At 32.8% G+C, this 57,671-nt stretch carries 51 protein-coding genes (2 of these 51 running past the window's edge); 20 read left to right on the top strand and 31 right to left on the bottom strand.

What is annotated here, in order from left to right:
* From FT986_RS07480 to FT986_RS07445, 8 genes are all read left to right on the top strand, one after another.
* A protein-coding gene (locus tag FT986_RS07480; RefSeq protein ID WP_147864559.1) for a mevalonate kinase crosses the window boundary here: on the top strand, window positions 1–241 show its 3' portion. The gene continues 698 nt to the left of window position 1, outside the view; only the last 241 of its 939 coding nucleotides appear in the window; the start codon falls outside the window, past its left edge; the stop codon is at window positions 239–241.
* A gap of 10 nt (window positions 242–251) precedes the next feature.
* Entirely contained in the window at window positions 252–1,160 is a 909-nt protein-coding gene (locus tag FT986_RS07475; protein WP_147864558.1) for a geranylgeranylglycerol-phosphate geranylgeranyltransferase, read from the top strand.
* Window positions 1,161–1,220: 60 nt separating this feature from the next.
* Complete coding sequence (locus FT986_RS07470; RefSeq protein ID WP_370451150.1) at window positions 1,221–2,051, top strand: pseudouridine synthase; 831 nt, start codon at window positions 1,221–1,223, stop codon at window positions 2,049–2,051.
* 367 nt (window positions 2,052–2,418) lie between these two features.
* The gene (locus FT986_RS07465) at window positions 2,419–3,819 is read left to right on the top strand and encodes an arginine decarboxylase (RefSeq protein ID WP_147864557.1); all 1,401 of its coding nucleotides are present in this window, start codon (window positions 2,419–2,421) and stop codon (window positions 3,817–3,819) included.
* Window positions 3,809–4,687: an agmatinase gene (gene speB, locus FT986_RS07460; protein WP_111541309.1), complete on the top strand. Its 879-nt coding sequence runs from the start codon at window positions 3,809–3,811 to the stop codon at window positions 4,685–4,687. Before FT986_RS07465 ends, speB begins: the two co-directional genes overlap by 11 nt.
* Window positions 4,677–5,651, top strand: a complete 975-nt coding sequence (locus FT986_RS07455; RefSeq protein ID WP_147864556.1) for a deoxyhypusine synthase family protein — start codon at window positions 4,677–4,679, stop codon at window positions 5,649–5,651. The genes speB and FT986_RS07455 overlap by 11 nt, the downstream gene beginning before the upstream one ends.
* Before the next feature lie 211 nt (window positions 5,652–5,862).
* Window positions 5,863–7,392 (top strand): carbon-nitrogen hydrolase family protein, encoded by a 1,530-nt coding sequence (locus FT986_RS07450; RefSeq protein WP_147864555.1) that lies wholly within the window; start codon window positions 5,863–5,865, stop codon window positions 7,390–7,392.
* A 66-nt stretch (window positions 7,393–7,458) separates the two neighbouring features.
* Window positions 7,459–8,097, top strand: coding sequence for a lipid-A-disaccharide synthase N-terminal domain-containing protein (locus FT986_RS07445; RefSeq protein ID WP_147864554.1), 639 nt, complete (start codon window positions 7,459–7,461; stop codon window positions 8,095–8,097).
* On the opposite strand, the gene FT986_RS07440 is transcribed toward FT986_RS07445, so the two are convergent.
* The 12 genes from FT986_RS07440 to purH form a co-directional block, all read right to left on the bottom strand.
* Window positions 8,045–9,439 (bottom strand): glycosyltransferase 87 family protein, encoded by a 1,395-nt coding sequence (locus FT986_RS07440; RefSeq protein WP_147864553.1) that lies wholly within the window; start codon window positions 9,437–9,439, stop codon window positions 8,045–8,047. The two genes, FT986_RS07445 and FT986_RS07440, sit on opposite strands and share 53 nt — an antisense overlap.
* Window positions 9,439–10,917 carry a cellulose synthase family protein gene (locus tag FT986_RS07435; protein ID WP_147864552.1) on the bottom strand — a complete coding sequence of 493 codons (1,479 nt, stop codon included), beginning with the start codon at window positions 10,915–10,917 and terminating at the stop codon, window positions 9,439–9,441. Before FT986_RS07435 ends, FT986_RS07440 begins: the two co-directional genes overlap by 1 nt.
* Window positions 10,914–11,609, bottom strand: coding sequence for a glycosyltransferase family 2 protein (locus FT986_RS07430; RefSeq protein WP_147864551.1), 696 nt, complete (start codon window positions 11,607–11,609; stop codon window positions 10,914–10,916). The genes FT986_RS07435 and FT986_RS07430 overlap by 4 nt, the downstream gene beginning before the upstream one ends.
* A complete protein-coding gene (locus tag FT986_RS07425) occupies window positions 11,609–13,198 on the bottom strand; it encodes a 4Fe-4S dicluster domain-containing protein (RefSeq protein WP_147864550.1) in 1,590 nt (529 codons plus the stop codon). The genes FT986_RS07430 and FT986_RS07425 overlap by 1 nt, the downstream gene beginning before the upstream one ends.
* A 6-nt stretch (window positions 13,199–13,204) precedes the next feature.
* Entirely contained in the window at window positions 13,205–14,497 is a 1,293-nt protein-coding gene (locus FT986_RS07420; RefSeq protein WP_147864549.1) for an NAD(P)/FAD-dependent oxidoreductase, read from the bottom strand.
* Window positions 14,498–14,525: 28 nt separating this feature from the next.
* Complete coding sequence (arsS, locus tag FT986_RS07415; RefSeq protein ID WP_147864548.1) at window positions 14,526–15,581, bottom strand: arsenosugar biosynthesis radical SAM (seleno)protein ArsS; 1,056 nt, start codon at window positions 15,579–15,581, stop codon at window positions 14,526–14,528.
* A 43-nt stretch (window positions 15,582–15,624) separates the two neighbouring features.
* Window positions 15,625–15,960, bottom strand: coding sequence for an arsenosugar biosynthesis-associated peroxidase-like protein (locus FT986_RS07410; RefSeq protein WP_147864547.1), 336 nt, complete (start codon window positions 15,958–15,960; stop codon window positions 15,625–15,627).
* Between the two features lie 198 nt (window positions 15,961–16,158).
* Complete coding sequence (gene rodA / locus FT986_RS07405; protein ID WP_147864546.1) at window positions 16,159–17,412, bottom strand: rod shape-determining protein RodA; 1,254 nt, start codon at window positions 17,410–17,412, stop codon at window positions 16,159–16,161.
* Window positions 17,413–19,275, bottom strand: coding sequence for a penicillin-binding protein 2 (mrdA, locus tag FT986_RS07400; RefSeq protein ID WP_147864545.1), 1,863 nt, complete (start codon window positions 19,273–19,275; stop codon window positions 17,413–17,415).
* Window positions 19,276–19,770: 495 nt separating this feature from the next.
* Window positions 19,771–20,589 carry a rod shape-determining protein MreC gene (gene mreC / locus FT986_RS07390; RefSeq protein WP_147864543.1) on the bottom strand — a complete coding sequence of 273 codons (819 nt, stop codon included), beginning with the start codon at window positions 20,587–20,589 and terminating at the stop codon, window positions 19,771–19,773.
* Between the two features lie 15 nt (window positions 20,590–20,604).
* Window positions 20,605–21,633: a rod shape-determining protein gene (locus FT986_RS07385; RefSeq protein ID WP_111541294.1), complete on the bottom strand. Its 1,029-nt coding sequence runs from the start codon at window positions 21,631–21,633 to the stop codon at window positions 20,605–20,607.
* Window positions 21,634–21,680: 47 nt separating this feature from the next.
* Window positions 21,681–23,213, bottom strand: a complete 1,533-nt coding sequence (gene purH, locus FT986_RS07380) for a bifunctional phosphoribosylaminoimidazolecarboxamide formyltransferase/IMP cyclohydrolase (RefSeq protein WP_147864542.1) — start codon at window positions 23,211–23,213, stop codon at window positions 21,681–21,683.
* A gap of 149 nt (window positions 23,214–23,362) precedes the next feature.
* Here purH and FT986_RS07375 point away from each other — a divergent pair, with 149 nt between their 5' ends.
* From FT986_RS07375 to FT986_RS07355, 5 genes are all read left to right on the top strand, one after another.
* Window positions 23,363–24,619, top strand: coding sequence for an ABC transporter permease (locus FT986_RS07375; protein WP_147864541.1), 1,257 nt, complete (start codon window positions 23,363–23,365; stop codon window positions 24,617–24,619).
* Between the two features lie 12 nt (window positions 24,620–24,631).
* Entirely contained in the window at window positions 24,632–25,948 is a 1,317-nt protein-coding gene (locus FT986_RS07370; RefSeq protein WP_147864540.1) for a serine hydrolase, read from the top strand.
* Between the two features lie 149 nt (window positions 25,949–26,097).
* Window positions 26,098–26,550 (top strand): hypothetical protein, encoded by a 453-nt coding sequence (locus FT986_RS07365; protein WP_147864539.1) that lies wholly within the window; start codon window positions 26,098–26,100, stop codon window positions 26,548–26,550.
* Window positions 26,547–28,325, top strand: coding sequence for a sensor histidine kinase (locus FT986_RS07360; protein ID WP_147864538.1), 1,779 nt, complete (start codon window positions 26,547–26,549; stop codon window positions 28,323–28,325). The genes FT986_RS07365 and FT986_RS07360 overlap by 4 nt, the downstream gene beginning before the upstream one ends.
* The gene (locus FT986_RS07355; protein WP_111541288.1) at window positions 28,322–28,945 is read left to right on the top strand and encodes a response regulator transcription factor; all 624 of its coding nucleotides are present in this window, start codon (window positions 28,322–28,324) and stop codon (window positions 28,943–28,945) included. Before FT986_RS07360 ends, FT986_RS07355 begins: the two co-directional genes overlap by 4 nt.
* Window positions 28,946–28,997: 52 nt before the next feature.
* Here the strand turns inward: FT986_RS07355 and FT986_RS07350 are convergent, their stop codons facing one another.
* Window positions 28,998–31,043 (bottom strand): dihydrofolate reductase, encoded by a 2,046-nt coding sequence (locus FT986_RS07350; RefSeq protein ID WP_147864537.1) that lies wholly within the window; start codon window positions 31,041–31,043, stop codon window positions 28,998–29,000.
* A gap of 87 nt (window positions 31,044–31,130) precedes the next feature.
* On the opposite strand from FT986_RS07350, the gene FT986_RS07345 reads away from it, so the two are divergent.
* Window positions 31,131–32,231 (top strand): effector binding domain-containing protein, encoded by a 1,101-nt coding sequence (locus FT986_RS07345; RefSeq protein WP_147864536.1) that lies wholly within the window; start codon window positions 31,131–31,133, stop codon window positions 32,229–32,231.
* A gap of 9 nt (window positions 32,232–32,240) precedes the next feature.
* Window positions 32,241–32,612, top strand: a complete 372-nt coding sequence (gene crcB / locus FT986_RS07340) for a fluoride efflux transporter CrcB (RefSeq protein WP_147864535.1) — start codon at window positions 32,241–32,243, stop codon at window positions 32,610–32,612.
* On the opposite strand, the gene FT986_RS07335 is transcribed toward crcB, so the two are convergent.
* From FT986_RS07335 to FT986_RS07320, 4 genes are all read right to left on the bottom strand, one after another.
* Complete coding sequence (locus FT986_RS07335) at window positions 32,609–33,217, bottom strand: DUF1684 domain-containing protein (RefSeq protein WP_147864534.1); 609 nt, start codon at window positions 33,215–33,217, stop codon at window positions 32,609–32,611. The genes crcB and FT986_RS07335 overlap by 4 nt on opposite strands.
* Window positions 33,218–33,260: 43 nt before the next feature.
* Window positions 33,261–33,977 carry an MCP four helix bundle domain-containing protein gene (locus FT986_RS07330; protein WP_147864533.1) on the bottom strand — a complete coding sequence of 239 codons (717 nt, stop codon included), beginning with the start codon at window positions 33,975–33,977 and terminating at the stop codon, window positions 33,261–33,263.
* A gap of 88 nt (window positions 33,978–34,065) precedes the next feature.
* Complete coding sequence (locus FT986_RS07325; RefSeq protein WP_147864532.1) at window positions 34,066–37,497, bottom strand: methylmalonyl-CoA mutase family protein; 3,432 nt, start codon at window positions 37,495–37,497, stop codon at window positions 34,066–34,068.
* A gap of 447 nt (window positions 37,498–37,944) precedes the next feature.
* Window positions 37,945–39,414, bottom strand: a complete 1,470-nt coding sequence (locus tag FT986_RS07320) for a catalase (protein WP_147864531.1) — start codon at window positions 39,412–39,414, stop codon at window positions 37,945–37,947.
* Between the two features lie 153 nt (window positions 39,415–39,567).
* Here FT986_RS07320 and FT986_RS07315 point away from each other — a divergent pair, with 153 nt between their 5' ends.
* The 3 genes from FT986_RS07315 to FT986_RS07305 all read left to right on the top strand — a co-directional run bounded on the left by FT986_RS07315 (window position 39,568) and on the right by FT986_RS07305 (window position 41,644).
* Window positions 39,568–40,278, top strand: coding sequence for a DUF4197 domain-containing protein (locus tag FT986_RS07315; protein WP_147864530.1), 711 nt, complete (start codon window positions 39,568–39,570; stop codon window positions 40,276–40,278).
* Between the two features lie 228 nt (window positions 40,279–40,506).
* Window positions 40,507–40,695 carry a Lacal_2735 family protein gene (locus FT986_RS07310; protein ID WP_255505930.1) on the top strand — a complete coding sequence of 63 codons (189 nt, stop codon included), beginning with the start codon at window positions 40,507–40,509 and terminating at the stop codon, window positions 40,693–40,695.
* Window positions 40,696–40,717: 22 nt separating this feature from the next.
* Window positions 40,718–41,644, top strand: a complete 927-nt coding sequence (locus FT986_RS07305; protein ID WP_147864529.1) for a mechanosensitive ion channel family protein — start codon at window positions 40,718–40,720, stop codon at window positions 41,642–41,644.
* Here the strand turns inward: FT986_RS07305 and FT986_RS07300 are convergent.
* Genes FT986_RS07300 through prfA form a run of 3 tightly spaced genes read right to left on the bottom strand, consistent with a single transcriptional unit; the run spans window position 41,641 to window position 44,375 of the window.
* The gene (locus tag FT986_RS07300; RefSeq protein WP_147864598.1) at window positions 41,641–42,426 is read right to left on the bottom strand and encodes an ABC transporter substrate-binding protein; all 786 of its coding nucleotides are present in this window, start codon (window positions 42,424–42,426) and stop codon (window positions 41,641–41,643) included. The two genes, FT986_RS07305 and FT986_RS07300, sit on opposite strands and share 4 nt — an antisense overlap.
* Before the next feature lie 14 nt (window positions 42,427–42,440).
* Window positions 42,441–43,259, bottom strand: a complete 819-nt coding sequence (gene pyrF / locus FT986_RS07295; RefSeq protein ID WP_147864528.1) for an orotidine-5'-phosphate decarboxylase — start codon at window positions 43,257–43,259, stop codon at window positions 42,441–42,443.
* A gap of 39 nt (window positions 43,260–43,298) precedes the next feature.
* Window positions 43,299–44,375 (bottom strand): peptide chain release factor 1, encoded by a 1,077-nt coding sequence (gene prfA, locus FT986_RS07290; RefSeq protein WP_111541445.1) that lies wholly within the window; start codon window positions 44,373–44,375, stop codon window positions 43,299–43,301.
* Between the two features lie 374 nt (window positions 44,376–44,749).
* On the opposite strand from prfA, the gene FT986_RS07285 reads away from it, so the two are divergent.
* Window positions 44,750–45,409 (top strand): ATP-binding cassette domain-containing protein, encoded by a 660-nt coding sequence (locus FT986_RS07285; RefSeq protein ID WP_147864527.1) that lies wholly within the window; start codon window positions 44,750–44,752, stop codon window positions 45,407–45,409.
* Between the two features lie 11 nt (window positions 45,410–45,420).
* The gene (locus tag FT986_RS07280; protein WP_147864526.1) at window positions 45,421–46,224 is read left to right on the top strand and encodes a bifunctional 2-polyprenyl-6-hydroxyphenol methylase/3-demethylubiquinol 3-O-methyltransferase UbiG; all 804 of its coding nucleotides are present in this window, start codon (window positions 45,421–45,423) and stop codon (window positions 46,222–46,224) included.
* Between the two features lie 26 nt (window positions 46,225–46,250).
* Here the strand turns inward: FT986_RS07280 and FT986_RS07275 are convergent, their stop codons facing one another.
* The 11 genes from FT986_RS07275 to FT986_RS07225 form a co-directional block, all read right to left on the bottom strand.
* Window positions 46,251–47,282: a DUF3078 domain-containing protein gene (locus FT986_RS07275; RefSeq protein ID WP_147864525.1), complete on the bottom strand. Its 1,032-nt coding sequence runs from the start codon at window positions 47,280–47,282 to the stop codon at window positions 46,251–46,253.
* 29 nt (window positions 47,283–47,311) lie between these two features.
* Window positions 47,312–48,493 (bottom strand): AIR synthase related protein, encoded by a 1,182-nt coding sequence (locus FT986_RS07270; RefSeq protein ID WP_147864524.1) that lies wholly within the window; start codon window positions 48,491–48,493, stop codon window positions 47,312–47,314.
* A 60-nt stretch (window positions 48,494–48,553) separates the two neighbouring features.
* Complete coding sequence (locus tag FT986_RS07265) at window positions 48,554–50,041, bottom strand: carboxypeptidase regulatory-like domain-containing protein (protein ID WP_147864523.1); 1,488 nt, start codon at window positions 50,039–50,041, stop codon at window positions 48,554–48,556.
* An 11-nt stretch (window positions 50,042–50,052) separates the two neighbouring features.
* The gene (locus FT986_RS07260; RefSeq protein ID WP_147864522.1) at window positions 50,053–51,426 is read right to left on the bottom strand and encodes a CsgG/HfaB family protein; all 1,374 of its coding nucleotides are present in this window, start codon (window positions 51,424–51,426) and stop codon (window positions 50,053–50,055) included.
* Window positions 51,427–51,432: 6 nt separating this feature from the next.
* Window positions 51,433–51,831, bottom strand: coding sequence for a curli production assembly/transport component CsgF (locus FT986_RS07255; protein ID WP_147864521.1), 399 nt, complete (start codon window positions 51,829–51,831; stop codon window positions 51,433–51,435).
* Between the two features lies 1 nt (window position 51,832).
* On the bottom strand, window positions 51,833–52,132 hold the full coding sequence (locus tag FT986_RS07250; RefSeq protein ID WP_187248585.1) for a CsgE family curli-type amyloid fiber assembly protein: 300 nt from the start codon (window positions 52,130–52,132) through the stop codon (window positions 51,833–51,835).
* A 62-nt stretch (window positions 52,133–52,194) separates the two neighbouring features.
* A complete protein-coding gene (gene csgH / locus FT986_RS07245; protein ID WP_147864519.1) occupies window positions 52,195–52,578 on the bottom strand; it encodes a curli-like amyloid fiber formation chaperone CsgH in 384 nt (127 codons plus the stop codon).
* Window positions 52,579–52,596: 18 nt separating this feature from the next.
* Window positions 52,597–53,112 (bottom strand): hypothetical protein, encoded by a 516-nt coding sequence (locus FT986_RS07240; protein WP_147864518.1) that lies wholly within the window; start codon window positions 53,110–53,112, stop codon window positions 52,597–52,599.
* A 108-nt stretch (window positions 53,113–53,220) separates the two neighbouring features.
* Entirely contained in the window at window positions 53,221–54,144 is a 924-nt protein-coding gene (locus tag FT986_RS07235; protein WP_147864517.1) for a hypothetical protein, read from the bottom strand.
* A 470-nt stretch (window positions 54,145–54,614) separates the two neighbouring features.
* Complete coding sequence (locus tag FT986_RS07230) at window positions 54,615–56,801, bottom strand: glutamine synthetase III (protein ID WP_147864516.1); 2,187 nt, start codon at window positions 56,799–56,801, stop codon at window positions 54,615–54,617.
* A 116-nt stretch (window positions 56,802–56,917) separates the two neighbouring features.
* Window positions 56,918–57,671, bottom strand: the 3' portion of a protein-coding gene (locus FT986_RS07225) for a calcium/sodium antiporter (protein WP_147864515.1). The gene runs 191 nt beyond the window's last position; only the last 754 of its 945 coding nucleotides appear in the window; its start codon lies beyond the right edge, outside the window; it ends in the stop codon at window positions 56,918–56,920.

The raw sequence follows: 57,671 nt of genomic DNA, 5'->3' as shown, positions 1-57,671 counted from the left end.
TGATGTAAAATCTCTTTTCGGAAATATTAAACAACTTTCTCACGTGGTTTTAGATAATTTTAAACCTATGATTCCTAAGCAATTTCATAAGCTTTGGAAAGAAGGAATTGATACCAATGCCTATTACTTAAAACTATGTGGTTCTGGTGGCGGTGGCTATATTTTAGGGTTTACCGAAGATTTAGAAAAAGCCCAAAAAGCTCTAAAGAATTACAAATTAGAAGTAGTCTACAATTTTTAAAATACAATAAATGTCTTCGCAAAAGAGCAAGCATCTGCTGCTAAAATTAGCAAGTTTGTTCTCTGTAGTTAGAGGCTATAATATTTTAGTTATTATAGCGGCTCAATACCTTACCTCTATTTATATTTTAGCGCCAGATAAACCACTAGGCAAAGTCTTATTTGATGTTAATTTGTTTATTATTGTTTTTGCTTCCGCATTAGCGATTGCATCGGGATATATTATTAATAATTTTTACGATACCGAAAAAGACTTAATTAACAGACCGCAAAAAACTTTCTTAGATAATTATATCAGTCAGAAAACTAAACTTTCGGTTTACTTTACACTCAATTTTTTATCGGTTATACTAGCTAGTTATGTTTCCTTTAAGGCGGTATTGTTCTTTTCGGTGTATATTTTTTTCTTATGGTTTTACTCTCACAAGCTCAAAAAATATCCTTTTATAGGTAATTTAACGGCTTCTATTCTTGCTGTAGCACCATTTTTTGTTGTATTCGTTTTCTATCTAAATTTTGATCTAATTATTTTCATTCATGCCACCTACTTATTTTTAATTATATCTATAAGGGAGTTAGTAAAAGATTTAGAGAATTTAAAAGGAGACTTTACGCAAGAATATCATACTATTCCAGTAGTGTATGGAGCTAGGTTTACAAAAAAAATTGCCACTGCATTAGTCATGCTTACCTATATACCTACTCTACTTCTCTTGTTTAGAGATTTTCATATAGGTTATATGTATTATTACTTTTTAATAGCTTACTTTTTACTCATTACCTTTCTCTTTTTTTTATGGAAATCTACTTCTAAACTTCAATATACACTTTTGCATAACTTGCTAAAACTTATTATTGTATTGGGTGTTTTTAGTATTTTATTACTTGATATCGACATAGTTCTTAACAGAATTTTTTAAGAAAAATAAATAGTACGATAATCATTTATTTATATTGTACCTTTGCAAAAAATTACCATTATGGGCAACTCAAGAAATACAGGAAAAGGAAATATGAAGAAGAAGGATAAGCCTTTTAATAAAGACAGAAAATCTGCTCCAAAAAATAAAGTAAAAGTAGATCAACAAGTTAAAGATCCTCAAGCAGGAATGCGTCTTAATAAATACATTGCTAATGCGGGAGTTTGTTCTCGTAGAGATGCAGATATATACATCTCTGCAGGAAGTGTACGTGTAAACGGAGATGTCATTACAGAAATGGGCTATAAAGTTAAACTTACTGATGAAGTTAAATTTGACGGAAGAAAAATTACTCCTGAGCGTAAAGAGTATGTACTACTTAATAAACCAAGTGGTTTTTACGTTACCGGAAGCTTAGAAAGAAACAACCGTACTGTTATGGATTTGGTTGCCGGAGCCTCAAAATCTAAACTGAGTCCAGTAGGAAAATTAGATACCAGTAGCATGGGACTATTATTGTTTACTAACGATGGCACTATGGCTAAAAATTTATCGAGTCCCAAACAAGGTATTAGACAGCTGTACCATGTGGAACTTAATAAGAACTTAGACCAAATCGATTTAGAGAAAATTAGAGAAGGTATCACCTTAGAAGATGGTAGTCTAAAGGTAGATGACATTAGCTATGTAGATAATCAACCTAAGAGACAAGTGGGCATCGAACTTAAAAGTACTCGCCAACACATTGTACAGCGTTTATTCAAGAAATTAGGCTATGAAATCGTAAAATTAGACCGCGTAGTTTACGGAGGCTTAACTAAGAAAGATTTACCTAGAGGAAATTATCGTCACTTAACTAAACAAGAAGTGATTAATTTAGGAATGATATAATTATCAATACCTTAAACGTATTAAGAGCCTTTTATAAGGCTCTTTTTTTATGCTAAAATTTAACATTTAGCCTATTCCACAGTAATAAAAAATTGATTTTATTTGTTTCGAATTTAACAGATTTAATTGAACTCTCTTTCAAATTTCGGATTGTTAAAAAACGGGAAGTTTTTTATAACAATAGTTTACAAGGTAAGCAACCGGTTTTTTAAGTTTACTTCCTCTGCAACACTTACTTTCTTCCAGAAGTTAGCTTTTAAGCCAACCTCTAAACTTCAAATTTTACTTTAATTTAAGCTTCATTTATAAATTTATATTTACCTTTTACAGGTATTTCAAGTAATGCTTAATATTTTAAAAACTCATAATGAATACAAAGTATATTGACCTTATAAGTCAAACCTACTATTTCCCTCAAGAGGAATTTAAGTTAAAAGATAATAACTTAGAATTTCACGACATTAACTTAATGGAATTGATCAAAGAATATGGCGCTCCATTAAAGTTTACCTATTTACCTAAAATATCAGAGAATATTCAACGAGCTAAAGGCTGGTTTAATAACGCCATCGAAAAGAATAATTATAAGGGTAATTATAACTATTGCTATTGTACAAAGAGTTCCCACTTTCAGCATGTCTTAGATGAAGCTCTTACCAACGATATTCATATTGAAACATCATCTGCTTTTGATATTGATATTGTTGAGAAAATGATGAAAAAGGGCAAGATCAATAAAGATACCTTTATCATTTGCAATGGTTTTAAACGTGCTCAATACGTTTCTAACATCGCAAGACTAATCAATAATGGGCATTCTAACTGTATTCCTATTATTGATAATTATGAAGAAATAGATTTACTTTCGGAAGAAGTAAAAGACGATTTTAAAATCGGAATTCGTATTGCTTCAGAAGAAGAACCAAAATTCGAGTTTTACACTTCAAGGTTAGGAATCGGTTACCGCAATATTGTTCCATTTTACGAAGATCAAATTAAGAATAATGAGAAAGTAGAGCTTAAAATGCTTCATTTCTTCATCAATACTGGTATTCGTGATACTGCCTATTATTGGAACGAACTCGTAAAATGTTTAAAAGTGTATGTTCGATTAAAAAAAATCTGCCCAACACTTGACAGCCTTAATATTGGCGGTGGTTTTCCTATAAAAAACTCTCTGCACTTTGAGTATGATTATCAATATATGATTGATGAGATTATTAATCAAATTAATAATTTCTGTGAAGAAGCAGAAGTTCCTGTTCCTAATATTTTTACTGAATTTGGTAGCTTTACGGTAGGTGAAAGCGGCGGAGCTATTTATGAGGTGCTTTACCAAAAGCAACAAAATGATCGTGAAAAATGGAATATGATCAATTCTTCTTTCATCACTACTCTACCAGATACTTGGGCCATCAATAAGCGTTTTATTATGTTGGCTATAAACCGATGGGAAGATGAGTATGAAAGGGTTTTACTAGGCGGTTTAACTTGCGATAGCGATGATTATTATAATAGTGAACAGCATATGAACGCTATTTATTTACCCAAATACAAAAAAGAAAAACCTCTTTATATAGGCTTCTTTAATACGGGAGCTTACCAAGAAAGTATTGGAGGCTTTGGAGGATTACAGCACTGTCTTATTCCTAGCCCTAAACATATTTTAATCGATAAAGATAAAGATGGCAACATCACCACAAAATTATTTAGCAACCAACAAAAAAGTGAAGACTTACTTAAAATTTTAGGCTACGATGACAACTAAAAAAAATTATGCTGGCATTCCAGACAAATATGCTCGTTTAGATGAAGCAAAAGTGGTATTAATTCCGGTTCCTTACGATGGGACTAGCACCTGGCAAAAGGGAGCAGACAAAGGTCCGCAAGCTTTTCTAGATGCTTCAGAAAATATGGAATTATACGATATTGAAACACGATCTGAGGTTTACAAAAAAGGAGTTTATTTAACTCCTCCTGTTACCGAAAATACTTCACCAGAAAAGATGGTAGAAGCAGTGCATAAAACCACTAAAAACTACATTAAGCAAGACAAATTTGTTACTCTTTTTGGAGGCGAACATTCTATTTCTATTGGTAGTATTAGAGCTTTTAATGAGGCTTTCCCAGATTTAACGGTGGTACAAATAGATGCTCATGCAGACCTTCGCAAAGAATACGAAGGCTCTTCTTGCAATCACGCTTGTGCGGTTCACGAAGCGAGTAAAACCACCAATCTTATTCAGGTAGGTATTCGTTCTATGGATGGAGAAGAATTGGAGTATATGGATGAAAACCAAGTCTATTTCGCTCACGATCTATATGAGGACTGGATGGATGATGCCATTGGACAAATGACACCTAATGTTTTTCTAACGATAGACTTAGATGCATTTGATCCTTCTATTATGCCAAGTACAGGAACTCCAGAACCAGGCGGACTTTTTTGGTATGAAACCTTAGAGTTTTTAAAACTTATCTTTAAAAAGAAAAATGTAGTAGGTTTTGATATTGTAGAACTTTGTCCTAATAAAGAAGAGAAATCTTCAGATTTTTTAGCCGCAAAACTTTATTACAAAATGCTGAGCTACAAATTTAAATACGAAAACCATAACGAAAATGACGATGAAGAATAAAGGAGCCATATCTCAATTTATAGAAAAATATTACTTGCACTTTAATGCTGCAAGTGTTGTAGATGCTGCAAAAGCTTACGAAGATCAACTTAACGGAGGTGCAAAAATGTTAGTTTCTCTAGCAGGAGCTATGAGTACTGCAGAACTAGGTAAAATATTTGCAGAAATGATTCGCCAAGATAAAGTGCAAATCATCTCTTGTACAGGAGCTAACTTAGAAGAAGATATTATGAATTTAGTAGCGCACAGTCACTACAAAAGAATTCCTAATTATCGCGATTTAACTCCTAAAGAAGAATGGGATTTATTAGAAAAGGGACTTAATAGAGTTACCGATACTTGTATTCCCGAAGAGGAAGCTTTTAGAAGATTACAAAAACATATTGTAAAAATCTGGAAAGATGCAGAAGCAAGTGGCGAACGTTATTTCCCACATGAGTATATGTATAAATTACTATTAAGTGGTGTTCTTGAAGAATATTATGAAATAGACCTTAAAGATTCTTGGATGTACGCTGCCGCGGAAAAAAACTTACCTATTGTCGTTCCAGGGTGGGAAGACAGCACTATGGGAAACATTTTTGCCAGCTATGTTATGAAAGGAGAGTTAAAAGCTAGCACAGTAAAATCTGGAATAGAATACATGACTTTCCTAGCAGATTGGTACACTGATAATTCTAAAAACGGAATTGGTTTCTTCCAAATTGGAGGTGGTATTGCAGGAGATTTTCCTATTTGCGTAGTTCCTATGCTTTACCAAGATATGGAAAGAACAGACACTCCGTTTTGGAGCTATTTCTGTCAGATTTCAGATTCTACTACCAGTTACGGATCGTACTCAGGAGCTGTACCTAATGAAAAAATTACTTGGGGAAAATTAGATTTAGACACTCCTAAGTTTATTATAGAAAGTGATGCTACCATTGTAGCTCCACTTATTTTTGCTTATTTATTAAATATGTAGCACAAGCTAAAATTAAAAAAGCGGAGTAATTTAAAAATGATTTTTTTTACGTTGCTCCGCTTTCTTGTATAACAATATTTATAAGAAAAGCTTTTTTGCGCTAGGGATTAAGGCGATTGTTGAAGCTCTTTAATTTTTGCCTCAGCAAAACTTAAAAGCGACTGCCGAAAGCCCGACCCTTGGGTAGCGCCCAAATAAATAAAATTCAACTATGGATAAAATAGAAAACATTGAGTTAAAATACCTCACCATCGAGGATTTTGAAGAATTAAAAGAAGCTACGGTTTCCTCTTATGGCTCGATGCCTAACTCGTACTGGAAGTTAGATGAAATTGGGCAATTGATTTCACTTTTTCCTGAAGGGCAAATTGTAATTAAAATTAATGGAGATATTGCAGGGTGCGCTCTTTCTATGATTGTAGAATTAGACGATGTAGAAGATCATCATACCTATCAAGATATTGTAGGAGGTGATAATTTTAAAGTTCACGACAAGAATGGAGATACCCTTTACGGAATTGATGTTTTTATTAAACCTGAATATCGTGGTTTACGCTTGGGAAGAAGATTATATGACTACCGAAAAGAGGTTTGTGAAAGCCTTAATTTAAAAGGAATCGTATTTGGCGGTAGGATCCCTAATTACCATAAATTTGCAAAAGAACTTACCCCAAAGCAGTATATTGATAAAGTAAAAGCAAAAGAAATACACGATCCTGTACTCAACTTTCAGCTTTCTAATGATTTTCACCCTGTACGTGTTTTAAAAGGATATTTAGAAGGCGATAAAGCTTCGGGAGAATATGCTGTGTTGATGGAATGGGATAATATTTATTATACTAAACCCACAAAAAAGCCATCGGCGAATAAGAGTGTGGTACGATTAGGTTTAATTCAGTGGCAAATGCGTTCTTACAAAGACATGGATGATTTAATGCAACAAGCTGAATATTTTATTGATAGTCTTGCAGGTTATCGATCTGATTTTGCTTTGTTTCCAGAGTTTTTCAATGCGCCGCTCATGGCAAAATACAATCACCTTTCTGAACCCGATGCGATTCGAGAGTTAGCAAGTTACACCGAGACTGTAAAAGAAAAACTATCTGAACTTTCGATCTCTTATAACATTAATATCATTTCGGGAAGTATGCCTGAAATCATTAATGGCCGCCTTTACAACGTGGGTTATTTGTGCAAAAGAGACGGAAGCGTTGAACGCTATGAAAAAATACATGTCACACCAGATGAAGCTAAAATTTGGGGAATGCAACGCGGTAACGAACTAAAAACATTCGACACCGATTGTGGTAAAATAGGTATTCTTATTTGTTACGATGTAGAATTTCCAGAGCTTTCTCGTTTGTTATCTGATGAAGGAATGGACATTCTATTTGTCCCTTTCCTAACTGATACTCAAAATGGCTATTCTCGTGTGCGCCTTTGTGCACAAGCCAGAGCTGTTGAGAATGAATGCTATGTTGCCATCGCTGGTAGTGTTGGTAATTTACCTAATGTTCATAACATGGATATTCAATATGCACAATCGGCGGTATTTACGCCTTGTGATTTTTCTTTTCCGTCTAACGGAATAAAAGCAGAAGCTACACCCAATACAGAAATGATTTTGGTGGCCGATGTAGATGTAGATTTATTACGAGAACTACATACCTTTGGTAGTGTTCACAATTTAAAAGATCGCAGACCCGACGTTTATCAACTCAAGCGAACGAAAAAGTCTTAAGCTTTTACCAAATACCAGACTCGCTTAAATAAATTTTGTTTTATTTGCGAGTCTATTTCTTTATTTATGCACGATTGGATTATCTACAGTATTGGTTTTACCGCGCAAATTCTATTTGCTTCTCGAATTATTATTCAATGGTTTCAATCTGAAAAAGCTAAAAAATTAAAAACTCCAGTCATCTTTTGGAAGCTTAGTTTAATAGCCGCCATTATTTTCTTCTTCTATGGATATTTACGTCGGGATTTTTCAATAATGCTCGGGCAAGCGATTATCTATTTTGTTTTTATACGTAATCTTATTCTTCAAAAAGAATGGAAACCTTCGTCATTTATTTTTAAATTTATTGTGATCGGTTTTCCTTTTTTTGCGGTTTGGTACGGCATTTTTGGTGCTGATATTGATTACAACCTTATGTTTTCTCAGCAAGAAAATAATGGAATTAGTACCTGGCTACTTATAACAGGAATTGTCGGTCAGCTGGTATACACGTTCAGGTTTATTTACCAATGGGTATATTCTGAAAATAAGAAAAAATCTAGTTTGCCTTTAGGTTTTTGGTGGCTAAGTTTAGTAGGATCAGCTATTGTTTTGGTGTACGCTATTTATAGAGAAGATCCTGTACTTTTAGCCTCGCATTTGGGCGGATCTATTATCTATGTACGAAATGTTTATATTGGGATAACATCTTCTGCTTCAGAGTAGGAAAAAATTCCGCGAAAGCGAAAATAAAAAGCACCCCATATTCTATAGTGATAAGTACATAATTCTCTTGAAAGCCATCAATAGTATAAGCAGAATAGCTAAAAAAGGCAACAAAGCTCCACAATATTGCAAAACGATAAGGAGTGAAAATACTCAATAATAAAGGGGTTGCGATGTACCACGGATGCACTGTAGTAGACAAGGAAAAGTAGCAAAAACTACCTATAAGCATTGCACTAAATAATTGCTTTACGGAAGTATTTTTTCTAAAAAATGATAATGCTAGAACGGTAATCAATACGAGTATAGGCAATATTTTACCTAAAGTCGCAATCGTGTTCCAGCCGACCAATTGATAGCCTACCCAACGAAAAAGATAATAGACACTCGCATTAAATTCGAACTTTTGAAACCAAAGTCCGATAGTCTGACTGTAATTTTGAATCAGCTCTTGAGATATAAAAGGTAGAAAAGTAATTGCAACGGTAGTAAATACTACTCCATAGTAGAGACTTAGTTTAAAAAAATTCTTTCTCCAGTCAATGCTTTTATCTTTATTGACAAACCATTGAAACAACAAAGGGAGAAAGAGTAAAGGTAAAAGCTTTACGGAAACCGAAATTCCCAATAAAATGGCTGAGATTAACCATTTATTTTTTATCAAAGCATACATAGATGCTAGAAAAAAGAATAACATTACTCCTTCAAAATGGAGATTTCCAGTAAGTTCTATAAGTATAAAAGGATTTAAAAAGTACCAGAATATATGTTTTGGGTCTTTTCCTATTTTTATTAAGATTTTACGCCCTATAAATAAGATTCCAATATCGGCAGCAAGTATTATAATTCTAAAAATGATAATCGATCCTAAAATGGAGGTTTTAGGAAATAAACCTGCAACTCCAAAAATTAATTGATTGATGGGTGGATAATTACTAAAATTTCCCGCGCTTAACGAACCCATTTCTATTGTTAATGTTTCCGCTTGAGCGATATAATTATAGCCATTCAAGAGGTACTCATTTGGCGTGAATAGGTACGGATTTATGAAATTTGCAATTAACCGACCATCCCAAATAAACCGATAAAAATCTTGTGACAAATTGGGCAATGCTCCAATAAAAACCAATCGAAATAATATTCCAACAAACAATAGAAATTTAAAATTGCCATGATTAAATTGAATTAATTTGTAGGTGAGAAAAAATAATGCGGTGTAAATGGTGATAAGCTTAATAAAATCAAACCTCTCTAAATCGTAAGCGAATGATGCATACAAAACCGATATAATGATTGAAAATAGAAGAGGTATTTTATATTTTATGTAAAGTGCTTTCCACATTAATTTCTATATGACAGAGATTTTAAAATCACAAAACCAAAGCCCATAAAAAGCATGGCATGAAAAATAAGCAATCCAAAATCATTCACTTTAAAAGCACTATAAATAGCAAAACCAAAATAAAGTAGGCATATCACTTCAATAACTTGTGCGAAAGAAAACTCTCTTTGCAAGTATTTATTAGCTTTCCACACCTCTTCTTTTTTAGAAATATTAAATTTTGGGGTTCTTATAAATTCAGATTTCTTACCAAAATGACCTTCTAAAACGGCAATAGAATTATGAACAGAAAGCCCTAACGCTACCGAAAAAAATGTAATAAATAAACCTATAAAATTGATGAAATTTTTGAATCCGCTACCGTGAATTTTGGTATAAGTAAGCCAATAACTTATTAAAAAAATAAAAGTACTTATGCTAAAAAAAGCAAGACCGTAAAATAGAAAGTTCCAATTGGGATGATTGGCTTTAATGTAAAGTATGGGTACACTTAAAATAGCTATAGTAAGTACGATTAAAAACATGCTGCTATTTAATAAGTGAAAAAAACTATGAAATTTAGTTTTCCACGATACTTGAGAGTTTTTGAGAACTTGAAAATATAGCTTTTGAAAATTTTCTGCTGCGCCTTTATTCCACCTAAACTGCTGAGATTTAGCAGCACTAATTGCTACGGGTAATTCGGCTGGAGTCTCTACTTCTTCAAGATATTTAAATTTCCAATTTTTAAGCTGTGCTCTATAACTTAAATCTAAATCTTCGGTTAAAGTATCTCCTTCCCAATTCCCAGCATCGAGAATACAATCTTTTCTCCAAACGCCCGCAGTACCATTAAAATTGATAAAATGGTTACCAAAACTCCTTCCTACTTGTTCTAAAATAAAATGAAAGTCTAAAGCAAAAGCTTGAATACGTGTTAAAATGGAATAGTTTCTATTAAGATGCCCCCAACGGGTTTGCACGACCCCAATTTGAGGATCTTTAAAAAATGGAATTGTTTTTAATAACCAATTCTTTTGTGGTAAAAAATCGGAATCAAAAATTGCAATAAACTCCCCTTTTGCATTTATCAATCCTTCTTTTAAAGCTCCAGCTTTAAAACCTGTACGCTTAACTCTAGTTATGTGTTTTATGTCTAAACCTTCTTTTTTTAAACCTTCGATAATTTGTCGTGTTTTCATCAAAGATTCATCTGTAGAGTCATCTAAAACCTGTATTTCTAATTTTTCTCGAGGGTAATCTATACAAGCTATATTTTTTAATAAACGTTCTACCACATACATTTCGTTATATAACGGAAGTTGTATGGTTACTAAAGGAATTTCCTCACAATTGGAGAAGTCATATTGTAAAGCTTTCGCGAATTTTTTTTTAGATTTTATGTAATTAAAATATAAGCCTAATTGTGCTATGGCATATAAAAAAACCAACACTAAGCATAGACCATATATACCTACAAGGGTTAATTCAAAAATCATTTTTTAACACCATATTTAAAAATCCAACCTAAAATTTTAACTCCGGCCATCACCGCTCCTTTTATTGTTCCCGAAACTTTAGACACACCTATTCTATTTCTATATTTTACAGGAATTTCTTGATAAGAAAAGTCTTTTTTTAATGCTTTTAATTGCATTTCTACTGTCCACCCATAGGTTTTATCTTCCATAGCTAGTGCAAGTAGTTTATGATACTTTATGGCTCTAAACGGACCTAAATCTGTGAATTTTGAACCAAATAAAAGTTTCATTAAAAAAGTAGCTAACCAGTTTCCAAAAATTTGAGGGAGGGTCATAGAACCTGCTTCCCGTAGTCGTTTTACTCTAGCTCCAATTACAAAATCTATCTCTTTTTCTACGATAGGCGCTATGAGCTGAGTAAGCTGCTCGGGATAATCGCTATAATCTCCATCTAAGAATACTATAATATCTGGGGCAGTATCTTGTTCGGCAATGAAATTCATTCCTTTGAGACATGCATAACCGTAACCTTTTCGTGGTTCTTTGAGAACAGTAGCACCAGCTTTGGCTGCGTTTTCTTCGGTTTTATCAGTAGAATTGTTACTTATTACAATAACCTCTTCTACATAATCTGGAATATCCTTAATTACTAAACCTATAGATTCTTCCTCATTAAATGCAGGAATAATCACTTTAATTCTTGGGGTCATTATTTGTGATTCACGTAGTTCATTAAATCTACATCATTGCCCAAAAGTACGTCTTTAGGGTTGATTCTTCTGTCAAGGGAATCGTTTTCTAGTTTTAAAACTCCACGCGGACAAACCTCAGCGCAAATTCCGCATCCTACACAAGAAGAACGTACGATGTTTGCTCCTTTTTGAGCATAAGCGCGGACATCTATTCCCATTTCACAATAGGTAGAACAGTTTCCACAAGAAATACATTGTCCGCCATTTACAGTAATTCTAAACTTTGAAAATAAACGCTGTTGAAATCCTAATATAGCTGCCATTGGGCAGCCAAAACGACACCATACTCGATTTCCAAAAATGGGATAAAAACCAGTACCTATAACTCCGCTGAAAATACTTCCGATAAGGAAACCGTAAGTAGATCTAAGTGTTTCTGCTTGAAATAAAAATAAATTATTTCCGCTAAAAAAATGTATTCCAATTAAGCTGGCTATAATAACCATATAACCTATAGCACCGTATTGAGCATCTTTTTCTAATTCTTTACGCTTAAAAATCATTGCCCAAGCAAATACTACGGTTAACAAACCTCCTAGGAGCAACAAGAAAACATCTTTGGTAAGCCAATATTTTTGAGGATCGTATCCTAAATAAGTATATACTACCGCGGTGGTCATTAAAACCACAAAAACCACCACACTATGAACAACCCATCTCTCTACTTTCCAAGCAAATGTGCTTTTATCACTTAAATGCCTAAAAGAATCTCCAGCAGTTTCGGCTAAGCCTCCACAACCACAAACCCAAGAACAATACCAACGTTTACCATATTTGTAGGTAAGGATTGGAGTAATAATAAAGATCGAAGCTACTCCAAAAATAAGTAATGCAACACCTACAGTTCCTGCACTTATAAAATCATCTACACGATACTGTTCAAAATTATAATAATTGAGAGGCCAGATGTTTTTTAGGTCGTAATAAGGAAGTGAAAACCCTTCCCCATTGAGACGAGCCATAAACTCTGGAATTAAAAAAGCAAAAGCAGTCTGGAAAAACATGACAGAAATAGTTCTAAGCTTTTCATAACGACTGTGACGGTATTTCCATAAAAACTTAATTCCGAAAGAAAGTATTGCCAAGGTATAAAGCGTGCCATAAACAAACCATTGGCTCGCAGGATTGCCACTTAACGCTTTACTTAACGGATCAAAAAGTGCAATTAAACCGACGTTATCACCCTCACTTCTAAGTCCTATTAAGGCAGGGAAAAAATATAAAATAACGTAAAAACCTGTAAGTAAAACCCCAAATAGCCAAGCCCATAAGCCTCTACTAGATATAGATTTAAACCAAACCCCATCATTTTTAATTCCCGCTAATTTATTTTTATACGCTGCTGCGGAAAATAAAACTACTCCGCCTCCTATCCCACCTAAAGCAATGGTTAACCAAAGGCTTTTTTGAGGTAAGTGTACTTGAAAAGCTGCTAGAACTAATATAAGTAAACCCAACATCCCTAGGCTTACTGCCACTTTTTGTAAAGTAGAAAGCGCTTTTGGTGGCTGTCCTCCTAAAGCCATTGATTTTTGAGATTGATACATAGGTAATTATATTACTTTTGAATATTGTTCTTGAAAGGAGGATTGAATTTGCTTCTCAAATTTTCTAGAGAATTCTTTATCAAAATTAGCTTCCTTTAAACAGGAAATCACTTCTTCCAGCTTCATTTGTCGAGATAACCAACGATCTATTACTTCATGGCGCATTCTTATTCCAAATGTATTGATACCTAAGAAGGTTTTATCATCTTTAAGATACTGAATATGAATGGCTTTTTCGTGTTGAATATCTTCCCAATAAAAATTTCCTATATGGTTTTCCGCTTTAGCGAGAACTTGACCATAAGTTTGATACTCGATTTCGAAAAATTTAGCAGAATTATACCAATTCCCTGGCTGGTAAGCTGTTTTATTTTCACAAATGGTTTGAGCAACAGTTTCGCCCATCATTCTTCCCACATACCAAACGGCTTCTATACTTTTACGGTGACTTTGAGGTTCTTTTTGTTCGGCACAATCTCCAATAGCATAAACATCTTTAACGTTGGTTTCTAAAAACTTATTCACCAAAATACCTCTATTAGTTTGTATTCCAGAATTTTTCAAGAAATCAATATTGGGTTTTACTCCTGTACAAATCCCGACGAAATCACAGGGTATTTCTCTCCCATCTTTAGTAACAATAGATTGCACCTGATTATTCTTATTGCCAATAATTTTATCGAGTTCGGTTGCTTCTAAGATTTCAATTCCGTTTTTCTGAATATGTCTAGAGATAAATTGTGCTTCTTCTTTAGGAAGTACGCTTCCCCAAAAACCAGCTTCTCGCACCAAAATACTAACTTCTATTTTTCTGGTATGAAGCATTTCGGCTAATTCAACTCCAATTAATCCCCCTCCAATAATTACCGCTTTCTTTATATGTTGGGAGTTTTTTTCTAGCAGTTCTAAGTCTTGCTTGGTGACTAACCCCTGAACGCCGTTTAAATTTTCACCTTCCCAACCTCTAAAAAAAGTTTGAGATCCTGTAGCTAAAATAAGTTGATCGTAATTTATAGTTTCTCCTTCTTTTGTACGGAGTGTTTTATTATCTACGTTAACTTCCTCTACAAAAGCTTGTAGCAATTGAATATTATTTTTTTTCCAGAAATGGTCTTCATAAGGTTTAGTATGTTCAAACTTCATGTGTCCCATATAAATATACATAAGAGCAGTTCGAGAAAAAAAGTACTCGCTTTCGGAAGAGATGATAAGAATTTCCTTATCGGAAAATTTACGAATATGTCGGGCTGCTGTAACACCAGCAATTCCGTTTCCTATAATAACTACTTTTTCTGGCATTTTATCTATTTATGTAAATATATGATTTTTAAGCTACTGAACCTTGACAACTACTTCCTGCACCAGCAGTACATCCGTAGCAGTGTTGCGAGACAATAATATTTCTATCATTTAAAACCTCTTCATTATAATCTGATATATGCTTTACCTTACTGGCTACTTTTAACTCTAACATTTGATTAAAATCACAATCGTAAAGCCACCCATCCCAACTTACCGAAATAGTATTTCTACACATTACATTTTGTACAGCAGCAGGGTTGTAAGCATTTACTAAGTTGTACATATAATCTTCGTAATTTTCTGAAGCAATAAGGTAGTCTAGAAATCTAGCAATAGGAAGGTTTGTTATAGCAAATAAATTATGGAACTGTATGTTAAAATCTTCGTGCAAAGCTTTTTTAAAATCTTTTTCCATTGCAGCTTGATCGCTAGGCAAAAATGCTCCACTTGGATTATAAACTAAATCTAACTTAAGATTGCTACCTGGCATCCCATAACCGCGCTCATTTAACTCTTGAAGAGCTTTTATACTTTTATCAAAAACACCTTCTCCGCGTTGTTTATCTGTTTTTCCACGTGTCCAATGAGGCATCGAAGAAACCACATGAACATTATGTTTTTTAAAGAAATCTGGTAAATCGTAATATTTTTTATTCGCTCTAATAATGGTAAGGTTAGAACGAACAATAAAATCTTTAACCCCTGCTTTTGAAGCCTCTTCTACAAACCACCTAAAATTGGGGTTCATCTCTGGTGCTCCTCCCGTTAAATCTAAAGTATGTGCTCCTGTAGTTTTAATAACTTCTAGACACTGTTGCATAGTCTCTATAGTCATAATCTCTTTACGATCTGGCCCCGCATCTACATGACAATGCTCACACACCTGATTACACATATAACCTAAGTTGAGCTGAAGTATTTCTAATTTTTTGGGGCGTAAAGGGAAATTATTAGTATTAGAAATTTTATCTATAAAAGTAGGTAGTTCTCCATTTTCGAAGATACCACTCGATAAAACTTCCAATTGTTTATTTGCAAGCGCTAGTTTATTGTTTTGTTTTTTAAGGGACTTCGTCGCCATAAAAGTTAAGATTTTAGATTAAAAATAAGTTTTCTCTTCAGTATTAATGAGAAAGCTTATCATATTTCTTCATCATTTGTACACCATGCACTAATGTTGCTCCACTTTCTATTGCAGCTCCTGCGTGTACGGCTTCCATCATTTCTTCTTTTGTAATACCGCGCTGAAGACCATCTTGTGTATATGCATCTATACAATAAGGGCATTTTACAACGTGTGAAACAGCTAAAGCTATAAGAGATTTTTCTCTTGCGCTTAAAGCTCCTTCTTCAAAAACTTTACCATAATAGTCAAAAAACTTCTCCCCTAATTCTTCACTCCAATCTGTGATTTTTCCAAAATTTCTTAAATCTGCTGGATCGTAATAAGTCTTACTCATAATTATCGTTTTAGGTTATCGTTGAATTTAAATATAGATATTAATCGTTAGCCAACCAATAAACTTACGAACAAGAGCGATATTCAGTTTTAATCTACATAAAGAGTATTGAGTATTTAACCCTAACTAATAAGCTATCAACATATAACGAAGTAGTTTCCTAAGCTGATTTTTAGGAGAATAAATTTCCGTAAAGGATTAAAATTGATAGTTTTTTCGGTTACTATCTAATTTCACAAAAATAAAAAGAAGAATGGTAAAACCCCATAGCCCTGAGCCGCCATAACTAAAAAATGGCAACGGAATTCCTACTGTAGGAAATATCCCTAAAACCATGCCTATGTTCACCAAAAAGTGAATGAATAGTATTCCCGCTACGCTGTAGCCATATATTCTACTAAATTGTGATTTTTGTCTTTCGGCTACAAACAAAATACGTATAAAAAGACACATAAATAATACCACTAAAACACTACTTCCTAAAAACCCCCATTCTTCTCCTACAGTACTAAAAATATAATCGGTGTGTTGTTCTGGAACAAAATTACCTTTGGTTTGAGTACCTTGTGTCCATCCTTTCCCTGTCCACCCCCCACTACCAATAGCGATTTCACTTTGATTGGTATTATAACCAATCCCTTTACTATCTACCTCTTTTCCTAATACAATATTAAAGCGGTCTCTATGTCTTTGTTCGAAAACATTTTCGAAGATATAATTAACAGAAAAGGAAAAAAGCATCGCTATAGTAGCTATTAAAAAATAGTAACTTATATATTTTTTTTTCTTATTTCTTCTAAAGAAAAATATGAGAATCCCTAATGCTATTACTGCTAACGAAACCCAAATGGAGCCAATTAAGAGAGTTAAAATAAATATACTAATAAGGGAAGAACCTATGAGTAAGTAAATTCCCGAAATACCTTCCCGGTATAAAGGGAAAAAGAAGGCTAAATATACTAAAGCACTTCCAGGATCTGGTTGTGGAATGATTATTAAAGCAGGCAAAAAAATGATTAAGAAAGCTCCTACCTGGTGTTTAATTAATTTAATATCTGTTTGTATATCACTCAAATATTTCGCTAAAGCAAGAGCTGTAGCAGCTTTAGCAAACTCACTTGGCTGTAAACTAAAAGAACCAAAACTATACCAAGAAGTAGCTCCGGATATGGTCTTACCAAAAACAAATAAACCTAAAAGGGAGAGGAGTGAGGTTATATAAATTACACTTGCGAAACGTTCATAAAATTTGGCTTCAATAGAGAGGATGAAAATGATTAAAAGAACACTTAATCCTATAAATAAAGCTTGTCTTCCGTAGGTTTGACTCATGTCAAAAAACCCATTTGAAGCGTCATTTAGCGAAGCTGAATAGATGTTCATCCATCCAAAACCTACTAAAATTAAGAAGAGTAAAATCGTTATCCAATCTATTTCTGAAGATTTCCCCATTTATTGATTGATTAAAAAAGGTTCTCCGCTAAGGGGTTTTGCATATTCTTCTTCTAAAGAATTATTTAAAATCCAATCTTCCAAATCGGTTCTTGAAATTTCTTCTTTTAAATACTTCTCGATCATCAGACTGGCAATTCTTCCTGCATATCTAGATCCCCAATATCCATTTTCTACTACTACTGCAATAGCGATCTTAGGATTGTTTTTAGGTGCGAAAGCTACAAAAATAGAATGATCTGTTAGTTGAGTTCTCTCTCCGTCAATTTTAGTAAAATTTTCTGCAGTCCCGGTCTTACCACAAATTTCAACTCCTGGTATTTTTAAAAACTTAGCTGTACCATATTCATAAACTCCGAACATACCTTCTATAATCGGCTCAAAGTTTTCTTTGCTAATAGTAGTTTGTTTCTTTTTTGTGAATTTTTCATTTTTGATGGGACTATCATCAATTTCCTTTAAAATGTGCGGAGTATAAAACCATCCTCTATTAGCAATTGCGGCAGTAAAATTAGCCAATTGAATTGGAGTCGCTAAAACCTCTCCCTGTCCTATCGCGTTAGATAATGTATAAGTTGCCGTCCATCTCCCTCCGGGGTACCATTTATTATAATATTCACCATCAGGGATTCTTCCTGGCTGCCCTACGGGTAAATCATTACCTAGGAATCCGCCTAAACCAAAGCTCTCTAAATGTTTGTTCCAAGCATCCATTCCCTTTTCAGAGCTTTCAAATTTCTCTATTATTCTTCTATAAGATTTTGCAAAATAGGTATTACAAGATTGAGCTAAAGCCGGTGTCATAGAAAGCGGACTTGCATGGTGATGACATCCCATTCTAGCGCTTCTTCCATAGCTGAAACCCATATGACAAGAAATCCCTTCTTTAGTATCTATTACATTTTCTTCTAATGCTATTAACCCTGTTAGTGCTTTAAAAGGTGACCCTGGCGGATACATGGCTTGTAGCCCCCTATTTAAAAGAGGTTTACTTATACTATCATACCATAGTTTAGTAAAGTTTTTAGATCGTTTTCTCCCTACTAACAAATCTGGATCGTAAGAGGGAGCGGTGATTAAAGAAAGGATTTCTCCAGATGATGGCTCTATAGCTACAATTCCGCCACGTTTACCTTTCATTAATTTCTCTCCGTATGCTTGTAATTTTGCATCCAGTGTAAGCGTAATGTCTTTTCCTTTTACAGGAAGTGTATCATAAATACCTTCTTTATAAGAGCCTATTTCTCTATTAAAACGATCTTTTTGAGTGTACTTTACCCCTTTTACTCCGCGTAGAACATCTTCATATTGTTTTTCAACTCCAGATCTACCAATCAAATCTCCAGATTTATAATAGGTTAACTCATCTACTTCTGCATTTGTCACTTCAGAAATATAACCTAAAACACTTGCAGAATTGTCTGTCTTATAATCCCGTAAAGATCTTTTTTGAATATAAAAACCTTCATATTTTCGCATTTTTTCCTGCAAATAGGCAAACTCATTTTTAGTTAATTGAGGTACAATTACAGAGGGTAATCTTGGAGAAAATATCTTGGCTTTATCTAGCTGATTTTCTAAACGTTCTTTTGAAATATTGAGTAAACCCGAGAATTCTAAAGTATCAAATGGTTTGATCTCTCTTGGAATAGCCATCACATCATACGACGGCTGATTAGACACTAATAACTCTCCATTTCTATCAAAAATATAACCTCGTTGAGGATAGTCGTAATCTACACTAATTGCATTACTTTCTGAAAGAGCGACAAAAGAAGTATCAACCACTTGCATATAAAACAGCCTACCTATAAAGATAAAACCTGTAATTAATATGATAAATAACGATAGTAATTTTCTCATCTCTTATTTTGCTGAAATATTCCTGAAACAATTAAGATTAAAAGGATAGTGAATATGCTAGAAAACAACGTCTTCTTTAGTATTAAAATTATATAAGATAAGTTAAATATCTCTAAAGAAAAAAGAACTAAATGATGTATAACTACTAACAATGAAATATAAGTGAATCGCTGCGCAAATGGAGTTTGATGAAATTTCACCGTTTGGTGCTCATAACTTATACCAAAAGAAAATCTTAAAAAACTAGGGCGTAAAAAACCAATGAGTACACTTGCCGCAGCATTTATACCTCCGCTATCTTCGAATAAATCTATTGTTAACCCCATTAAAAAACTAAAAAAAATAACTTTATAATGAGTAAGGTTAAGTGGTAACAATAAAATAAACAGGACGTACAAATACGGATTAATAAACCCTAAAAAATTTATATTATTAAGAATAAGAACTTGTATTAAAACAAGAATAACAAATCGAGCAATATTTGAAACCAAAAATTTATTCATTGCTTTCTAAACTTTTAATTTCTTCCTGATTGTTATTTTTAATGAGATACACATAACCAATATTAGTCATGTCATTAAACAATCTTACATTTATATCGTAGTAGTTTTGATTGTTTTTTAATTGATAGTTTTCTACCACGCCTACTGGAATTCCTTTCGGAAATATAAGAGAACGACCTTCAGTATGTATAGTATCTCCTTTTTTTACAGGCGCTAAACGCGGAATTTCTTCTACTTGAACTATATTAGGATCTTTGCCATTCCACTTTAGTGTACCAAAATGATTCGTCTTTTTAAGCTTTACATTAATAGCCGAATTTGTATTTAAAATAGAAATAACCCTTGAATAATTATTACTGGTTTCATCTACTATTCCCACAATTCCTCGGCTAGTAATCACTCCAAAATCGGTAGCGACACTATCATTTTCTCCTTTATTCACCAATAAATAATTATCTAATCTAGAATACCTGTTTGCTATAACTTTTGCTGTGATAAATTTATAAGGTGCATCATAGGAAATCGTATCTAAAAAAACAGAATCTAATTCCTTTTCGGATAAAGCTGCTAAATTCTCTCTTAAAAATTTATTTTCATCTACTAAACGTTCATTATATTCTTTAAGATTAAAATACATATCAATGTTATTAACCCAAGAATAAATACCTCCCGTTAAAAAATTGGCAGAGCTTATAAATTTACTTTTATGGTAAGAATGCGATTGAATGGTAAAAAAAACAGACAGCAGAAATAAAAATAAAAAAAGTAGGGTATTCTTATATTTGATAAGAAAATTGACAATCTGTTGCATACTCTAATCTCTTCCCTATTTAATCAAAACGCCTTTAAATTTAGATATATTTTTTAAGGTAATACCCGTTCCTCGAACTACTGCTCTTAAAGGATCTTCTGCAATATAAACTGGTAAATCTGTTTTTTGAGACAAACGTTTATCTAAACCTCTTAACATAGACCCTCCTCCTGCAAGATAAACCCCAGTATTGTAAATATCTGCTGCTAACTCTGGTGGAGTTTGCGATAAGGTTTCCATAACTGCATCTTCAATACGAAGAATAGATTTATCTAAAGCTTTAGCTATCTCACGATAAGAAATTTCTACTTGTTTTGGTTTTCCAGTAAGCAAATCGCGTCCTTGAACACTCATTTCTTCTGGTGGAACTTCTAAATCTTCAGTCGCTGCTCCTATTTGTATTTTTATTTTCTCTGCAGTACGTTCTCCAACATATAAGTTATGCTGAGTTCGCATATAGTATACGATATCATTAGTAAAGACATCTCCTGCAACTTTTACAGATTTGTCACAAACAATTCCGCCAAGGGCAATAACAGCAATTTCTGTTGTTCCTCCACCTATATCCACAATCATGTTTCCTTTAGGCTGCATAATATCTACACCAATACCTATGGCTGCAGCCATAGGTTCGTGTATTAAATAAACTTCTTTCCCATTTACTCGTTCAGCACTTTCTTTTACCGCTCGCATCTCTACTTCTGTAATTCCAGAAGGAATACAAATAACCATACGTAATGCAGGGGTAAAAATTTTCTTTTTTAAGGCTGGTATTTCTTTAATGAACATTGTAAGCATTTGCTCACTTGCATCAAAATCTGCTATCACCCCATCTTTTAAAGGCCTTATGGTTTTAATATTTTCATGGGTTTTTCCTTGCATCATAGCTGCTTCTTTTCCCGCGGCTATAATTTTTCCGGTTACCCGATTTCTAGCTACAATAGACGGGCTATCGACTACTACTTTATCATTATGAATGACAAGCGTATTTGCCGTACCAAGGTCTATCGCTATTTCTTCTGTTAGAAAATCAAAAAATCCCATAAATTTATAAAAGGTATTGAATTAGGGTGACTTGTAAGTCTATAAAGTTAATGTTTAAAATGACGTGTTCCTGTCATAACCATAGAAATATTATTTTTATTGCAATAATCTATACTTAATTGATCTTTAATTGATCCTCCAGGTTGGATAACCGACGTTATTCCTGCTTTATCTGCAATTTCTACACAATCTGGAAACGGAAAAAAGGCATCGCTTGCCATAACCGCTCCGTTTAAATCAAACTTAAACGATTGTGCTTTTTCAATACTTTGTCTTAAAGCATCTACACGAGAAGTTTGTCCTGTTCCACTAGCGCAAAGTTGTTTACCTTTTACGAGAACAATCGTATTAGATTTGGTATGCTTGCTAATTTTTGATGCAAATAATAAGTCCTCTATTTGGTCTGAAGTAGGTTTTGCATCGGTTACTTCTTTCAGGTTTTCTTGAGTATCGGTTTTTAAGTTTTTATCTTGAACCAAAACACCATTTAAACATGTTCTTACGGTGGTTGAAGGCTGCTCTACTTCTTTCTCAATTAAAATGATACGGTTTTTCTTCCCTTTCAATAATTCTAAAGCATCTTCATGGTAACTCGGCGCAATAACCACCTCGCAAAACAATTGATGAATTTCTTCCGCAGTAGCGAGATCTATAGCAGTATTAGAAATTAAAACACCACCAAATGCCGAAACAGGATCTCCAGCTAAAGCATCTTTGTAAGCTTCTAAAACAGTTGCTCTTTGTGCTAAACCACAAGCATTATTATGCTTTAAAATAGCAAACGTTGGGTTATCATTTTTAAATTCTCCCATTAAATTTACAGCAGCATCTACATCTAGTAAATTATTATAAGAAAGTTCTTTACCATGCAATTGATCAAAGATAGCATCAAAATCTCCGAAGAAATATCCTTTTTGGTGTGGGTTTTCCCCGTATCGTAATTGCTTTCCTTCGGTGATACTTTGCTTGTAAACTACCTCTTCTTCATTTTGATTGAAGTAATTAAAAATTGCAGTATCATAATGAGAAGAAACGTTAAATGCTTTTGCTGCAAAACGTTTTCTATCTTCTAAAGAAACTTCTCCGTTGTTTTTAGAAATCACTTCTAACAAATCTTCGTAGTCATTCATAGAAGACACACAAAGAACATCTTTAAAGTTTTTTGCTGCCGCTCTAATTAATGAAATTCCTCCTATATCGATTTTCTCTATAATTTCCTGCTCAGATGCTCCAGAAGCTACCGTTTTCTCAAAAGGATAAAGGTCTACAATAACAATATCCAATTGTGGGATTTCATACTGCTCCATCTCCTTTACATCACCGTCGTGATCTTGTCTATTTAAAATCCCTCCAAATACTTTTGGGTGTAAGGTTTTAACTCTTCCGCCAAGAATAGAAGGGTAAGAAGTTACATCTTCTACAGGAACTACATCTATTCCTAAGTTTTTAATAAATGTTTCTGTTCCTCCGGTAGAATAAATAGTTACTCCTTGCTCGTTGAGCTTTTTAACGATTGGTTCTAATCCATCTTTATGGAATACCGAAATTAAGGCTGATTTTACAGTTTTTGAATGACTCATGTTGTGTTGTTGTTTCAGGGCACAAAAGTAATATTTTAAGTATAAAACTTAAACACGAATATGGTTTTATTCTTAGAAAGTTGTAACAAAAAAATAAGGAAAACGTCCTATCTTTAAAGCTACCAATTAAATTTTAGCCAAAAGACCTTATGCTAATTTATTTACGGATTATAAAAGAGAGTTTTAATTTTGCTATTAATGCTCTAAAAAACAACAAACTAAGAACGTTTTTATCGCTCTTAGGAGTTACGATTGGTATTTTTTCAATCATTGCGGTTTTAGCGGCCGTAGACTCTTTAGAAAAAGAAGTTAAAGGGAGTTTAAGCACCTTAGATAGCAGCACGATTATTATCATGCGTTTTTCTTTTGGCCCTAGTGAAATTCCCCAATGGAAAAGAGAACAATTTCCCGATGTTTCTTATGCAGAATATCAATACCTTAAAAAAAATATCCCTCAAACCGAAGCGATTACTTATAGTTTAAATGTAAGTCGAGAGACGATAAGTTTTGGAGGGAAACAAGTTGAAGGAGTAGAAATTGGAGCTGTAGGCAGTGAGTATTATGATATCGAAGCCTTAAAATTAGAAGATGGTAGGTTCTTCAATGAAGCTGAAGCCAATAGTGGTTCTCCCGTAATTATTTTAGGAAACGAGATTGCAGAAAATTTATTTGGGCAAGCCATCGCTTCTATAGGAAATAAAGTAAGGCTTTACGGAAGAAAATTTACGGTGATTGGCGTTTTAGAAAAAGAGGGCGCTAGTATGTTTGGACAATCTAAGGATGCCAGTGTTTTTCTACCTGTAAATGTCACCAGAAGAATCTATGGAGATAACAACAAAAGTACCTTTCCACAAATTATTGTAAAACCCGAAAAAGATATTGATAACGCCGAATACATTGCCATTCTAGAACAGCAACTTAGAATTTTTAGAGGCCTTAAACCTAATGAAGTAAGCACTTTTTTTATTAATCAGTTACAAGGTTTTACCGATTTTATAGATAATATTACAGGTCAGCTTAATTTTATGGGAATGATCATTAGTGGCTTCTCTTTACTCGTAGGTGGTTTTGGAATTGCCAATATTATGTTTGTTTCGGTTAAAGAAAGAACCAACCTTATTGGTATACAAAAATCATTGGGAGCTAAAAATAAATTTATCTTACTTCAATTTTTATTTGAAGCTGTTGTGTTGGCTGTTATTGGTGGTTTAGTCGGATTGTTTTTAGTGTGGATCATCACTCTCGTAGCTTCCAGTTTTACAGAAGATTTTAGCTTTGTGCTATCAACTTTCAATATTATTATCGGGATGTCGGTCTCGGCTATTATTGGTTTAATTTCTGGGATTATTCCTGCTATTTCTGCTTCTCGATTAGATCCTGTTGAGGCGATTAGAACAGGAATGTAAATACTTTTTTCTATGAAAAATATTGTTGCTTTATTAAGTATCCTTTTTGTTTTCGCTTCCGCTGAAGCGCAAGATTTAAACACACAAAAACTCGATAGTCTTTTTGATTTGGTTGAGAAATATGATAAAATGATGGGTAGCGTCGCTATTTCTAAAAATGGCGAGAATCTTTACACCCGAAGCATTGGTTATGCAGATGTTGAAAACCAGAAAAAAGCCAATGAAAAAACTAAATATAGAATAGGCTCAATTACCAAAACTTTTACTGCAACTATCGTTCTTCAATTGATAGACGAAGGAAAGCTAAGCTTAAACACCACTTTAGATGAATTTTATCCAGAGGTTATAAACTCTTCAAAAATCACGATTCAGCAATTATTAAATCATCATAGCGGTTTATTTAATTTCACTAATTCAGAAAATTATTTAAGCATCAACAGCAATAAACTTTCTAAAGAGGAGCTGTTGGCACTTATTAAAAAAAACGGAAAAGTTTTTGAACCTGGAGAGAAGGGAGAGTATTCTAACACCAATTATTTATTACTGACCTTTATTGCTGAAGATATAGAAAACCAAACTTTTGATGCTATTGTAGAAAAAAGAATCATTAAACCTTTGAAGTTAAAAAATACTCAAGTTGGGAAAGTAATAAACTCTAAGAAAAATGAAGCTTACTCCTATTCACGCAAAATGGGAACATGGAAAAAAGAAAGAGAAACTCATATGAGTGTGCCTTTAGGAGCAGGAAATATTATTTCTACTCCTACAGATATCGCTAAGTTTTATACAGCCTTGTTAGATGGTAAATTACTTTCTGCTGGTAGTTTATTAAATATGAAAATTTTTGAAGACAGCTATGGCTTAGGTCTTTTTCAATTACCTTATAATGAACATAGAGGCTATGGACATACAGGTGGCATAGATGGTTTTTCTTCTATGGCAGGTTACTTCCCTTCAGAAAAAATGGCTTTTGTTCTTACTTCTAACGGAAGCAGCATTAACCTTAATGATATTGCATTGGTGGTTTTAGCAACTTATTTTAATAATCCATTTGAACTACCTACCTATGAGAAAGAAATTATTGTTAATAACAATACTCTAAATTTATATGAAGGAGTTTACACGAGTGACAATTTTCCTTTAGACATTACCATTCGTAACGAGGAAGGTGCTTTAACGGCTCAAGCTACAGGTCAGTCTTCATTTCCACTTACACCTACTTCTCAAAATGTATTTATTTTTAAACCAGGAGGCATAACAGTTACTTTTAAAGATCACACTCTTTCTCTCGAACAAGGAGGAATGATTTACGAGTTTTCTAAACAGTAGTCTTTAAATTTTAATATATAAAACACCTCTTTATAGGTGTTTTTTTATGTAACTTTATCTAAAACTTCACCTAAATACCTTGTATTGGGTATGTTTTTATTATCTAAAAATGATGAATTTTAGAGTTAGTAATTTTTAAATATTTAATTATGAATGTTGACTTTCCTATCACCTGGGTTACTAACCAAAAACTTCCATATCCTCCAGAATTTATTTGTTATGAAGATGATGATATAAAAGTTTATTCACGAATCACTTTCTCAAATGAAACTTTAGTAGAACGAATAGATTTTAGCTGTGAAAATAAAAATGAAACGCAATTTGAAATAGCAGATATAAAGTTTTGCGGAAATAAAAAAAATTTAAACCATCCAAGTACTTATAATTTTAGAGTTTTATTAATTAACGATGGACACCAAAATAGCAACTACATACTTGAGGGTAATGAATTAGGCCATTTAAATTTAGAACTAAACGCAAAAGCATATTTTTCTTTTAATGTAATTGATTCTAGCCAAGTGAATGAGTTTAAGGACAATTGTAATTTTAATTCAGACAAGCCTAGATCTAAAGATGGATATATCATTATTACTATAAGATGATTTTAAATTACCGCTTATTTTTCTTCATATTATGTATTGGCTTTTGTTTATCAGTAAACGCTCAGCATCAAAACTTTGAAGAAATAGTTGTTTTTATTGATGATGAAGAGCCCTATAAAGCTATTCAAAAATTAGAAGATATTAATATAGATCATTTATCTTCTTATGATAAAGCCACTTATTATTATTATTTAGCTGAAGCTGAATCGAACGTTGGAAAATTTGATGAAGCTTTTGCGCATACCTTATTATCAAAAAAACTATTCACACAAGAAGATGCTCCTAGCGATGTACTCGACTGTAATCTTCTTCTTATTTCTATCTTAGATGTACAAGATGGTTATGATTTTAAAGCCAAAAACCTAGAAGAAGAATTAAGAACGTATGTTAATCAGCAAAAAGACCCAAAAGCCGCTTTTACCCTTAATACTAGAATTGGTTCTCGCTATTTAGATAACGATTTACCTCAAAAAGCAATACTATTCTTTTTAAAAAATGACAGTATAGGTAAAACTCATAAGAATAAAAGATTTTCTATTTCGGCTTATGCTAACGTCTCCACCGTATATTCTTTATTAAAAAAAGATTTTGATTCTGCTTTATTCTATAATAAAAAGGCTATAAAAATCTACAATGAAAATCCTAATGACACTAAATTATTGTCTTATTTATACAATAATCAAGCTCGTATACATCAATCAAAACAAAATTATAAGGATGCTTTAGCTTATTATCAAAAAGCAGATTCTATTGAAATTAAAGGTAATATAGGAGCTACAAAACGTATCTATTATGCTAATTTATCTTCTTTATATGAGAGTATGGGCGATTATAAAAATGCTTATAATTACCTAAAAAAAGAAAAGATAATTAATGACAGCATAGAGCAAAGTGAGCAAAACATAGCTTTATCTGATATTCAAACTAAATACGAAACAGAGAAAAAAGAAAAAGAAAATATTCTTCTCAAAACAGATTTAAAAAAGAAAAAACAAACGCAGTTTATTTTGTGGCTGGGCATTATCTCTTCCATCATAATAGGAACTACTATTAGCTTACTAATTGCCAAAAACGCTAAGAAAAAAAGACTTCTAAATAAACAAGAACAAAAAATTAAAATTCAAGAAATAGAACAGGGATTAAAAGAGCAAGAATTAAATAGTATCGACGCTTTAATTGCTGGACAAGAAAAAGAAAGGCAACGATTGGCAGAGAATTTACACGATAATCTGGGAGCTACATTAGCTGCATTAAAATTAAATATTCAACATATTAAAACTGGAGAAAGTAACTCTAAAAGTATAAATAACAGTATTGAACTTATTAATGACGCCTACGATAAAGTACGGTCCATTGCTCACGAAAAAAGCACTGGGGTGATTGCCAAAAACGGATTACTACCTGCTATAAAAGATATGGCGAAACGAATTTCAACCAATAACTTTACCGTGACCGTAGAAGATTACGGACTTGAAAATAGGTTAGAAAACACCTTAGAAATAAGAATTTTCAGAATCATTCAAGAGCTTCTAACCAACATTATTAAACATGCTAATGCCACTGAAGCTACTGTATCTTTAACCAATCATAATTCTACTTTAAATATTATTGTGGAAGATAATGGAAAAGGATTTGATGAAAAGTTCACCTATTCCCAAAATAAAGGAATGGGATTATCTTCTATTGAAAAAAGGGTAGAAAATATTGGAGGTACTTTAGAAGTAGACTCTTTCCCCAACAAAGGCACTAGTATAATTATAAACCTACCATTATGACTAGAATAGTTATTGCTGAAGATCACCAATCATTAATTGATGGCGTTTGTTTACTCTTTGAACATGAGGAGAATTATTCTATTGTTGGAATGGCAAACGATGGTGAAAAACTCATAGAAATCGTTGAAAAAATACAACCTGAAATTGTCTTGACCGACATTAGAATGCCAAAAATCGATGGGATTACTGCTACAAAAATTATCAAGAAAAAATTCCCTAACATTAAGGTAATTACTTTTACAATGTTCGATCAACAAGAAGCTATTCAACAAATGATAAATGCTGGAGCTTCTGGCTATATTTTAAAAAATTCTGGATTAAGCGATGTGAAAAATGCGATTAGCAAAGTAATGTCTGGAGAAACCTATTATGATGCTGCTTTAAATTTATCTTTCTTAGAGGAAGATACACGAGCTCCCAAAAAATCTATTCTTTCTAAAAGCGAAAATGAGATTTTACGGTTAATAGGACAAGGGAAAACTTCTAATGAAATAGCCGATATTCGTTTTTGCTCTGTTTCTACCGTAGAAACACATCGAAAAAATATGATTAGAAAATTGGGGATCCAAGGTAAAGGAGAACTCTTACGTTATGCAATTGAGAAAAAATATGATTTTTAACAAAAAAAGCCCTTTCTAAATTAGAAAGGGCTTTTAAAATCAACTATTAAGCTTAGTTCATTTCTGGTAAAAAACCATATTCTTTAGAATACATCAACATTTGCTCCTCAAAGCTTTCTGGTTGAGTCACTTTTATAGTTGTAATTTCTCCAGCTTCGTTCATTTCTGGAACTAATACAGGATTTACAAATCCGCTATAAGGTGCTGCCTTAAATTGAGCGCTTCTCTCTAAAACTTCTTTATGAATTTCTTGATCTACTTTTACTCCGTAGTTTTCTACTAAGTTTTTCGCTGCATCAAAATCACCCTCAGATTTTATACGCTGAGTTTCTTTTAACAAGGCTCCAAATAATTCTCGTAGTTTATCATAATCATTGATCTTAAGATAAGTTTTACCATCTTTTTTCACTTTTTCGATTACATTGGCGTCTTTTCCTTTTTCAAAAACCCAAGCACTCACCCATTGACGATTTCTCATATGAGCTTCTTCTACATCATCTCCTAAATTAAGACGAGTTAGCTGTGTCATTAATCCGTTACGGATGTAATCATTATAAGCTGCTTTCCCCAAGTTCTCAATACTATCGGTTAAACCGAGTTCTTCAATTTTAGGATCCATTAGATAGTATAACCCTACTAAATCTGCTCTTCCTTCTTCTAGAGTTGAAGCATAATTTTTTAAGGTTTCTTTTGTCTCACCTACCCCCGGATTCAATTTACCTGAGGCATGACCTACAACTTCATGTAAAGCGGTGTGTAATTTATCTGCTAATTCTCCGTACTCTTTAGATAATTTTTTTTCTTCTTCCGTTAAGGCAAATTCATCTAATTTTTCAGATCCACCGGCGTGACTGTAGGCATTAATGATATTTCCTAAAGATACAGATTTACTCCCGTGCTCTGTTCTAATCCAGTTTGCATTTGGTAAATTAACCCCAATTGGTGTACTTGGTGAAGCATCTCCTGCCTCTCCTGCTACAATAACAGTTTTATAAGTTACTCCAACTACAGAATCTTTTTTATGCTCTTCCATAATAGGTGCATTATCTTCAAACCATTGTACATTATCCTCTAAAACTTTCATTTTTTTAGACATGTCAAAATCTTTGATTTGTACAATTGTTTCATAAGAACCTCTATATCCTTTTGGATCGTTGTAAACTTCTATGAAACTGTTGATGTAATCAATATTTCCTTCAGTTGCTTCTACCCAAGCCACGTTATAATCGTCCCAAGTTTGTAAGTCTCCAGTTTGATAATATTTAATAAGTAAGCCTAATGCTTTAGCTTGTTTATCATTTTCAGCAACCGTTTTCGCAAGATCCAACCAATAAATAATTTTATCGATAGCTTCACCATACATACCTCCACTTTTCCAAACTTTCTCGACTAATTTCCCATCTTCTTTTACAAGCTTAGAGTTAAGACCATATGAAAGTGGTTTTTGGGAATTAGGAGATTTCATTTTTTTGTAAAAAGCATCTACCTCTGCAGCAGTAACATTTGGACCATAAAAATTAGTCGCCGATCCTTTTAAAAGGCCTTTTTCTTCGTTAAGGTTTACTTTCTTACTGTCTTTGTCATTAAAGATTACTTCTAGAGATTCTCCTGTAAGTTGAGTATTAGTCTCTTTTAAAAGCGTTTCTAAGTAAGCTTTATCAAACCCCGGTTTCATCTTATCCATAGAGTAATGATGATGAATTCCTCCAGAGAACCAAACGCGTTTTAAATATTCCTCAAAAGCTAACCAGTCTTCAGTAGTTTTATCACCATTATAATTTTGAAAGATATTTTCTAACGCTTTTCTAATCGTTAAGTTATAACGATAGTTTTGATCCCAAATAATATCTCTACCAGAAAGTCCTGCTTGAGTAAGGTAGTATACTAACTTTTGTTCTTTTAAAGATAATTTTTCCCAGCCAGGAATTTGATATCTTAACACTTTGATATCTGCAAATTCCCCTGCAGTATAGTCAAAATTTGTAGTTTCACTTACTGCTTCTTTTTGAACAGGTTCTTCATTTTCTTTTTTCTTATTATCGCAAGAAACAAAGCTTAACGCTACTGCTAATGCAATGGGGATAATTTTAGATTTCATCTAGCTAATTATTAAGTTTTTAAATTATGTTATTCCTAACAATTTGTAAAATAACTATATTAGCTAAATATAACCAACAAACCATCTATGAAAATTTTTAAATATATCTTTTTACTTTTTCTAATTGCTATTATTGGAGGTTCAATTTACATAGCAACCTTAGACGGAGATTATCAAATTGAAGAGAGTAAAATCATAGATGCCCCACCTTCTTTGTTATTTAAAGAAGTAAATAATTACAAAAATTGGGAAGTTTGGGGTCCGTGGAGAAAAGAAGATCCTAATATGGTGGTTACCTATAATCAAAAGACTACTGGTGTTGGCGCCGGTTATTCTTGGCAAGGAGATACTGCCGAAGATGGAAATATAATAACTACAGATGTAATTCCTAACAAAGAAATTCATCAAGAAGTTACTATTAAAAATCCGTTAAGTGAATCTAAGAGTAATATCTATTGGAATTTCGAACCAATTGAAAACGGAAAAACGAAATTAGTTTGGGGTATTAAGGCGGATAAAAGTTTTTGGGATAAAGCCTACAGTCTAACTCAAAAAGAAACACCCACTGAAATCTGGAAGCCTTATTTAAATAAAGGATTAACCAGCATAGATACTATTGTCACCAATAAAATGAAAGCCTACGACATAAATGTTGACGGAATAACCCAGCATAGCGGTGGATTCTACATGTACACAACTACAGCATCAAAAAATAACAGTAAAATGCTTTCGGCAAAAATGGGAGAAATGCTTCCCTCTGTTCTTCAATTTATGGAAAGTAATAACATTGCGGTTAGTGGCGCTCCGATGACGGTTTATAAAGAAGTTGACGAACAAAATAATACAGTAATTATATCATCAGGAATTCCTACTAACAGTAAAGTAGTAACACCTTTAGATAGTAATATATTATGTGGGTTTATGGATTCTCAGCAAGTATTAAAGACCACATTAAAGGGTAACTATAATAATTTAGCTCAAACTTGGATGGTTGCCGAAAATTATATTAAAAACCATAACATAGAAAAAACGCCTAATGCAGAACCGTTTGAGATTTACATTACAGATCCAGAAAAATATCCTAATCCAGCCGATTGGGTAACAGAATTGTATATTCCCGTACAACAGCAAAACGAGGCTTCATTTACAGATAAAATTACTAGACAAAACTCTAATCTAGAACACTAGACTAATATTATGAAGCAATTACTAATTGTCTTTTTAGGAGGAGGAACAGGCAGTGTCGCTCGGTTTTTACTTTCAAAATGGCTAAATAGCCCTTCTACAGGTTTACCTTATGGTACTTTTTTGGCTAATGTTCTAGGGAGTTTCCTTATCGGAATTATTTTAGGATACTTCTATAAAACCAATACCATTTCACAAAATACAATGCTGTTATTAGCTACAGGTTTCTGTGGAGGTTTTACTACATTTTCAACCTTTGCTTATGAAAGCCATATTTTGTTGAAAAATAATGATTTTTTAAGTTTTGGTCTTTATGCTGCTGCAAGTATCATTGTAAGTTTTGCAGCCGTATTTTTAGGAATGTGGCTTACTAAAACTATTTAGTAAATTTTATCAAATTTTTTAACTCCAGCATTTATTTCAAGGTCAATAAAGTTTATTTCTGGCGGTATGGGACAAGAATACTTTTCATTATACGCACAGTAAGGATTATAGGCTTGATTAAAATCTAATACCATTCTATTTCCCTTAGGAATTTGAGTATCTAAATACCTACCTCCCCCATACGTAGAAACTCCATTGGTAAGATCGTAAAAAGGTATAAACAAATAATCTTTAAACTCATTTTGCATCTTTAAGCGTTGATTTTGATAAACCTCTAACACTACCTTTTCCCCTTTCAAAACGAAACTTACTTCTCCATATTTTACAAACATACTTTTCATGTCTGTCGTTGTAGACATTAGAAAGGGTTTTTCATACGGTGTTCTTTTAAAATTAGCCGAAATAATGTAGCTACTATCAATTGCGAACGTTTCTAATCCTTTAAAATCTTTTCGGTCTTTATCTTTTAAGGGGGAAGTATTCTTATTCTTAAATTCTTTATTTAATTTTTCATGAAAAGCTTTACTATCTAAAGTCGTCTGTGCGGAAGTATAATGAAAGCTAAACATTAAAATTAAGCTAGTGAAATATAAATTGAAACGCATGTAAAAAATTTTCAGTAAAATTAAAATTTTAGAAAGAGTCTTCTCACAAATTTTTCTTATTTTTTATTACTTGCATCGTATTAATATGAGGATCTTTTTTTCGCTGATTAATTTCTGAAGTTTTCACCAATAATAAGATACCAGCTGTTACTAATAAGGTTAATCCAAATCTAAAATAAAATAGTAGCGTACTGCTTCCAAAATTAAATTCAGAATCATCTAAAAGTTCTTTCCCTACAGAAGATTGAATAGCTACGAGTTCTGCTAAATTGGTATTAATTTTATTTAGAAAAACTAAAGCTTCTCCTATATCTTTTTTTTCTGAAACAGAAAGCTCACAGTTTTTCATACCTTGAGTTACAGCACCCTCTTTTTTTTTATAATCTTCATAATTCTCTTTAAACTTTACAAAGGCTATTTTTTCTTCTTTTACAAAATAAGTCTCTTCATAAGCTTGTAGTAAGGAATCTATTTTTTTATTATTTTTTATAAGTAGAGGTGCAAAATTAAAAGACAAGCTATCATTTACATTTTTGAGCTCTTCTAAAACAAAGCTTTTCTGTGTAAAATAAGTATTGATTTGATAGATTTCTGAAGCAGGAATAAGTCGGTCTTTATACAACGATCCAAAACTTTCATTTATTTCTTTAAGCTGTTTATTTTCAAACAAACTGGTAAGAAAAATAAGAAGAAGCACCACCGACAAACCTAAAATAATACGCCATCTATTCTTGGGTGTGATTTTATAGAGGTTTTTCATTTCAGATTTTTTATAACTCCTCTAAAATAGAAAAAACCCTGCTTAAACAGGGTTTTTCTTATCGATATCTTTATATAAAATAAAAAAATTACATATTTCTTCTATACTGTCCACCAACTTCAAATAAGGATTCGGTGATTTGTCCAAGCGAACAAACTTTGGTTGCCTCCATCAGTTCTTCGAAAATATTTTTATTATGAATAGCAGCATTTTGAACTTTATCTAAAGCTTCTTGCGCGCTATCTTCATAGGTTTTATGTAATTTCTTTAGGGTATTGATTTGGAACTGCTTTTCTTCTTCTGTAGCTCTAATTACTTCTCCTGGAGTTACCGTAGGAGAACCTTTACTACTTAAGAAAGTGTTTACGCCAATGATAGGGAAATCCCCATTGTGTTTTAAAGTTTCATAATACAAACTTTCTTCTTGTATTTTAGAACGCTGATACATCGTTTCCATTGCCCCAAGAACTCCTCCACGTTCAGTAATTCTATCAAATTCTGCCAAGACCGCTTCTTCAACTAAATCGGTTAATTCTTCAATAATAAATGAACCTTGGATGGGATTTTCATTTTTAGCTAATCCTAATTCTTTATTGATAATTAACTGAATAGCCATTGCACGTCTTACAGATTCTTCTGTAGGTGTGGTAATTGCCTCATCGTAAGCATTGGTATGTAACGAATTACAGTTATCATAAATTGCGTACAGGGCTTGTAGCGTGGTACGAATATCATTAAAATCTATTTCTTGTGCGTGGAGAGATCTTCCAGAAGTTTGGATGTGATACTTTAACATTTGAGCACGAGCGTTAGCTCCATACTTATGTTTTAAAGCTTTAGACCATATTTTTCTAGATACACGACCAATCACAGCATATTCTGGATCAATACCGTTAGAGAAAAAGAATGAAAGGTTAGGTCCAAATTTATTAATATCCATTCCTCTACTTAAGTAATATTCCACGTAAGTGAAACCATTCGCTAAGGTTAATGCTAATTGAGTAATAGGATTAGCTCCAGCTTCTGCTATATGATAACCAGAAATAGAAACCGAATAGAAATTACGAACCTTATTCTCAATAAAATATTCTTGTACATCTCCCATAAGTCGCAAAGCAAATTCTGTTGAGAAAATACAAGTGTTTTGAGCTTGATCTTCTTTTAAAATATCTGCTTGTACAGTTCCACGAACCACAGCCAAAGTATCATATTTAATTTTTTGATATACATCATCTGGAAGCACTAGATCACCAGTAACTCCTAATAACATAAGTCCTAACCCATTATTACCTTCTGGCAATTCCCCGCGGTATGTTGGACGCTCTAAACCACTTTCCTTATAAATGGCTTTAATTTTATCTTCTACTTCTCGTTCTAAATTATTCTCTTTAATATACTTCTCACATTGTTGATCGATAGCAGCATTCATAAAGAAACCAAGCAACATTGGTGCTGGCCCGTTAATAGTCATACTTACAGATGTCAAAGCGTGAGCTAAATCGAACCCAGAGTATAGTTTTTTAGCATCATCTAAACAACAAATAGATACTCCTGCATTACCAATCTTACCATAAATATCTGGTCTGTGATCTGGATCATTTCCGTAAAGAGTAACAGAGTCAAACGCAGTAGATAAACGTTTTGCAGGCAAGCCTAAACTCACATAGTGAAAACGACGGTTGGTACGCTCTGGTCCGCCTTCTCCTGCAAACATTCTTGTAGGATCTTCTCCTTGACGTTTAAATGGATACAAACCTGCAGTATAAGGGAATTCTCCCGGTACATTTTCTTGTAGAATCCATTTTAAAAGATCTCCCCAAGCTTTATATTTAGGTAAAGCTACTTTAGGTATTTGTAGATGAGAAAGTGACTCGGTATGAGTTTCTATTTTTATTTCTTTATCACGAACTTTAAAGCTGTAAATAGGATCACGATATTTTTTAACGGTATCTTCCCACTTAAGAATTTCTTCCCAATTGTAAGGATCAAAATCCATTTTTACACGATCAAATTCTTTCTTCAATAAGTTAACTAGCTCTTTATTCTCTTCGGAAGTATTTTCGTTTAAAACTTCTTCATCTAAACCATTTTTTGTTAACTGAATTTTAGTACCAGTAACAGATTCTATGGTTTTATAAATTCCGTAAAGCTTTTGTGCCACTTCTACTTGAGTTTCTACTTTATCATCATAACCCCGATTATTTTCTGCGATTTCTGAAAGGTAGCGCACTCTTGCTGGTGGAATTACATATATTTTTTCAGACATTTCATCTGAAATATGGTAATCACTTTTTAATGGAGTTTCCGTTTTTTCTGAAAGCGTATCCATTATTTTTTTATACAAGGTATTCATCCCAGGGTCATTGAACTGAGAAGCAATTGTCCCGTATACTGGAAGCGTTTTCGGGTCTTCGTGCCACAACCCGTGATTACGCTGGTATTGCTTTTTAACATCACGTAACGCATCTAAAGCACCACGTTTGTCAAATTTATTGATAGCAACGATATCAGCAAAATCTAACATATCGATTTTCTCTAATTGTGTTGCAGCTCCAAACTCTGGTGTCATCACATATAGAGAAACATCTGAATGATCTAAAATTTCGGTATCGCTTTGTCCAATACCTGAAGTCTCTAAAATTATTAAATCGTATTCTGCTGCTTTTAGAACCTCAACTGCTTCTTGCACATATTTTGAAAGCGCTAAATTAGATTGACGTGTGGCCAAAGAGCGCATATAAACTCGTGGTGAATTAATTGCATTCATACGAATACGATCTCCTAATAATGCTCCCCCTGTTTTTCTTTTAGAAGGATCTACAGATACAATACCAATGGTTTTATCTTCAAAATCTACTAAGAAGCGACGTACTAATTCATCTACTAAAGAAGATTTTCCTGCTCCACCAGTTCCTGTAATTCCTAAAACTGGAGTTTTTATATTTTTATTTTTCTCGTGAATTTGATCTAATGCAGATTTTGCTATATCTGGAAAGTTTTCTGCTGAAGAAATAACTCTTGCTATAGATTTGTCATTTTTTGAAGCTAAATTATCTACTTCTCCATTTAGCTTATCTCCAATTGCATAATCTGATTGTTTTACCAAATCATTAATCATTCCTTGCAAACCAAGTTCTCTACCATCATCTGGAGCATAAATTCTTGTGATTCCGTACTCTTGCAGTTCTTTTATTTCTTCAGGAAGAATTACACCTCCACCACCACCAAAAATTTTGATGTGCTCTGCTCCTTTTTCTTTTAAAAGATCATACATATATTTAAAATACTCGGTATGACCACCTTGATAAGAAGTCATTGCAATCGCATTGGCATCTTCTTGTATAGCTGTATTTACAACTTCCTCTACACTTCTATCGTGTCCTAAGTGTATCACTTCTACCCCCGTTGACTGAATGATACGGCGCATAATATTAATAGCGGCATCGTGCCCATCAAATAATGAGGCTGCAGTTACAATTCTTACTTTATGTTTTGGTTTATATGGTGCTTGTTCTTCCATGGATTTATTCTGAATTTTTGGAGCGTAAATTTACTAAAAAACGCTGACTTAAGAGAAGCGATTAAGAATTAATGATTTGTAACAAATCGCAAAAACCCACCTTTAATCGAAAAGTTAGAATATACCCAATACTGGGTATATGCAAATCTCTAATATTCTGTATCTTTACTATATCAATATTATCTTATAGGGGGTAGATAATTTGAATTTTAAACAACTTACGTTTGTTTTGGCAATGATTTTTTCTTAATTGATTAAATTGTTGCCTTTTTTTATTCCTAAAATTAAAAATATACCTTTTATTGGGTATTGTACTAAACTGAAAAGGCTCATATATTTGATTTATATATTTATAGGGGTATTTATATATATTATAATTTGTTTTATTGTCTTAACAACAAAAAGCTCTGCAGTTGCAGAGCTTTTTTAATTGTTTATATTTTATTTTTACATACTTACTCCTAAACCTTCAGCTATTCTTCTACCTAATTCTTTATCTGCGTTATACCAATGAGCTAATTGTCGTTTAGTAATTTCCTCTTTTTTAGGACCGTCAATTCCACTCATAGCTCCTACTGTATTGTTCACTAAGTTGGTTTTAGCTTGGTCACTCATGATTCGATATAAATTCCCTGGCTGAGTATAATGATCGTTTTCATTTGCTGCAGCAGAATTTCGGTCGTACCAATCCGCGGAAGCGTCATTCACCTCAGGAGATTTTAGTTTGTAATCTTCATCTACCTCTATCTCATCAAAACTATTTGGGAAATAATTTTCAGCTCTTCCTTGATTTCCATCTACACGCATAAATCCATCTCTTTCGTAATTATTAACTGCATATGGACAACGATTAACAGGTATCTGCTCATAATTTACCCCTAAACGATAACGGTGAGCATCAGGATAAGAAAGTAATCTACCTTGTAACATTTTATCTGGAGAATACCCAACACCATCAACAATGTGTGCTGGTGCAAAAGCAGATTGTTCTATTTGAGCAAAATAATTGTCTGCATTTTTATTAAGCTCCATAACTCCAACATCAATTAAAGGAAAGTCTCCGTGTGGCCAAACTTTAGATAAATCGAAAGGATTCCATTTGTAATTTTTAGCTTCTTCTTCGGTCATTACCTGTATTTTTAAATTCCATTTAGGGTAATTTCCGTTTTCGATATGTTCTATTAAGTCCTGCTGAGCAAAATCTGGGTTTTCACCTTTCATTTTTGTGGCTTCAGCATCATTGAAATTCTTAATTCCTTGATCGGTTTTAAAGTGAAATTTTACGTAATGACGCTCATTATTTGCATTGATTAATGAATAAGTATGAGAACCATATCCATTCATATGCCTATATCCGAATGGTGTACCTCGATCACTCATTAAAATAAGTACTTGATGTAAAGACTCCGGGTTTAAAGACCAAAAATCCCACATCATAGTTGGCGATTTCATATTAGTAAATGGATGTCTTTTTTGCGTGTGGATAAAATCACTAAACTTTTTAGGGTCTTTCACGAAGAATACAGGCGTGTTATTTCCCACTAAATCCCAATTTCCATCTTCTGTATAAAACTTTAAAGCAAACCCTCTAGGATCCCTTTCAGTATCAGCAGAACCTTTTTCACCCCCAACGGTTGAGAAACGTGCTAACATATCGGTTTTTTTACCAATGTGAGAAAACATTTTAGCTTTGGTATATTTTGTAATATCATGAGTAACGGTAAAAGTCCCAAAAGCTCCCGATCCATTAGCATGTACAACCCTCTCTGGTATTCTTTCCCTATTAAAATGCGCCATTTTTTCGTGAAGCACATAATCTTCTAATAGTATTGGTCCCCTTCTTCCTACTGTTAAAGAATCTTCATTTTCAACGTAAGGACGTCCTGAAGCTGTTGTTAATTTCTTTTTCTCACTCATGATATATCTTTTTGATTTCTATAAAAATACAAGACTTAAAGGAAATTATTATTTAATCGTGATAGGTTTTTTTTATATTTCTATAATTATGCTTCAAATTTCTGTTTAAAACAAATAAACTTTACTTTAGTACACTTAATAAAATATTATACCATGAAGAAAATTCTATTATTTATTTCTATACTTTGCCTTACTAGCTGTGCCGAATTACAAACCATTGCCGATAGCCTACCTCAGCAAGGTTATGGACTAAGTGAACAAGACATTGCAAATGGATTGAAGCAAGCACTTGACAAAGGAATTGATGACCAGGTACAAAAATTAACTCAAGAAAATGGTTTTTATGGTAATGCCGCGGTAAAAATTCTACTTCCGGAGGAACTTCAAAAAGTGGAAAAAGGATTAAGAGATTTTGGTCTTGGTAGCCTTGCCGATGAAGGAATTAAAGCACTTAACAGAGCTGCTGAAGATGCTGTAAAAGAGGCTACACCTATTTTTGTCTCTGCGGTAAAGGAGATGACATTTACAGATGCAAAAAATATTTTATTAGGAGATGATAAAGCTGCAACAAGTTACTTAGAAAGTAAAACAACTAATAGTTTATACAATAAATTTAATCCCGTTATCAAAAACTCCTTTGCTAAAGTTGGAGCCGATCAAATTTGGAGCAATTTAATTAACAAGTACAACGCTCTTCCTCTTACGCAAAACGTCAATCCAGATCTTACAGACTATGTCACCACACAAGCTTTAAGCGGAGTGTTTACTATGATTGCTGAAGAAGAAAAAGAAATTAGAAATAATTATTCTTCGAGAACCACAGATCTTTTAAGAAAGGTATTTGCTCTACAAGATAACAAATAACCTTAGCATCATATTAAGGTAACACTTACATTTTAAAAGAATGTCATCTTTGTAATGAGATTTAGGGTGTCTCATATTATTTGGGTTAAGTTAGGCCGCTAGGAAACTTGCGGCTTTTTTTTGTTAATTAATTAAGCAAAACTTCACTATACGCTTCAACTTTTAAAACACTATTAACTATCTTTAATACTTTGTAAGCATTGTCACCTGTATCTTTGTAAAAACACAATGATGAAGATGCTAGATTGGATAAAAAAGAAGACAAAAAAAGAGCGTTTAAAAGAAAAATATTGTGAGCTTATGAAACGTGCTTACCAAATTGCTCCTAAAAATAAAAGGAAAAGTGATAAGCTTAATGAGAAGGCAAGAGTCGTTTTAATTGAAATTAGAAAACTAGAGCTTAATCGTTTACATTAATCGCATTTCACCTAATTAACTTATGAAAATACCATTATCTATTTCGGGAAAAATTCAAGAGTCCCTAAGTAATTATTATGATTATATCATTGAGGTCATTCCTAGAATAGCACTCGGTATTTTTATCGTGGTTGTGGGCGTGTTAATTGCTCAATTAATCACTAATTTCTATCGGAACAAATTTTTAAAAAAAGCCAATGATGCATTAATGGCCAGATTTTTAGCACAAGCTGTAAAAACCATCCTTATCATCATTACTATCATGCTGGCTTTAGAAGCTGCAGGGCTTAGCAACATTGCAACTGGTATCTTAACTGCTGCAGGTGGAGCTGCTATTATATTAGGATTTGCTTTTCAGGATATTGGTAAAAATTTTCTTGCAGGAATCATACTCGCTTTCAACAGACCTTTCAATGTAAATGATACGATACAAATAAGTGATATTTTTGGAAAAGTTAAAGCATTAAACTTTCGCTATACTCACATAAAAACCTCAGACGGTAGAGATATTTACATCCCTAACAGTGATGTGCTTACCAAACCTGTAGAAAATTATACTGCAGATGGTTTCTATAGAAATGAATTTATTGTCGGAATAGGATATGAAGATAATATTGAATCGGCTAAACGGCTTATTTTAGAAGTCATTCAATCGCACCCCGATGTAATTCAGAATGACATTAATCATGAAAATTTTGTAGCCGAAACCGAACTCGCTGCCAGCACAGTTAATCTCAAAGTATTTTTCTGGGTAAACACGGTAGATTATCGGGTATCTTCAAGAATTTTAAGAGGCATCATTATTAAAAATGTAAAAGAAGCTCTTAGTGATGCAGGCTTTAATTTACCTGCAGATATCACCGAACTTAAACTTTACGGAAATGAAGAAGACATTCCTTTAAAAGTAAGAAAAGATCCTAGAGATTTATTACCACCCAACAATTCTTAATTCTCTATTTCGTGCCATTTTTGAAAGTAAGAAAAGGCTTTTTCTAAACGTGAGCCGTACCAACTAAAGAATTCTCCATCTACAAACTTAATTTTTTCCTTAGGTAAAAATTTTTCAAAATCCTTACTATGTTTTTCGTTAAATGGAAAAGGTTCTGAAGACAATAAAACATAATCTAAATCTGGTAAATTCTTCAAGTCTACTTCTGGGTAACGAGGAACTTCTTCAAAAACATTTTTAAATTTATTTTCTTTCAGTAAATAGTTTATAAAAGTCTCTCCACCTGCGACCATATAAGGGTTTTTCCAAATAAAATACGCTACTTTTTTTACTGATTTATTAGAAATACTCTGCTGAAACTTTTGATGTTCTTCTTGAATTGACTTTACTAAACTATGAGCATTTTTTGAAACTTGAAACAATTCACCATACTGCAGAATTAACTCATAACTTTCGGCTAAATTTTGAATATCTGAAACGTGGACTGGAGCTACTTTTTCTAATTCTTTCACCATTTCTTTTGTGTTCTCTTCTTTATTACACAAAATAATATCTGGCTGAGCGGCTTTAATTTTTTCTAGATGAACCGATTTTGTTCCACCCACAATTTCTATTTCATTTCTTAATCGGCTTGGATGCACACAAAATTTGGTAATCCCAACAATATGGTTTTCCAATCCTAAGTCTACTAATAATTCCGTTTGACTAGGAACTAGAGAAATAATTCGTTGCGGAATTTCTTTTAAAGTAATATTTCTACCTAATTGATCTTTAAAATTCACCAAAATGTTATTACTTATATTTTATCGAGTATCTCTTTCATTTCAGCTTGAAGTTCTTTAGCTTTAATGGCTGCAGCCTCTGCAAAGTTAGCTTCCGCGGAAGCGTAAATAATTCCTCTTGAAGAGTTGATCAACAAACCAACGTCCTCATTTAAACCATATTTACAAACTTCTTTTAAGCTTCCACCTTGAGCGCCAACTCCAGGAACTAAGAGAAAGTTTTTAGGTGCTATATTTCTAATTTCTTTAAAATATTCGGCTTTAGTAGCTCCAACCACATACATGAGATTATGATGATTTTTCCAAGTTTGAGAAGTTTGTATAACTTTTTTATAAACTTCCTCTCCATCTATTTTTTGGGTCTGAAAATCGAACGCTCCCCGATTAGAAGTTAAAGCCAATAGAATAGTATGTTTATTTTCAAATTCTAAGAAAGGAACCACAGAATCTTCTCCCATATAGGGCGCCACCGTGATAGAATCGAAATTTAAATGACTAAAAAAAGTTTTAGCATAACGGGTAGAAGTGTTACCTATATCACCACGTTTAGCATCGGCAATTGTGTAGATTTCAGGATAGTTTTCGTTAAGATACTTTATCGTTTTCTCTAAGGACTCCCACCCCTCTAACCCATAGGCTTCATAAAAAGCAGTATTGGGTTTATAGGCAACCGCCAAATGATGAGTCGCATCTATAATGGCTTTATTGAATGTAAAAATAGGATCTTCTTCTTGTAATAAATGTGCAGGCACCTTTTCTAGATCAACATCTAAGCCTATACATAAAAATGATTTCTTTGCGTGAATTTGCTTTACAAGTTCTTGGGTAGTCATAGGGCTGTAATAAAAAGCCCGCAAAAGCGGGCGGTGTTATTAAAAAGCATCCGAAGATTCTTTTAGTTTTTCTGTATTGGCCACTAATTGTAGCTCATCAATTATTTTTTGAATATCCCCATTTATGATATTTTGCAAGTCATAAAGGGTTAAGTTAATTCTATGATCGGTTACTCGACCTTGCGAGTAATTGTAAGTTCTAATTTTAGCACTACGATCACCACTCGTTACCATAGAGCCACGTTTTGCAGCATCTTCTTCTTGCTTTTTGGCTAACTCTAGATCATACAAACGAGAACGTAATACTTTAAATGCTTTCTCTTTGTTTTTATGTTGAGATTTTTGATCTTGACATTGTGCAACCAATCCTGTTGGCTCGTGTGTTAAACGAACTGCAGAATAGGTAGTGTTCACCGATTGCCCCCCTGGACCCGAAGAACAGAAATAATCTATTCTTACATCTTTAGCTTCTATTTGAACATCAAATTCTTCTGCTTCAGGAAAAACCATTACCGTTGCAGCACTCGTGTGTACACGACCTTGCGTTTCGGTTTGTGGCACACGTTGCACTCGGTGTACTCCTGCTTCATATTTGAGAGTTCCGTAAACATCTTCTCCAGAAACCTCAAACTGTATTTCTTTAAAACCACCATTGGTACCTTCACTAAAATCTACAGTGCTAACGCTCCACCCCTTACTTTCGCAATATTTGGTAAGCATTTTAAAAATGTCTCCTGCAAAAATACTCGCTTCATCGCCACCTGTTCCTGCACGTACTTCTACCACTGCATTTTTAGCATCTTCTGGATCTTTAGGAACAAGCATCATCCTAATTTTTTCTTCTAATGCCGGCAATCCATCTTTGGCTTCTTCTAATTGCATTTTGGCCATGTCTACCATCTCGGCATCGCTACCATCGGCAATAATCTCTTCTGCTTCTGCTATATTTTCGGTAAGCTCTACGTAGATTTCTCTTTCGGCCATTAAAGCTTTAAGATCTTTATATTCTTTTGTAAGCTCAACATATCTTTTTTGGTCTTTGATGATATCTGGTTGAATGATTAAATCATTTACCTCATCAAACCTTTGTTTTACTATATTTAATTTCTCTATCATATTGTTCATCGTAATGCTACAAATTTACGATAATTTTAGTGATTTTTATAGGAAACTTTAATTCACTCAGTTTTTTGTACTTTAGACCTTATGACAAGAAAAATACTACTACTTCTTTCTTTTTACAGGCAATTTTTATGGTTTTCACTTCTCATCAATTTAGCTCTTAACTTGTCTGGAGTCGAGTTTAAGCTTGCTTTGCCATCAAAAGTATTCCTACTCATTTTATTTATCTTTAGAAAACATTTAATTAGAAACACTTCCTATTTTCATTTTTACCATCAAATTGGTTTAAGTAAACGGGGGTTAATAGTCTTTTCCTTAGTTTTGGATAGTTGCATTCTTTACGGATTTTATTCAGCGAAAGCGTTATTATGATATTAAAAGTAGATAATATAGAGCTTAGTTATGATAGGAAAATTATCCTTGACGGAATTTATTTACAAGCTGAAACAGGTAAACTTACGGGAATACTTGGTAGAAATGGGAGTGGAAAAACGAGTTTGCTTTCTATTATTTACGGTACGGTTTCTCCCAAATATAAATTGATTCGTCTGGACGAAAAACCTATTACAAAAAAATTGTATAAAACGGGTTTAGTTGCGTATTTACCTCAATTTTCATACTTACCTAAACACCTTAACTTAAGACAAGCATTTTATCTTTATAATGTTTCTTGGGAGGATTTTATCAAAGAGTTTCCTTCATTTAAGCCTTTATTGAAAAATAAGAAAGATGAAATTTCTGGAGGAGAATTAAGGCTAATTGAAACTTATTTAATCCTATACATTAAAGTGAAAATCATATTGTTAGACGAACCTTTCTCTGGTTTATCTCCACTTTACATTGAAAAACTAAAAACAATAATTCTTAAAATTAAAAAAGAAAAAATACTTATTTTAACAGATCATTTTTATAATGACGTTTTAGACATTGCAGATACGATATACTTATGTAAAGACAGGAATTTAAAATTGATAGATAATAAAGAGAAATTAGTTGAAAATGGTTATTTACCCTTGAATGTCAAATAAAACACTACAAAATGAATAAGGAAAAAAATTATATAGAAATTAATCGACAGTCTTGGAATAACAGAACGGATACACATCTAAAGTCTAAATTTTATGACTTAGATAATTTTTTAAAAGGAAAAACTTCATTAAATCCTATTGAGTTAGAATTATTTGGAGATATAAAAGGTAAAACAATTTTACACTTACAATGTCATTTTGGGCAAGATACGATTTCTTTAAGCAGACTTGGAGCCGAGGTTACTGGTGTAGACCTATCTGATAAAGCTATAGAAAACGCCAAACAAATCGCTAAAAAAGAAAGTTCAAACACAACTTTTATTTGCTGCGATATTTATGATTTACCTAATTATTTAGATCAAAAATTTGATATTGTTTTTACTAGTTACGGAACTATTGGTTGGTTACCCGATTTAGATAAATGGGCAGAGATTGTTTCTAAATATTTAAAACCTAACGGTCAGTTTGTATTTGTAGAGTTTCATCCCGTTGTGTGGATGTTTGACGATAACTTTGAAAAAATTGCTTATAGCTACTTTAATTCTGGTGCAATTATAGAAACTGAAAATGGGACTTATGCAGATAAAGACGCTAAGATATCGCAAGAATATGTCATGTGGAATCACGGTTTAGGAGAAGTATTCAATAGCTTAATTAAAAATGGTCTACAAATAAGCACCTTTAAAGAATATGATTATTCACCTTACAACTGCTTCAACAAAACCATAGAATTTGAACCTAACAAGTATAGAATAGAGCATTTAGATAATAAGATCCCAATGGTATATGCATTAGTGGCTAAAAAGAAATCATAACACTTTCTATAAAATAGTCTAGATAATTATAACTCTACAATAACACCAATACCTAGTTGTTGTTTCCATTGTATTCTTGGGCCTACATCTACCAATTCACCATCAACATTTTCTTCTTGCACTTTAATATCGTCATCATATTTTAAATGTGAGCCTATTTTCGCAAGTACATAATTATTGACTTTAAAATTAAAGTTGAGCTCCCAGTTTACATCTATATTCCCAAAATGGTTTAAATAATCTGTATATAAAGTCAATTTATTCGTAAATCCTATATTTTCAAATAATTTAGTATGATATTCATTCGTCAATAAAATACCCACTTCTGTCCGTGTATGTTCTCCCTCTTTTATTACATTTCCTTCTTCGTCTAAAACTGCTGGGGTAACTCCAAACGCTCCTGAATTTGCCAAATCTTGATCGGTTACTATCGTAGATTTTACCGTTAAAGGAGAAGCATAAATATTTAAGGATTCTAAATTTGCTCCATATTCCGAACCTATACCTAATAGAAAATAGGCAGGTGACATTAAAGTAGAAATTTTATTAGAAACATCAGGATAATTATATCCGTTTGAAAATTGCGTTTGAAAATTTAATTTGGCTGAATAAAACCAATTTGAAATAGTGTCCTTACGATAACCTATTGTGGAGTTAATTTCTAGATTATCATCTGTTTTCTGAACTATTTGTTCTTTTTGTTTATTGATTCCGTATCTTCCTAAAAGTTCATTATTCCATCTTAAATTTCCGCGTTCGTAGATTCTTTTTATTTCTACATTCATTAACCCAGAGATAGAGTTACTCCCTCCTGCGTTCCAATTTACAAAGGCTACTTCACTTAAGTCTAAGCCTATTCTATTTAATTTTTTCCAAAAAGTTTTCTTTGGATGTTTTTTCCAGATTTTTTTTGGAGTACTAGGTAAACCGCTATAACTAATAACTCCTTTAGGTTTTAATTTTATAGCGTATATAGAATCTCTTACAATGCTATCTTGTTGTGCGAAAGTATTTAAACTAAAAAACAGAAAGCTAATAAATACAATGTACTTACTCATAGTCAAAGGGTAAACGGGGTTACAATATATTAGTACTCAAAACTCCCTAAGCTACTATTTATTGTAAGTTTCTTACCATTTTCTTGAGCTTCTACACTTCCTACTATTTTTGCATCTACTCCAAAAGATTTAGAGATATTGATAATTTGTTGTGCAAATTCTTCTGGAAGATAAATTTCCATGCGATGCCCCATATTAAATACTTGGTACATCTCTTTCCAATCGGTTTTACTTTCTTCTTGAATAAGTTTAAAAAGCGGTGGCACATCAAACATATTATCTTTTATAATGTGCAAATTCTCTACAAAATGTAAAATTTTTGTTTGCGCTCCTCCACTACAATGTACCATACCATGAATTTCTTTCGGTGTAAGCTGAGATAAAATCTCTTTTATAATTGGCGCATAAGTTCTAGTTGGTGAAAGCACTAATTTTCCTGCATCTAAAGGTGAATCTTCCACTTTATCTATAAGTTGTTTGCTTCCAGAATAGATAAGTTCTGTTGGAATAGAATTATCAAAACTCTCTGGATATTTTTCCGCTAAGGTTTTATTGAATACATCATGACGTGCAGAAGTTAATCCGTTACTTCCCATTCCTCCGTTGTATTCTTTTTCGTATGTTGCTTGTCCCGATGAAGACAAACCAACAATCACATCACCTGGCTGTATATTTGCGTTATCAACTACATTCGATTTCTTTATTCTAGCAGTAACGGTAGAATCTACAATAATAGTTCTTACCAAATCTCCTACATCTGCAGTTTCTCCTCCCGTTGAATGAATTTCTACACCAAAACCCTTTAACTCCTTAATTAGCTCTTCGGTTCCGTTAATAATTGCAGAAATTACTTCTCCTGGAATTAAATTTTTATTTCTTCCAATGGTAGAAGAAAGTAAAATATTATCGGTAGCTCCCACACAAAGCAAATCATCAATATTCATAATGAGTGCATCTTGCGCAATCCCTTTCCAAACCGAAAGATCTCCAGTCTCTTTCCAATACATATAAGCTAACGAAGATTTAGTACCAGCTCCATCTGCGTGCATGATTAAGCAGTACTCTTCATCATTAGTAAGGTGATCTGGAATTATTTTGCAGAATGCTTTAGGAAAAAGCCCTTTATCTACATTTTTTATCGCTTTATGCACATCTTCTTTTTCAGCTGAAACTCCTCGTTGTGCGTACCTTTTACTAACTTCTTGACTCATAATTGTATTAATTCAAATGCAAAAGTAAGCAAAAAAAAAGATTTTAATTTAACTTAATAATTATTCCCAATCGGGCATTAATGTATTATCTATTATTAACTCCCTAAGGTTATTATCGTTGGGATTTATATCCATTTTGTAAATAGCTGGAGTAGACCCTATGCTATTGGGTTTATTTACAAAAATTATTTCAGCTCCTGTAGGTGAAAATTTTGGATCTAAATCATTGGTACCGTTTTCTTTTTCAACGGAAATATCTAAGGTAGAATTATTGTTTAAATCGTATATAAAAATATGAGAATTTAATTGTCTGTAATTTTGACTTTCATACCCATCTACATCCCTAGCATACAAAACCTTATCTCCGCCTGGAGAAAAATCAAGTCCGCCAACTGCACCTGGCAGATTTTCTTGAATTGTATTTATAGTCATTCCAGTGTCACCATCCATTACAAATATTTTAGCACCATAACCGTTATTGTCGTTAGTGATTAAAGCTATTTTAAATGTATTGTTTTGAAATACATCTACTTCGGTAATAAGACTCCCGTCTACAGTTTGATATATGTTTTCGGTCCCTCCACCTGACGCGTTTATTTTATAAAGATTTGAAAAATTTGGGTATAATATTGAGTTACCATTATCTATCCAACATATATCTACCATATTTAAATTAAAACCTCCAACTGGGATTGCGCTTACTTGCCTCTGATTTGAGCCATCTAAATTCATAACAAACACGTGAGTATCCCCTCCTACAGATCTTAAAAATGCTATTTTATTAGTTTCCATATTACGACGCGGTCTAAAACTATTGAAACCACTAGCAGTCAATTGAACCTCTTGATCTCCCGCTTTCGCAAATATTACATAATTACCATCTACAGTCTTAGTATATAATTGTTCTATATTAGGAAAGGACATAGTTTTAAAAGAATTAACTTCACTCCAAACTGGACCATTTACTTCGTCTTCAATACTAACTTGCCAAAAATACTGAGTATCAAATTCTAACCCCTCTACTTTGAAAATAGTATCTTTAATTTGCTTATAAATAAGCTGATTTTCATTTGCTTCATCTCTAAGCTTTAACGTATAGACATGATTATCAGCTAAGTTAGCCTCCTCACTGTTCCATATAAAATCAACCGTAGTACTTACATTTATTGCATCATCATCTGGCGAAATTAATAACGGAGATTGCGGAGGAGTATTTAAAACATCTTCGCTCTGCATTTCAAAAACCACATTTACAATATTATTTGCTATGACTGTTATTCCTTCAAAATTAGGTGCTAAACTATCCTTTTGAGCTTGGACTGAATAATCCGCAACATCTACTTCTAAAATAGTAAATTTTCCTTCTTCATTAGTAAACACAGTTGAAGTAGCTGGATTCGTAGAAATTTTAGCATTTTCAACTGGTAGATTAGAATCTTTTAAAACTACAGTTCCCTCAATAATTCCCTTATCGGAATCATTTATAGTATCTCTTTCACAAGCAATGACTATAAATAACAAAAAAAGTAAATATCTAATTTTCTTCATTGTTGTAAACTTTATTGGTCTCTTTTACCAAAATTAAACTTAATCCCAGCAGCTAAATTAAAGTAAGAATCATCCTGTTTTCCATGGGTTATGTCATCTAGGTCTTCTGTGAAAGTTAAATGATGTTTCACATTTAAATTAACAGAAAGCCTCGGACTTAAAACGTACCCTAAACCAAACCCATATTGCATTTTAAAATAATTATCCTCAAAAGCAAAATCATCTTCTTCGCTCGATTCGAATAAAACACCTGGCCCAATCATTAAATAAGGAGAGAATCGGTCATAAGGCAATAAGAACACTTCCATGTCTAAATCAACTCCTGCAAATTGTTGTTCAATATCATTTCCAATTTTAAATTCCATAAAATTTGCATTTAATGCAAATCCTAAATGAGGAATAATTTTTTTATGAAAGCTTAATTGTCCAAAATAACTAAAACCTCTTTCATCATAGTCTCCCAAAAATCTATTTACACCTAACCTTAAGCTTAGCGCATTATTATATTCCCAACTTAGTTTTTCTCTATGATAAAGCCCAATTAAACTTTCTTCCTCCTTTTCCTTAGTATATTGATTTATCATTTCATTTGCTTCATCTTCATTTTCTGCAGTCCAAATACCCTCCTTTAAACCTTCAATCACTAATGAACCCACTGCTTTTTCTATAGCTTCTTTAACAGCTAGTTGAACGGGTTCGTTTTTAGTGTAGCCCGTTTCAACTTCTAACAAACGTTGAAAATTTACATATCTAAATAAACTAGCATCAACTGCTTGTGATAAAATAGTTTTAGATACATATACTGTTTTTAAAATTTTTCCACTTGAAGTGGAAATTGCACGAAGATAAACTGTAATTCGATCTTGTTTATATTGCGTCGAACCACCAGCCCCAAAATACCTTGCTCCAAATCCTCCTGTTATAATATTTGTATCATAAGAAACCACACCTCCCTCTAACAAAACTCCTGCATATAATAGTGGAGGAACTACACCACTTCCATTGGCACCTGCATACTCTTGACGAGTAGAACGAATAATATTTCTTTCATTCAGTAGATTGTTAAGATTTTCCCTTTCAATGGGTGTAAACCAATTTGAATCTTCTAATGCTTTAATAAGAATTGAAGTACCTCCTTGAGTGACAGCGGTACTAAAAGAACTTCCGTTCTCTAAAGCTTTGTATTGACCTGTTTGGTCTTTAAAGTTATAGACTCCAATAACTACTTTTTTTTGGGGTTGAGGTAGATTATAAAGTTTTTTTGTAAAATTTGACGTTTCACCTATTCTAGCATCTTGAGGTTTAACAGGTTGGTTATAATAAGTACCACAAGACCCTAACAATAAATAAATTAAAACTATCAAAATCAAAAATAATCTACTCATAAATAATTAATTAGGTATGATAATTTGCGTTTGTTCCCCTGTATTAGTATCTAAAATATTAACCACTAAACCTTCTAAGGAATCATAAACTTCAACTTCCAAACTTCCAAATGAAAAAGTTCCTGGTTCTAATTCTCCATCCCCGATTTGATTAGTTAATAAAGACCTTTCTAGTTGATTTAAAAGCTGTCTATTCAAATTACTAGAAAAATCCTCAAGATCTGACTCCTCATCTCTATTTAAACCTTCTTCTTTAAAATCATTCTGGGCATTAGCAGAACTTAATAACCATTGGTAGTTAAAAGTATCACCCCCAAAGGCAGGGTTTATAGGTTTATAAGTTAGTTGCTGGGAAAATAAAAAACCTGCTTGTAAAAGACATATCAATAGTATAAATTTCTTCATATTAGTACTTTTGAATGGTTTCTTGATTTTTTATTAATTGTTGTAAATATGCACTAACACTTCTCAAAGATTGTGTAGACATCGATTTTAAATATTCTTCTTTAGGTTGAATAAAAAACTGATATACAATTTCCATTTCAACCATTATTTGGATTTTAGTATTTCTACCAAAATTAAAGAGTTCCTTAATCGCAATTATTTTATTTGAGTTTAGCCCACTATTGCGATAATCTATACTAAAAAAATTATAAAAGTCATTTCCTGCTTTTGTTTTTGTATCTTGAGTTACTATTCCTCGCAATAATACACCATCATCTTGCGGATTCTCAATATTTTGATTCTGTTTAATAACTGTTTCGCTTTCTATTTTTTTTTTGAATCATTAAGCACATGTCGGTCTTTACCTAAGAGATTATCATCTAGATCATATATTAACAACAATATAATTATACGGTCTTTTTCGTTTGCATTTATAGAAGTAACCGAAAGGCTCTTGCTTTCATTTGCTTCAAGTACAAAACGCCCCGTTTGACTGTTATTAGAATTATTTTTATTTCCACTTTTAATCACAGATAACTTATAATGCAAACTGGTATTTATAGCTGTTTTATTTGTAACTAAACCCGTAATTTTTAACAGGTCGTTATTTTTTTCAATTTTAAGTTTTGCTTCAATTTCTTTGTTATATATCTGCGTATGACCTAAAAAACTAATTAAAAAAATAGATATAAGATAGAATCTTTTCATTTTTTCACATTTAAATATTTATTGAAAACTTCTCACTATAATATTTCTTGCCCCTTCTTCTTGTTTAATTTTTAAATTATTTGTTTTACTATTTACACCGTATTGCTCAAAATGATTATTACCCTCCTGTGTCAGTTCAAAATAAACATTAGCTGAAGGATCCTGAACATTCCTTAGTACAATATTATTATCACCCGTTTGAGTAATTTTTTCTCTAATTGAGGCTGCTACTAAATGAATATCGATTTCATTGTTAAGTCCGTTTTGCTTTAATTGTACTTTAGAATTTGAAGATGATATAATGGAGTTAATAACATTATTGGAGCCAATTTGCTCAATATAAACTTGATTTCCTATTGTAATCTGATGAGATTCATTTACTAATGGTGTGGATCTATTAATAAAACTATTCAACAAATTAAAATTTTCATTTTCCTTATCTAATATACCTATAGAAGAATCTTCTTCAGTTTGAGCTATTCCCTGAAATGTAACTAATATGAGTAAACAACATATGCTATATTTTGACCACATAATTTCAGATTTAAAGTGATATAGGGTAAATAAATTGAACCTTCTATTCAATTTATCTACCCATTTTTAATTTAGTTATCTTAATTTTTAAAAAATTAAGAGGGAATATTAGTTAGACTGAATAACTGTTGCTGTATTAGCACCCATTTGACTCACCGTACTAATATTTCCTAGAGTTCCACTTTGAGTAACTCTCGCAGTGTTATCTGCAGTAATTGCACCTTGCGCTCTTTGATCTACCCAAGATTTATTCATTTCTCCAGATTGATCTACATCAGAGTAGTTAGTATTCACTCCAACTCCACCTTCTTGGTAAACTTTAGAGTAATTTTGATCTCCTATTTGAGATAAAATCGAACGGTTACCATCATCATGTTGTTCTACATATTCTCTGTTCGCAAAACTTCCAGTATTAGCTCCTCCAGTTGTTTGCTGAAATGTAGTACTTCTGTTATTATCTCCGTCTTGTAGAATATCAGAAAAATTCCCGTCAGTTTGATTTGGACCAGCAACCTGATCGATATCAACCCTGTTATCAGATCCCATTTGATCTACTAGGGCTCTGTTATTATCAAAAGTTTGCAAAATATCTGAACGGTTATCATCTCCATCTTGCATTACCCTAGCGTAGTTATCTTCGGCATTCATCCCGTTACCTTGCTGAATCATAGATCTGTTTCCTTCTCCATCTTGAGTCGCATAAGCTTTATTTCTATCACCTTGCTGCTCAATTGTAGAACGTTGACGAGTTGCTGTACCTCCATCTTGATCTACTTTAGCATAATTTCCATTACCACTTGCAGGATTACCACCTACATTTCCTTTCTGATCAATTTTTGAGTAATTATCCCCAATTTGATCAACATCAGCTATGTTACTTGTAAACTCTTGATCAACATCACTTGAGTTATGGCCACTTTGATTTACGTTAGCATTGTTACCTACCCCAGTTTGATCTACATCACTATTATTTTGCGCAAAAGACACAACTCCAATCATAAGAGCGGCTACGCATAAGATTGATTTTTTCATAATATAAAGTTTTAATATTTAGATTTGTTTTTAGAATTCCATTTAAGGAAATACGTTCAATCTACATTTGTTAAGAAAATTCTTTATAAAATTTTCAAAACAACAATCGTCCTAAATAAGCTTATATTTATATGAAGGTAATTATTTGTAATTATTATTTTAAAAACTCAATAAGTTTCCGGAAAAATATTGTGATTTTCAAAAAACAACCACTAAAAAGACATGTCTAATTACCTGAGACTAAATTAAATACATTATACAATTCACACAAGATAACCAATCATTTTTCGATATAAACACCTTTTAAATCGTTTTATGGTAATATTTTAACAATTAAAATAAAAATAACCAGTTTTTAACTTTAAATAATTTATTTATTCGTAATTTAATTGATTTTTAATTTCTGTTTGTAGCAAAAAAAACCTCTTAATCATACTGATTAAGAGGTTTTTAAAAAATAGGTGTTAACTCTAATTGGTAAATAACAATTCTCTATATTTTGTTAATGGCCAATATTCATCATCTACTAAAAGCTCTAGTTTATCACAGTGGTAACGAATCACTTCAAAGAATGGTTTTACTTCATTACAGTAAGCAAAAGCTTTCTCTTCAGAATCTTCTATTTTATTTGCCTTTTTACGAGCATCAATCATATCTGTAATTCCTGAATTAATTTTCTCAATATGATTAGAAATAGTTTCAATGATACCTAACTGCTCTTTTCCAAATTTCCTAAAGTCTTCTCCATAAATCTCTTTAAGACCTTTCACATTTTCTATCAATACATTTTGATATTTAATTGCAGTAGGGATCACGTGATTTCTGGCAATATCTCCTAATACACGTCCTTCAATTTGAATATGCATTGCATATTCTTCAACTTCAATTTCGTGACGGGCTTCTACCTCTACTTTATTCATTACACCTAAACCTGCGTAAAGATCTATGGTAGATTGAGCCTTTTTAATTTTTAAAGCTTCTGGAGTATTTTTATTATTACTTAATCCTCTTTTTACAGCTTCCTTTTCCCAAGCTTCACCATAACCATCACCTTCAAAACGAATACGCTTAGAATCTTTAATGTATTCTCTCAACACATTAAAAATAGCGTCATCCTTTTTCATTTTTTTATTCTTGATCAACTCATCTACTTCTACCTTAAACTCTTTTAATTGCTTAGCAACGATAGAGTTTAAAACAGTCATAGGGTTTGCACAGTTGGCTGTCGATCCTACTGCTCTTAATTCAAATTTATTTCCTGTAAAGGCAAAAGGAGAAGTTCTATTTCTATCAGTGTTATCCAATAGAATTTCTGGTATTTTACCTACTACATTTAGCTTTAATTCTGTTTTTTCTTGCGGAGAAAGTTTCCCATCGGTTACTTTTTCTAATTCATCCAATACTTCAGTTAACTGAGATCCAATAAATACAGATATTATCGCCGGCGGTGCTTCATTTGCCCCTAAACGGTGATCGTTAGAAGCTGTCGCAATTGTAGCTCTTAATAATTCTTCATTATCATTAACTGCCTTAATAGTATTTACAAAGAAAGTTAAGAACTGAAGGTTTTTCATTGGAGTACTACCCGGACTTAACAAATTAACTCCTGTATCTGTACTTAATGACCAGTTATTATGTTTACCACTACCATTAACTCCCGCGAATGGCTTTTCATGGAAAAGCACTTTAAAATAATGTCTTTCAGCTACTTTTTCCATCACATCCATTAATAGAAGGTTGTGATCTACAGCTAAATTTGCTTCTTCAAATATAGGTGCTAATTCAAATTGATTAGGAGCAACCTCATTGTGACGAGTTTTTACAGGAACTCCTAACAGCATACATTCGTTTTCCATGTCTCTCATAAAATTGAGAACACGAGAAGGAATCGCTCCAAAGTAGTGATCATCTAATTGTTGTCCTTTTGCAGGAGAATGACCTAACAAGGTTCTGCCTGATAATAATATATCTGGTCTTGAGCTCGCTAAAGCGGAATCAATTAAAAAGTATTCTTGCTCCCATCCTAGAGTGGCATTAATTTTAGTAACTTTTTTGTCAAAATATTTAGCTACTTCTGTAGCTGACTGATCTAAAGCTTGAAGAGATCTTAAAAGCGGAGTTTTATAATCTAATGCTTCTCCCGTATAGGCTACAAATACGGTAGGAATACAAAGAGTCGTTCCTAAAATAAATGCTGGTGATGTTGGGTCCCAAGCAGTATATCCTCTTGCTTCAAAAGTGTTTCTTATTCCTCCATTAGGAAAGCTAGAAGCATCTGGCTCTTGTTGTACTAAAGCTCCTCCTCCAAATTTCTCTATGGCAGAACCATCTTCAACAGTTTCGAAAAAAGCATCATGCTTTTCTGCAGATGATCCTGTTAGTGGTTGAAACCAGTGTGTATAATGTGTTGCTCCTTTAGAAATAGACCATTCTTTCATTCCCGTAGAAATGTGATCGGCTAAATTTCTATCGATTTTTGAACCATTCTTAATTGCGTCCATTACGCTCTTATAAGAATCTCTTGTTAGAAACTGACGCATCGCCTTTTCCCCAAAAACATTTTGTGCAAATATCTCTGATCGACGTGCTGGTTCTTCAACATGAACTGGTTTACGGTTTAAACTTTCTTTTAATGCTTGAAATCTTAAAATTGCCATTTTTTTTGGTTTGTGTTGCACGACAAAATTAATCATTTTTAAAACACCCCCTATATTTTAATGTTAACTTATTTAAAAAGATGTTATTTTTATTAACACCCCCTTAATAAATAATATTAAATAAAAGTTAAAGCTATAAACAGCGCATAAGCTGAAAAAATAATCACTCCTTTATATCTACTGAATATAAATTTCTTTGGCAAGAATACCAATGGAAGTATAATAAAAGCAAAACCTAGCATCCAAAAAATATCATTGGTTAAAATTTCATCAGACTGCATTACGATAGGTTTAATGATGGCAGTAATTCCTAAAACGGAAGCAATATTAAAAATATTAGAACCTATTAAATTTCCTAACGAAAGTGCTTTTTCTTGTTTTAATGCTGCAATTACCGAAGCTGCAAGCTCTGGAACACTTGTTCCCACCGCTATCATAGTTACCGAGATTACACGCTCGCTTACGCCAATTTTAGTTGCCAGATCTACCGCTCCCGTCACTAAAGACTCGGACCCGAAGTATAGTGCCACTCCTCCTATAATTAACCAAACAACGATTTTAAAATAAGAAACACCTTGCAGCTTATCGTCAATATCTTCTGTAGGAACCTCATCGTGTTTTCTTGCACGCTGTATTAAAACCAAAAGATAAATAACGATTGCAACTACGAAACCTATCCCTTCAGTTCTTGAAATTTCACCCCCTGTATATAAAAAGAAATAAAGCATCACCGAGAATAACATCATCACCGGCCAGTTGAATTTATAAAAATCTTTATCTATTTCTAGACTACTTATAATAGCTGTAATTCCCAATACCAATCCTATGTTGGCAATATTAGAACCTATAACATTCCCTAAACTAATGTCT

The sequence above is a fragment of the Mesonia sp. K4-1 genome (genome assembly GCF_008017825.1).
In the GTDB taxonomy this organism is placed as follows: domain Bacteria; phylum Bacteroidota; class Bacteroidia; order Flavobacteriales; family Flavobacteriaceae; genus Mesonia.
Note: the sequence above shows the minus strand (reverse complement) of the source record. Positions and strands in the feature narration are given on the sequence as shown.

Bases quoted from the DNA above. Each gene is read 5' to 3' on its own strand.
- FT986_RS07375 (WP_147864541.1), top strand. From the start codon at position 23,363: ATGCTAATTTATTTACGGATTATAAAAGAGAGTTTTAATTTTGCTATT.
- FT986_RS07370 (WP_147864540.1), top strand. From the start codon at position 24,632: ATGAAAAATATTGTTGCTTTATTAAGTATCCTTTTTGTTTTCGCTTCC.
- pyrF (WP_147864528.1), bottom strand. From the start codon at position 43,259: ATGACTACCCAAGAACTTGTAAAGCAAATTCACGCAAAGAAATCATTT.
- FT986_RS07270 (WP_147864524.1), bottom strand. From the start codon at position 48,493: ATGAGTCAAGAAGTTAGTAAAAGGTACGCACAACGAGGAGTTTCAGCT.
- FT986_RS07335 (WP_147864534.1), bottom strand. From the start codon at position 33,217: ATGCGTTTCAATTTATATTTCACTAGCTTAATTTTAATGTTTAGCTTT.
- csgH (WP_147864519.1), bottom strand. From the start codon at position 52,578: ATGAAAAGATTCTATCTTATATCTATTTTTTTAATTAGTTTTTTAGGT.
- FT986_RS07265 (WP_147864523.1), bottom strand. From the start codon at position 50,041: ATGAAGAAAATTAGATATTTACTTTTTTTGTTATTTATAGTCATTGCT.
- FT986_RS07320 (WP_147864531.1), bottom strand. From the start codon at position 39,414: ATGAGTGAGAAAAAGAAATTAACAACAGCTTCAGGACGTCCTTACGTT.
- FT986_RS07360 (WP_147864538.1), top strand. From the start codon at position 26,547: ATGATTTTAAATTACCGCTTATTTTTCTTCATATTATGTATTGGCTTT.
- rodA (WP_147864546.1), bottom strand. From the start codon at position 17,412: ATGGGGAAATCTTCAGAAATAGATTGGATAACGATTTTACTCTTCTTA.
- FT986_RS07280 (WP_147864526.1), top strand. From the start codon at position 45,421: ATGAATAAGGAAAAAAATTATATAGAAATTAATCGACAGTCTTGGAAT.
- prfA (WP_111541445.1), bottom strand. From the start codon at position 44,375: ATGATAGAGAAATTAAATATAGTAAAACAAAGGTTTGATGAGGTAAAT.
- FT986_RS07315 (WP_147864530.1), top strand. From the start codon at position 39,568: ATGAAGAAAATTCTATTATTTATTTCTATACTTTGCCTTACTAGCTGT.
- FT986_RS07465 (WP_147864557.1), top strand. From the start codon at position 2,419: ATGAATACAAAGTATATTGACCTTATAAGTCAAACCTACTATTTCCCT.
- FT986_RS07420 (WP_147864549.1), bottom strand. From the start codon at position 14,497: ATGCCAGAAAAAGTAGTTATTATAGGAAACGGAATTGCTGGTGTTACA.
- mrdA (WP_147864545.1), bottom strand. From the start codon at position 19,275: ATGAGAAAATTACTATCGTTATTTATCATATTAATTACAGGTTTTATC.
- FT986_RS07240 (WP_147864518.1), bottom strand. From the start codon at position 53,112: ATGTGGTCAAAATATAGCATATGTTGTTTACTCATATTAGTTACATTT.
- arsS (WP_147864548.1), bottom strand. From the start codon at position 15,581: ATGGCGACGAAGTCCCTTAAAAAACAAAACAATAAACTAGCGCTTGCA.
- speB (WP_111541309.1), top strand. From the start codon at position 3,809: ATGACAACTAAAAAAAATTATGCTGGCATTCCAGACAAATATGCTCGT.
- FT986_RS07455 (WP_147864556.1), top strand. From the start codon at position 4,677: ATGAAGAATAAAGGAGCCATATCTCAATTTATAGAAAAATATTACTTG.
- FT986_RS07260 (WP_147864522.1), bottom strand. From the start codon at position 51,426: ATGAGTAGATTATTTTTGATTTTGATAGTTTTAATTTATTTATTGTTA.
- FT986_RS07355 (WP_111541288.1), top strand. From the start codon at position 28,322: ATGACTAGAATAGTTATTGCTGAAGATCACCAATCATTAATTGATGGC.
- FT986_RS07350 (WP_147864537.1), bottom strand. From the start codon at position 31,043: ATGAAATCTAAAATTATCCCCATTGCATTAGCAGTAGCGTTAAGCTTT.
- FT986_RS07470 (WP_370451150.1), top strand. From the start codon at position 1,221: ATGGGCAACTCAAGAAATACAGGAAAAGGAAATATGAAGAAGAAGGAT.
- crcB (WP_147864535.1), top strand. From the start codon at position 32,241: ATGAAGCAATTACTAATTGTCTTTTTAGGAGGAGGAACAGGCAGTGTC.
- FT986_RS07330 (WP_147864533.1), bottom strand. From the start codon at position 33,977: ATGAAAAACCTCTATAAAATCACACCCAAGAATAGATGGCGTATTATT.
- FT986_RS07305 (WP_147864529.1), top strand. From the start codon at position 40,718: ATGAAAATACCATTATCTATTTCGGGAAAAATTCAAGAGTCCCTAAGT.
- purH (WP_147864542.1), bottom strand. From the start codon at position 23,213: ATGAGTCATTCAAAAACTGTAAAATCAGCCTTAATTTCGGTATTCCAT.
- FT986_RS07430 (WP_147864551.1), bottom strand. From the start codon at position 11,609: ATGACCCCAAGAATTAAAGTGATTATTCCTGCATTTAATGAGGAAGAA.
- FT986_RS07385 (WP_111541294.1), bottom strand. From the start codon at position 21,633: ATGGGATTTTTTGATTTTCTAACAGAAGAAATAGCGATAGACCTTGGT.
- FT986_RS07325 (WP_147864532.1), bottom strand. From the start codon at position 37,497: ATGGAAGAACAAGCACCATATAAACCAAAACATAAAGTAAGAATTGTA.
- FT986_RS07255 (WP_147864521.1), bottom strand. From the start codon at position 51,831: ATGAAGAAATTTATACTATTGATATGTCTTTTACAAGCAGGTTTTTTA.
- FT986_RS07345 (WP_147864536.1), top strand. From the start codon at position 31,131: ATGAAAATTTTTAAATATATCTTTTTACTTTTTCTAATTGCTATTATT.
- FT986_RS07410 (WP_147864547.1), bottom strand. From the start codon at position 15,960: ATGAGTAAGACTTATTACGATCCAGCAGATTTAAGAAATTTTGGAAAA.
- mreC (WP_147864543.1), bottom strand. From the start codon at position 20,589: ATGCAACAGATTGTCAATTTTCTTATCAAATATAAGAATACCCTACTT.
- FT986_RS07365 (WP_147864539.1), top strand. From the start codon at position 26,098: ATGAATGTTGACTTTCCTATCACCTGGGTTACTAACCAAAAACTTCCA.
- FT986_RS07440 (WP_147864553.1), bottom strand. From the start codon at position 9,439: ATGTGGAAAGCACTTTACATAAAATATAAAATACCTCTTCTATTTTCA.
- FT986_RS07230 (WP_147864516.1), bottom strand. From the start codon at position 56,801: ATGGCAATTTTAAGATTTCAAGCATTAAAAGAAAGTTTAAACCGTAAA.
- FT986_RS07235 (WP_147864517.1), bottom strand. From the start codon at position 54,144: ATGAAAAAATCAATCTTATGCGTAGCCGCTCTTATGATTGGAGTTGTG.
- FT986_RS07435 (WP_147864552.1), bottom strand. From the start codon at position 10,917: ATGATTTTTGAATTAACCCTTGTAGGTATATATGGTCTATGCTTAGTG.
- FT986_RS07450 (WP_147864555.1), top strand. From the start codon at position 5,863: ATGGATAAAATAGAAAACATTGAGTTAAAATACCTCACCATCGAGGAT.
- FT986_RS07475 (WP_147864558.1), top strand. From the start codon at position 252: ATGTCTTCGCAAAAGAGCAAGCATCTGCTGCTAAAATTAGCAAGTTTG.
- FT986_RS07310 (WP_255505930.1), top strand. From the start codon at position 40,507: ATGATGAAGATGCTAGATTGGATAAAAAAGAAGACAAAAAAAGAGCGT.
- FT986_RS07275 (WP_147864525.1), bottom strand. From the start codon at position 47,282: ATGAGTAAGTACATTGTATTTATTAGCTTTCTGTTTTTTAGTTTAAAT.
- FT986_RS07285 (WP_147864527.1), top strand. From the start codon at position 44,750: ATGATATTAAAAGTAGATAATATAGAGCTTAGTTATGATAGGAAAATT.
- FT986_RS07425 (WP_147864550.1), bottom strand. From the start codon at position 13,198: ATGTATCAATCTCAAAAATCAATGGCTTTAGGAGGACAGCCACCAAAA.
- FT986_RS07445 (WP_147864554.1), top strand. From the start codon at position 7,459: ATGCACGATTGGATTATCTACAGTATTGGTTTTACCGCGCAAATTCTA.